Genomic DNA, 43378 nt, shown 5'->3' with positions numbered 1-43378 from the left:
CGCCACCGGATTGGTGGCGCCGTTGAGGTTGGTCAGCTGCGCCGCGTTCTGGCCGTCCAGCATGAAATTGATGAACTGGTGCGCCAGGTCCGGCCGTTTGGCGCTGGCGGTGATCGCCATCGTGTCCACGCCGATCTCATTGCCCTCGCGCTGCGGGACATTGCCGATATGGAACGGCCGCTTGGTCAGGCGCGCGTCCTCGCTGGCCTGGAAGAATTCGGTCGAGTAGCCCAGCGCCACCCAGATATTGCCGACGGCCAGCTGCTTCAGATAGCTGGCGTTGGAGAAGGCGGCCCAGTACGGCTTGGCGCGCTTGATCACGTCGCGCGCGGCGCGCATGTCGGCGTCGGTCGCCCGGTTCGGGTCCTTGCCCAGGTAAAACAGCGCGGCGGCGAACACCTCGCGCGAGCTGTCCAGCACCGTCACCTTGCCCTTGATCTTCCGCAGCACCGCGGGATCGAAGATCACCGACCAGCTGGAGGGATCGACGCCCAGTTGCTTCAGCTTCTCGACGTTGTAGCCGACGGAAGTCAGCGACAGCACGGTGGGAATGGTGTAGCGGTTGGCCGGATCGTAGCTTTGCGACAGATAGGCCGGCGCCACGTTTTTCAGATTCGGGATCTGACGGTGGTCCAATGGTTGCAGCAGCTTCTGCTTGGTCATCGCCTGCACGACGAAACTGGAGGGAAACACCATGTCGTAACCCTTGGCGCCGGCGGCCAGCTTGGCCAGCATTTCCTCGTTGTCGCCGTAATAGTCCTGTACCACCTTGCAGCCGCAGCGCTTCTCGAACTGCCTGACGATGTTGTCGGACAGCGAGCCGCTCCAGTTGTAGATGTGCAGCACGTCATTGGGACCGGCCCAGGCCAGGCCGGAAGACAGCGACAGGGCGAGCATCAGCTTGTGCAACTTTTTCAATTGGGATTCACCTCCAGACAGTCATGCCGGGCATGACAACCATGACAAAAGGCGGCCGCAGCCGCCTGGCGAAGACAGCCGCCCGTCGGCGGCCATCGGATAATCAGGCGCGGCGGCCCGCCAGCGTGGCCTCGTAGGCCTGGCGCAGCAGACCGGCGTCGGCGCCGTCCAAGAGCTTGGCGTCGGACAGCATGCGCCGCCAGTTGCGCGCGCCGGGCAGGCCCTGGAACAGGCCCAGGATATGGCGGGCGATGTGGCGGACATTGCTGCCGTCGGTCAGCCGCGCCGTCACGTAGGGCATCATCGCCTCCACCACCGCCGCGCGCTCCGGACCCGCGGCCGCGTCGCCGTAGAACAGCGCGTCCCAGTCGGCCATCAGCCACGGGTTGTGGTAGGCCTCGCGGCCGACCATCACGCCGTCGACGTGCTTCAAATGCTCGGCGATCTCGGCATTGGTCTTGACTCCGCCGTTGATCAGGATTTCCAGTTCCGGCCGCTCCCGCTTCAATCGGTAGACATAGTCGTACTTCAACGGCGGGATCTCGCGGTTCTCCTTCGGGCTCAGGCCTTTCAGGATGGCGTTGCGCGCGTGGACGATGAAGGTGCGGCAGCCGGCCTCGGCCACCGTGTCGACGAATTCGCGCAGGTAATCGTAATGCTCGATCTGGTCGATGCCGATGCGGTGCTTGACGGTGACGTCGATGTCGACGGCGTCGCGCATCGCCTTCACGCAATCGGACACCAGCTTGGGCTCCGCCATCAGGCAGGCGCCGAACGCCCCCTTCTGCACTCTTTCCGACGGGCAGCCGACGTTAAGATTCACTTCGTCGTAGCCCCACTCCTGAGCCAGCTTGGCGCACGCGGCCAGCTCGGCCGGCTCTGAGCCGCCCAGCTGCAGCGCGACCGGATGCTCGGCCTCGTCGAAACGCAGATGCCGCGCCACATCGCCGTTCAACAGCGCGCCGGTGGTGACCATCTCGGTGTACAGCCAGGTGTTCCGCGTGATCTGGCGGGCGAAGTAGCGGTAATGGCGGTCGGTCCAGTCCAGCATGGGGGCGACGGACAGGCGGCGCGGCGGCAACGCGCGGCGGTTGGCAAGCGTTTGATTCATCCGGGAAAACCAGTTCTTTCGCAGCGGCAAAACGCGCGGCCTGGCCGGACACGCTGCGACGCATAAGCGTTTGATCAAACTGGGAATTATCCTACCTACGTCAAGGCAGGGTCAAGGCAAAATCGCCCCGCGCTCACTCGATCAGCCGCATATGCGCGCGCACCCAGTCGCGGTCGGCCGCCTCGAAATGCCACCACTCGGTGGCGATGCCGCGGAAGCCGGCTGCCTCCATGCAAGCGCGCAGCAGCCGGCGATTGGCCAGTTGCGCGTCGCTGAGCAGCCCCCTGGCCAGCATCTCCGCCTCCCGCTGCGGCTGCGCGCGCTCGGTGAAGTCGTCGAAGCCGGTGCCCATGTCGAGCTCGCGCCCCTCCTCGTTCTCGGCGGTGATGTCCACCGCCATGCCGAAACTGTGGATGGAGCCTCGCGCCGGATCAGCCACGTAGATGCGCTGCGGCGTGTCCTTGACGATGTCCCACAGCACCTGCTGCACCCGGCCCGGCCGCAGCGCGTCGAAAACGCGCAGCCGGTAACCGCTCCGGCGGCTGGCCAATTCGCCCGCGGCGCGGGCCAGGCGCTCCGCGGCCGTGCTATGCAGCAGCGCCCGCGCCGACGGGCCGTACAAGTCGCGGCCGACGAAGTTGTCGGCGCTGGCGTAGCGCAGGTCCAGCCTGACGCCGGCCATATCCTCGATGGACACGTATTCGGGATGGCTTGCCAGTTGCTCCAGCCTGATGCTTGCGTCCATGGTCCCTCCCTCGCCGCTGACCTGCCGCAAATCCGGCAGCCCGGCGCTTGAGCGATACTGTGAAGACGATCCGGTTCCAGCCTTGGCGCATGATAGGCTCGGAGCATATAACACCCATATACAGGAAACCGAGATGCCCCTGCCCCGCCTTTCGTCCTTGCTTCCGCTCGCGGCCCTGCTGGCCGCGGCGCTGCCCGCCCCGGCCCTGGCCGCCAAGCCGCTGGTGTTCTGCGCGGAAGCCTCGCCGGAAGGCTTCGATCCGGCGATGTGGGACAGCGCCACCACCTACAACATCGCCAAGCCGGTGTTCCAGGGCCTGGTCGAGTTCAAACGCGGCGGCGTGGCGCTGAGGCCCGGCCTCGCGGAAAGCTGGTCGGTATCGGATGACGGATTACTATATACGTTCAGACTGCGCCGCGGCGTCAAGTTCCATCAAACCGACTATTTCACGCCCAGCCGGGACTTCTCCGCCGACGACGCGGTCTTCACCATCAACCGCTGGATACGGCCTGACCTGCCCTTCAATCAAGCCTTCAAGACGCCGCTGACCGGACCGGACGGCTATGGCCTGTCCAAGCTGATCGAATCGGTGCGGAAAGTGGACGAACATACCCTCCAGATCAGGCTGAAGGAGCGCAACGCCCCCTTCCTCACCTTTTTCGCGATGGGCTTCGCCGGCATGCAGTCGGCCGAGTACGCCAACCAGCTGCTGAAGGCGGGCAAGCCGCAGCAGATCAACCTGCTGCCGGTGGGCACCGGCCCCTACCGCTTCAAGAGCTACGCCAAGGACGCCATCGTCCGCTACGAGGCCAACCCGCAGTACTGGGGCAAGCCGCAGAAGACCCGCAGCCTGGTTTTCGCCATCGTAGCCGACCCGCAGGTGCGCATCCAGAAACTGAAGGCGGGCGAATGCCAGGTGGCCGCGGCGGTGCGCGAGTCCGACCTCGACGCGCTCGCGGGCGACAAGAACATCAAGATCGCCGCCACCGGCGCCAGCAACATCTCCTATCTCGCCTACAACCTGAAGCGGCCGCAGTTCGCCAAGCGCGAGGTGCGGGTGGCGCTGGACATCGCGATCAACCGCGACGCGCTGTTCAAGGCGCTGTTCCCCAAGGGCGGCGCCACCCAGGCGGTGAACCCCTTCCCGCCGTCCACCTGGAGCTGGAACCCCAAAACCCGCAACGAATACGATCCGGCCAAGGCCAAGGCCTTGCTGGCCCAGGCCGGCTATCCCAACGGCTTCACCGTCAACCTGTGGGCCTTGCCGGTGCAGCGTCCGACCAACCCCAACGGCAAGCTGATGGCGCAGATGATCCAGCAGGACTGGGCCCGGATCGGCGTCAAGGCCAACATCCAGTCCTACGAGTGGGGCGAATATCTGAAACGCGCCGGCGCCGGCGAGCACGACGTCTACATGTCGGGCCTCACCAGCAACTCCGGCGACCCGGACGATTTCCTGTGGAACAGCCTGTCCTGCAGCGTCAGCAAGGGCGGCCAACGTTTCTGCAACGCCGAGTTCGAGCGGCTGCTGCAGCTGGGCCGCCAGACCACCGGCCAGAAGCAGCGGACGCCGTACTACCTGAAGGCTCAGGAAGTCTTCAAGCGCGAGCGGCCGTGGATCACCATCGCCCACTCCCGGATTTACATCCCGTTGCGCGCCAATGTGCAGGGCTTCATCATGAACCCCAACGGCTCTTTCGATTTCGAGGACGTATGGCTCAAGTGAACCCGGGCTGGCCGCAGGCCTTCGCCTGTCATCGCTACCAGGCGCTGGCGGACGGCCCCGCGCTGATCGTCACCGGCGCGGTGCACGGCAACGAAGTGTGCGGCGCCATCGCCATCCGCCGTCTGATGGCGGAGCTGGAACGGGGAGCGCTGTCGCTGCGCGCCGGCCGGCTGACCCTGGTGCCGGTGGCCAATGCGCTGGCCTATCGGCTGGGCCAGCGCGGCGGCGACCGCAACCTGAACCGCAATCTCGCGCCCAACAATCATCCGCGCGACTACGAGGACCACGTCGCCAACTGGCTGTGCCCGCTGCTGGCCGAGCATCAGGTCCTGCTCGATCTGCACTCCTTCCAGTCGCCTGGGCAGCCGTTCGTGTTCCTGGGCCCGGCCGACAACGACGGCGAGCTGGAGCCGTTCGCCCACGCGGCCCGCGAGGAGGCGCTGGCGCGGCGGCTGGGCGTCGCCGACGCGGTGGACGGCTGGCTGTCCACCTACGCGCTGGGCGTGGAGCGGCGGCGGCAGTCGCCGGCCGGCGACGCGAGGCTGGCCGAGCTCAACGCCGACCCGCGCTACGGCGTGGGCACCACCGAATACATGCGCAGCCAGGGCGGCTGGGCCTTGACCCTGGAATGCGGCCGCCACGACGATCCCGCCGCGGCGGAAGTCGCCTACCGCGCCATCCTCAACACCCTGGCCCACCTCGGCATGCTGGACGCGCCCGATCCCGCCCCGCAGCCGGTGGCCTTGCTCAGCCTGTATGAAGTGGTGGACAAGCGCGACGACGCCGACAGTTTCGTCCGCGCCTGGAGCAGCTTCGACAGCGTCCGCCAGGGCGAGCTGATCGGCCGCCGCGCCGACGGCAGTCCGGTCATCGCGCCCGACGATGCCCGCATCGTGTTTCCCAGCCCCCGGGCCCAGGCCGGCCAGGAATGGTTTTATCTGGCCAAACCGTCAACCCGGCTGGAAAACGGCCAAAGCTAGCGCCGTTCTCGTCATCATTCGCTCGCCTGGCGCCGACGGACTCGGCATTCGGGGGAGATGCCTATTCTGTTTATTCAAATAACAGATTATTTCGATAAATAAAAAACAATGCCGCCTATTACGCAGTAGCCATAAAACCTCCAAAAAAATGGAGTTTCATTTGGTAGGACAGCAAGGCAAAATCCAACGACAAAATCAAGCATGCTGCTTTTCCAGATTATGGAACGCCACGCGTCAAGCAAGGGAGGTGGAAAATGAATAAATCTCTGACAGCCACTTACTCTCCGGACGACGACAGGCTGAGAATCTACGCGCGCGGCAAGCTGAGCGATCCGTTGCGCGCCATGCTGGAGCATCAAGGCTTCCACCTGCTGCCCGAGGCCATGGTTTTCGTATCCGGGTCCGGCTGGTCGCTGCGCCAGGAAAATCTGCTGCTGCAGCTATGCGGCATGATAGAGGACGACGCCGTCTGGCATGGCGATCTCCATCTGCCCTATATCGAACACATTCCCTACCGGGACCTGCCGCCCGGCACCGGGCCGTGGTACGACCCCCGTTACTGGCAAGTTCGCGCCGCCGCTCTGGCCGGCCGCCTGCATCCGGAAGAAAAAGTGCTGCTGCAGCTGCGGCTGGCCCGCATCGCCCCGCTGCGCCGGCAGATCACCAGCCTGGAGTCCACGCTGACGGACGAGGAGCTGCGCGCGCCGGGCCCGCCCCGCGGCTGGTCGGACGGCCGTCTGACGCTGTGCCGGCTCAAATTGCAATTGGCCTACTGCCTGCGCTTTCAGCAGGAAGCGCGCCTGGCGGCCTGAGCGCAAGCGCCTCCCCCGCCAATCCTCGGCGCACGTCCCGCTCTCGCCTCTCGGTCCGTTTTCGCAGCGCGCTCTTCCCCGTCTCAGCATGGCATGGCCGCTTGGACAGGCCCGAAATACCAAGGCCGCTCGTCCCATTACAATGTCCTGTTCCCAAATCCGACGGGCCCAGGGCACGCCATTCCCCCGCGCAAAACGCAATGCGGTGTCTGCTCCCCGATCCCGTCCGCCGCCTGAAAAGGAATATCGCCGATGACGTACGCCATGCTAGCCCCGGATCAATTCACCGACGAGCACAAAAGCTTCCTGGCCGGATTTCGCCAATCGATAGAAATCCTGTCCAAAAGCTCGGACATGATGCTAGGCGCCAAGGACATCCATTCCCGGCATCTGATCGCCACCGACGCCTACGCCAGAATCGTAGCGCTGAAACAGGGCGGCGACGTCGCCGGCCGGCTGGACTGCGAAATGCCGTGCGAAGGCACGGCCGAGTTCGCCGACAGCTATGTCAGCGAAGACCTGTCGCTGATGCGCGGCGGCCAAATCAAGCGCAAGCTGGCCACGCTGAACATCCACGAATACGCCGACGGCCTGAAGGCACGCGTGTTCAACAAACACATGCTGGTCCACCATCCCAGCCAGTCGATTCTCGGCACCATCTACAGCGGCCAGGACGTTGAGATAGGCAATTTCCTCAACATCATCCCCAATTACGTGCTCGAGTTCGGCGCCGGCTGCAGCCTGGAGCAGGGTTCGGCCTACAGCAGCCTGGAAGGCGTGACGCTGACCGAGTACGAACAGGAGGTCTGCTTCCTGCTGCTGCTGAACTGGGAGTTCAAGCAGATCGCCGCCTTCATGGACAAGTACCGGCCGCGCAACGCGCCGCGCACCACAGACTCGGTGATCAAGTGCAAGAACTACCTGTGCGAGAAGTTCGGCATCGAGCAAGCCCGGCTGCAGACGCTGAAGGAATTCCTGGTCCACCACGGCCTGCACCGCAAGATTCCGCGCTCGCTGTTCAACCGCCTGATCGGCTCCAAGCTGCTCTAGCCCCCGCCTCCTCGCAGCGTCCAGGCGCAGCCATGCCGGCCTGCGCCATGCCGAGCCGCCCCCCGCGCTTACAGCAAAAACAGCTTCAGTCCCAGCGTGACGCCGCTGCGATAGGTGCCGCCCAGTTCGCTGCCGACGCCGCCCTCGCCCAGAATCAGCATCGCGAAGCCGGACAGGCGCGGCTGCAGCCGGCGCTCTCCATACAGCGTCCAGCCCTGGCTGCGGTCGTCCCGGTTGCGCGTCCACTCCAGCCGCCAGTAGCGCTCCAGCTCCTGCGGATTGCTCTGCACGCTGGCCCACAGGTAATGGCGGCCTCGCAACGCGGCGGGATCGGCCAGCTGCGTGGCCGCGCCGTTGTCGCCGTTGAACAGGTATTCGGCCGACCACACCCGGCCGGCGGCGCTGGTGTAGCTGGCGCCGCCCAGCCAGCGCGAGGCCGTCGCCGCGCCGCGCCGCTGGACGGACGCCTCGCCGTACAGCAGCCAGGCGTCGTCGGGCGTGTACTGGGCGAAAGCGCCGACAAAGGGCCCCTGGCGCTGGCTGCGGGCTTGGCTGAACACCAGGCTGGCCAGCGCATCGTAGCCCTGCCGGTCCAGCTTGAACAGCACGGTGTCGCGCTGCCTGGGCTGGGGCAGGGTCCGGGTATCGGATACATAGGCCGAGGTCAGCCGCCAGCCGCCGCCGCTGTGGGTCCAGCGCGCCAGGTCGATGCCGGGCGTGTCGGCCAGCGGATTGGTCCGGCCGCTGTCGAAATAGAAGGGATTGCTGGGGGAACGGAAATTGGCCGGCCCCCAGCTGAATTTCTCGCGGCCGGCCGCCAGCTGCTCGCCGCCGCTGGCCAGGCTGAAGTAGCCCTGGTTGAGGCTGGCCTGCCCGTCGCTGCGGCAATCCGCGCCGCCGGGCGGGCAGGCGCGCAGCCAATTCAGCCTGGGCGCCAGTTCCACGCGCAGCGCGTCGCGCCTGAGCGTCAGGTCCAGCCGGCCCTCGGCGTGGTACTGCTTCTGCGGCAGCGGCAGCGGGGAGGTCAGCCGGTAGGCGTCGCCGTAAAGCCAGGCTTCCAGGCTGGCGTCGGTCCGCCACGCCTCGCCGCCGTCCGCTTCGGCGGCGCGGACGCCGGCGCACAGCAGCAGCGCGGCCAGGCCGGCCGCGGCGCGCTCAGAGATTGTCCACCTGGAATTCGGCATCGGCGAAGGTCTTCACCCGCAGCTCGCCGTACTTCAGCGTGGTGCGGGCATCCGTCAGCGCGTCGTTGATCTGCATGGCGCTGACGAAGGGAATGCTCTTGCCGCCCACCTTGACCGTGTTGTCGTACTGGAAGCTGGCCTGCTTGAGCAGCTTGCCGGACAGGCTGTAGAACTGGGCCTGCACGCCGACCATCCGTTTCTCCGACACCCAGTAGACAATGCGGTCGTAGGTGCTCTGCTTGTTGGCCGACTTCAGGTCCAGCACGTAGCAGGGCTCGCCGTTCAGCGTCTCCTCGCGCAGCAGCTTGGCCGCGTAGTCCTTGGCGTAATTGGTGGCGGCGATATCGCCTATCGCCGCCTGGCCGGACAGCCGCAGCCGCGGCGAGATCGCCACCGGCTTCTTCAGCCCGGGCTTGCTCAGCCACATATTGCGGTCCACCTGCAGCATCTTGGAGCCCTTGTTGCTCAAGGGCTCCCTGACCTCGGCCAGGCTGGCCGTCTTGTTGGCGCGCACGTCCAGCCGCATCGGCTGCAGATCCTCGCTGGCGCTGCCGCTGTTGGCCAGCCGCACTTCCCAGGCCAGGCCCGGCAGATCGCCGCCGCGCGCCTGGTCGGACTGGCGCAACAGCTCCTGCGCGTCCGGCGCCGCCATGGCCGCCGGCGCGGCGGCCATGGCGGCCAGCACCAGGCCGGCCGCCATTGTCGTCGTTTTCATGCTTTCCCTTTCTCAGCTGTGCGCCAGCGACAGCGTGATCTGCTGGCCCGACGCCTTGCGCGCCGGCATCCAGGCGGCGACGATGCTCAGCGTGCCCAGCAGCAGCATCGCGAACACGGTCCGCGCCGGATCGAAATCGATGTACAGCGGCACGCTGACGCTGTTGCCCGGCGGCACGTACTGGATGTTGGCGCCGTTGACCGCGTGGCTGGTCAGCCAGAACAACAGCAGCCCCAGCAGGCAGCCCAGCACCACTTGCAGGCAGGCCTCGGCAATGAACAGGCCCACCACCCGGACGCGGCGGTAGCCCATCGCCCTGAGCGTGCCGATCTCGCGCGTGCGCTCCAGCACGCTCATGCTCATCGCGTTGGCGATGCTCAGCACCACGATGGCGAGCACGATGCCCAGCAACAGCGTGAAGATCAGGTCGTACATGTTCTTCACCTGCTTGTAGTACAGCGACATGTCCTGCCAGGTGCGCACCTCCAGGTCCAGCCCGGCGGCCTGGAAATCGGCCAGCAGCCGGTCGCGCAGCGCGATGGTGGTGGCCGCGTCCGGCGCCGGCGTGGTCAGCATCGCCAGCATGCCCTTGTCCAGCTGGCCGCCGGCCTTGGCCGGCGTGTTGATCAACACCGTCAGCCACTCGGCCTGCTCGCCGACGTCCTTCAAAGAGCGGGTCAGTTGCAGCGGCACCAGCAGGAATTTGTCGTTGGTGGCGGTATTACCGGTGTTGATCACGTCGTTGACTTCCACGTCGGCGGCGTTGGCCTGGCCATGGATGGTGCCGACCAGCAGCGAGGCCTCGCCGCCGCGCTTCAGTCCCAGCACCGAGGCCAGCGCCTCGCCGACCGACACGCCGTTGGGCTTGTCGGCGACGATGTTGCGGTGCACGCCGCTGAGCGGGCCCAGTATCAGCTGCAGCGCCGACGGGTCTATGCCCTCGGCGATGAAGATGGTGCTGTTGCGGCCGTTGGAGATCATGCCGTCCAGCCCCATCCGCGGCAGCACGTGCCCCTGCGGCAGGCGCTTGCGGACGATGGCGTCCACCTTGGCGATCTCGGCCGGCATCAGCAGGTAGCGCGCCGGATGCAGCTTGCCCTCGGTGCGCCAGCCGCGCTTGTTGATCGACAGGTGGCCTATCATCTCGCCGTGGATGGAGAGGTTGGCCAGGCCGGTGTAGATGGTCTGGGTGTAGCCGGCGAACAAGGCCAGCGCGGCGATGCCGAAGGCGATGGACAACAGGGTGACCAGGCTGCGGCGGCGGTTGCGCAGCAGATTGCGCCACGCCATCACGATGGGGTTCATGTCAGGCTCTCCGCGTTGAGTTTCAGCATGCTCTCCTCGTAGGAGGCCTCGGCGATCTCGCCGTCCCGCAGCGCCAGATGGCGCGATACCCGCGCCAGCAGCCTGGGATCGTGGGTGGACAGCACGAAGGTGACGCCGGTCCTGTGGTTCAGCGCCTGCATCAGGTCTATCACCTCGCGGCTGGTGCGCGAGTCCAGGTTGGCGGTCGGCTCGTCGGCGATCACCAGCGAAGGCTCGGTCACCATCGCCCGCGCGATCGCCACCCGCTGGCGCTGGCCGCCGCTGAGCTTTTCCGGCGGATGGTCGGCGAAGGCCTCCAATCCCACCTTCTGCAGCCACGTCCGGGCGCGCTCCCTGGCCTGCGCCTTGGGAAGGCGCTGGCAGTAAAGCGGCAGCATCACGTTCTCCAGCGCCGACAGCACCGGGATCAGGTTGAAGTTCTGGAACACGAAGCCGATCTCGCGGCTGCGGTAGTCGGACAAGGCGTTGTCGTCCAGCCCGGCGACATCCTGGCCGCGGAACAGCATCCGGCCGTAGCTGGGGCTGTCGATCAGGCCCAGCAGGTTGAGCAGGGTGGATTTGCCGGAGCCGGACGGCCCCCAGATCGCCAGGAAATCGCCGGGCTGGACCGCCAGCGACGCGTGGCGCAAGGCCTCGATCCGGGTTTCGCCCAGCAGGAAGGTGCGGCCCGCGTCCTGCAGCTCGACGATGGGTCCGCTTGTCGATGGTTTGACTGCTGTACTCATGAAGCGCTCGCTCGTTTTTCGAAAGGGAAAGTCGGCATGGCTGAAAATGAATATATCATTTAATAAATTCAACAACCATGACAATGAATTCAACAGGATGGCTCGCCGGCCAGGTGGGCGATCAAGGCCGAGTAGTCGCGGCGCTTGGCCTCCTCGCTCAGCGGCCCCAGCAGCCGGCACAACGCCGGCGCCAGCCTGGGCTGCAAGCCGCTGGCCAGCGCGTGCTCGCACTCCCAGCGCAGGTCTTTCTCCAGATTGGCCAGCGAGAAGCGCGGCGCGTGGTCGCCGTCCAGATAGCGCTGCCCCAGCCGCCGGTACAAGGGAGAAGCCAGGCCGCTGCCGTCCAGCGCGTCGAGAAAGCTGTCCACCGCCAGGCCGTGCGCCCTGAGCAGCGCGATCGCCTCGCCCAGCCCGCCCGCCATCACGCCCACCAGCAGGTTCAAAGCCAGCTTGGCGGTATTGCCCGCGCCCAGTCCGCCCAGATGATGGACGCCGCGGCCCATCGCCCACAGCAGCGGGCTCGCCCACTCCACGTCCGCCTCCGCGCCGCCCACCAGAAAATGCAGGGTGCCGTGGCTGGCGTCGTGCACGCTGCCGGTCATCGGCGCCTCCACCAGCGGCCAGCCGGCGGCAGCGGCTTCGGCGCCCAACGCCGCCAGTTGGACAGGCTGATGGGTGCCCAAATCCACCAAGCGGCGGCCAGCGGCCGACACGCTGGCGATGCCTTTGTCGCAGAACAGCAGCGCGCGCAGCGCGGCGCTGTCGGTCAGCACCGTCGCCACCCAGTCGGCGCCGGCCACCGCTTCCGCCGGCGTCGCGTGCGCGCTGGCCCCGGCGTCCCGCAACGGCGCCGTCCGCTCCGGGCTGCGGTTATAGACCCGCACCTCCCACCCCTGGCCCAGCAGCCGCAGTCCCAGCGCCGTTCCCATCGCACCGCAGCCTATCAACGCCAGCCGTTTTCCCGCATTCCGCCTGCTCATGCCGCCTCCCCCGCCACCTCGACCAGGGCCTTGAAGCGCTCGCGCCGGTACAGCGCGGCGAAATAATCCGGCACCTCGTCCAGGCGCAATCTGTCGGAAAACATCAGGTCCAGCGCCGGCGCGCAGTCGGCCATCGCCGCCTCCACTTCGCCGCGCAGGCCGATCGGATCGCCGATCACGAACTGCAGCGCGATCTCGCGCTGCATCAACGCGCCCCAGTCCAGTTCGAAACGGCCGGCCTGCGATCCCGCGCCGACCAGCCTGCCGCGCGGCCGCAAGGCGGCCAGCGCGGTTTTCAGGCCGCTCTCGCCGCCCACCGCGTCCACCGCGGCGTCGAAAACGCCGGCCGAGCCCGGCGCCGCGTCCGACAACGACTGCCCGGGCGCGATCTCCGCCACCGCCAGACCGCCGTCCCGCGCCCGCGCCGCGCGAGCGGGATTGGCTTCCAGCAGCAAGACTTCGACGCCCCGGCGCGCCGCCAGCCAGGCGGTCAGCACGCCCACCGGGCCGGCCCCGACCACCGCCAGACGCTCGCCCGGCGCCAGCGCCAGCCGCTGCAACGCGCCCAGCGCGGTCGGCATCACGTCGCCGGACAGCAGGCCGAAGCGCGGGTCCGCGCCATCGGCCAGCGGCGTCAGCGCGACATCCGCCCGCGGCACCCGAACGTATTCGGCCAGGCCGCCATCCAGCCGCGGCTGTAGGCCGGAGAAACCGAACAACCGCCGCTCACGGCATTGGGCGTGCCGCCCGGCCGCGCACTGCGCACAAATGCCGCAGGCGATGAAATCGGCGCAAGCCGCGCGTTGTCCGGGCCGTAAAAGCTTCACTGCAGACCCCACCGCCGCCACGACGCCGACAAACTCGTGTCCGATCACCGTACCCAGCTCGAAACCCGGCACCGCGCCGCGGTAGATGTGCAGATCGGTGCCGCAGGTGGACGCGTGGGTGACCCGGAGCAGCGCGTCGTCCGGCGCCCGCAACGCCGGCCGCGGCAGCGTCGCCAGCCGCAGGCGCTGCGGCCCATCCCATACCACCGCCCGCATCGTGTTCATGTCAGCTCCATCGAAAACCGGTAAGCCGCCTCCAGCGCCGCGGCCAGATTGACGCCGTAGAGGCCGCCGTCGGCCGCCCCCAGCACGGTGTAGGGAATGCCGGCCCGCCTCAGCGCATCCTCCGGCCCCGGACGCGGCGCCTGGCCGGCGGCGATCACCACGCTGCGCGCCGGCAGGCTGCGCGCCGCGCCGCCGCGCTCGCGCACGATCACCGCGTCGCCGGTGATCTCGACGACGTCGACCCGGCCCAGCAAGCGCACGCCGTCGCGGCGCAGCGCGTCCATCAATATCCAGCGCGTGGTGCGGCCGACGCGGTGGGCGAACTTGCGGCCGGAGCGCTGCAGCAGCGTGATCGCCGGTGCCGTGTCGTCCGCGCCGCCGTCCAGGTACGGCGCCAGCGCCTCCGCCGGCAAATGCCGCGCCAAGTAGGCGCGCGCGTCACGGGTCAGCTTGCCGCGCTTGGCCGCCAGGTATTTCGCCAGGTCGCAGGCGATGCCTCCACCGCCTACCACCACCACCGGAAACGCCACCGGACAGCCCTGCTCCAACACCTCGGCGTAGTCCAGCACATGCGACAGCTCCAGCCCCGGCACGCCTTCCGGCCGGCGCGGCGCGGCGCCCTGCGCCAGCACCACGTGGTCCCAGCGCGCGCCGTCGAGCGCGCGCTCGTCGAAACGGCAGCCCAGCCGCACCGCCACGCCTGCGCGCAGCAGCTCGCCGCGGTAATGGCGGATGGTGGCGGCGAACTCCTCCTTTTGCGGAATGCGCGCCGCCAGCCGCAACTGGCCGCCCAGCTCGTCCCCGGCCTCGAACAGCGTCACCCGCGCGCCGCGCCGCGCCAGGAACAGGGCCGCGCCCATGCCGCTGATGCCGCCGCCGGCCACCGCCACGTTCAGCGCCCGCGCCAGCGGCGGATAGCGGCCTTCGTCCGGCTGCCCGCAATCCGGATTGACGCTGCAGCCGACCGGCTGGCCGGTCAGCACGTGGTCCAGGCAGCGCTGGTTGCAGGCGATGCAGGCGTTGATCTCGTCGAAGCGGTTGGCCGCGGCCTTGCTGGCCAGCGCCGGATCGGCCAGAAAGGGGCGCGCCATCGCGATCATGTCGGCGCAGCCGTCCAACAGCAGCGCCTCGCCGTCGCGCGGGTCGTTGACGCGGTTGCTGACCGCCAGCTGTAATTGCGGATAGCGGCGCCGCGCCAGACGGGCGGCGTCGGCGAAAGCCGCGCGCGGCACCGCCATCGCGATCGTCGGCACCTCGGATTCGTGCCAGCCTATGCTGACGTTGAGCAGATCGATGCCGTAGGGCAGCAGCTTGCCGATCAGCGCCATCGACTCCTCGGCGTCCAGCCCGTCCGGCAGCAGATCCATGCAGGGCAGGCGGAAGATCAGCGGGAAATCCGGGCCGACGCGGCGGCGCACCGCGGCGGCGATCTCCACCGCCAGCCGCGCGCGGTTGTCGAAGCCGCCGCCCCAGCGATCGGTCCGTTTGTTGCAGGCCGGGGCCAGGAACTGGTGCACCAGAAAGCCCTGGCCGAACAGCAGCTCGATCGCGTCGTAGCCGGCGGCGACAGCGCGGGCCGCGCAGTCGGCGTGGGCGGCGATGGTCACCTGGATTTCGGCCTCGCTAAGCGGCCTGGGCGTGAACACGCTGGACGGCAGCCGCTCGGCCGACGACGACACCATGCCGCCGTGAAAGGCCTCGCGGCCGAAATGCAGGATCTGCAGCGCGATGCGGCCGCCGGCCTCATGCACCGCGCCGGTGATCCGCCGGTGCGGCTCTATTTCGTCGTCGCGGCACAAGGCGAAGCCGCCCTGGGTGGTTTTGCCCGCCTCGTCCGGCGCGCAGCCGGCGCTGACGATCAGTCCGACGCCCTCCCGCGCGCGCAGCGCGTAGAACGCCGCCATCCTGCGCCAGGCATCGTCGCACTCGTCCAGATTCAGGTGCATCGAGCTCATCAGCAGCCGGTTGGGCAGCCGCAGCTTATTCAGCCGGATCGGCGAGAACAGCCGGCCGAGCAAGGGCCGCGCTTCAGGCACACAAGCCTCCGTCGACGACCAGCACGTGGCCGGTGATGTAGCTGGCCGCGCTCGAACACAGGAAGCCGACGGTCTGCGCCACTTCCTCCGGCTTGCCGAAGCGCGCCAGCGGGATTTGCCTGGCGCGGGCGTCCTCCAATAGCGCCGCGCCTTTGTCCGACGCCTTCATCTCCGCCAGCATGTCGGTGTCGATGAAGCCCGGCGCCACCGCGTTGACGCGTATGCCGTAGCGGCCGACCTCGCGCGCCAGGCCGCGGGTCAGCGCCAACAGGCCGGCCTTGGCCGCCGCGTAATTGGCCTGGCCGACCTGGGCCCGCATGCCGCCGACCGAGGCGATGTTGACGATCTGCCCGCTCTTGCGGCTCATCATGGTCTGCAGCGCGGCGCGCGCGCAGTGGAAGCTGCCGTCCAGATTGCTGCCCAGCACCGCGCTCCAGTCGTCGGCCGGCATCATCGCCAGCAGGCCGTCGCGGACGATGCCGGCGTTGTTGACCAGGGTCTGCACCCAGAAGCCGCGCTGGCGGATGTCGGCGAACATCGCCGCCACCGCGTCGCGGTCGGACACGTCGGCCCGGACCGGATAGGCCTCGCCACCGGCGGCCCGGATCGCCGCGCAGGCATTCTCGGCCGCCGCGCCGTCCCGCCGGTAGTTGACGAAGACCGGCAGCTTGCGGCCGGCCAGCTCCAGCGCGATCGCGCGGCCTATGCCCCGCCCCGCGCCGGTGACCAGCGCCGCCTTGCGCAAGGCGAGCGGCAATGCGTACTCACTCATTTGGATTCTCCATATGGCCGCCGCGCCCCGGCGCGCGGCGCGAAAACAACGGCGCTCAACGGCGCAGCCCCAGCGCGCAGAACGCGCCAGCGGCGTCGTTGCCCAACACCAGCGCGGCGGCATCGTCCGGCAGCGCGCCGCCGCCGGCGGCCCGCGCCAGCGCCGGATCGGCGTCCGCCGCCACATCCGGCGTCGCCGGCGCGCGCCGGCGCGCCAGCGAAGCGGCAGCCAAGGCCACCTGCAGCGCGCCGCTCCAGCTCTCGCCCTCGCCCGCCAGCGCCCGCGCGGCCAGCAGCTTGCACGGCTGCCCGGCGCTTTCCGCCACCCAGCGCCGCAAGGCATGCGTCTCCAGCCTTTCCTGAGCGCGGCCCGCGCCGCCGGCCCCCGGCAGCAGCAGGGCCGGCTCGGCGTCGGCCGCGCGGCGCCAGCCGTTCAGCAGCGATTGGACCGCGTCGCCCCGGCCCAGCCGGCCGGCATGCCAGCCGCCCAGCCTGGCGTAGACGCGCGCGCCGCGCGCCGCCGCGTGTTCCGCGTCTTCCAGCACCAGCATGCACGCGCCCTCGGACGGGATCAGCCCGCCGCCCCGTTCGCCGAAGAAGGCCGGCCTGCCGGCCAGCGCCGCGTCGCCGTAATAATCGCGGCAGAAACGCAAGGCGAAGCGCGACAACGCCTCCACGCCGCCCGCCAGCGCGACCTTGGCTCGCCCGGAGCGGATCAGGCCGGCGGCGCGCGCCACCCCCTGCAGCGAAGCCAGCGGCCCCGACGCCAGCACCGAGCTGGGGCCGCGCAGGCCGAAGCGGATCGCCATCTGGCCGCAGGCGATATTGCGCGCCACCAGCGGGAATTCGGCCGGATTGATCCGCTCCGGCCGCCCCTGCAGCAGCGGCAGCGAAAACTTGTGCACCGAGGTCTGCTCGGAGCGCGCGGTGCCCAGCAGCGTCGCGCAGTCCTCCGGCGCCTCGCCGTCGCCGTAGCCCGCGTCCTCCAGCGCCGATCCGGCGGCGAAACTGGCCAGCATCATCGGCTTGTCCATCAGCCGCAGCGCGCGCTCGTTGAAATAGCGGGTGCGGGGATAATCGCCGACACTGGCGATCAGAGACTCGGCGTGCGGCGGCGACGCCGCCTCCGGCCACGCGGAGAACACGAAGCGGCCGTCGAGCGCGCCATCCAGCCCCACCCCGTGCGGACCGACCACGCCGATGCCAGTAATCGCCACTTCACGCATGCCCATCCTCCCGGTAATGGCCGAACACGATGCAGGAGCAGGCCCCGCCGAAGCCGAACGATTGCGACAGCGCGCGCCGCAGCGCAGCTGGCCTGGCCTCGGCTCCGACCAGGCTGCTGCGCAACTCAGCCTCGTCGCCGCGGGTGTGCAGCGTCGGCGGGATCAGGCTGTTCTCCAGCGCCAAGACAGTCGCCGCCGCTTCCAGCGCGCCGGCCGCGCCCATGCAATGGCCGATCGAGGCCTTGTTGGAGCTGATGTGCAGCCGCTCGGCGGCGTCGCCGAACACCAGATTGATAGCGCGGAGCTCGGACGCGTCGTTATGGCGGGTGCCGGTGCCGTGGCAATTGATGTAGTCGATGTCCGCCGGCGCGAGTCCGGCGTCGTCCAGCGCGCGGCGTATCGCCAGCGCTTCGCCTCCGCCGTCTTCCGAGGTGGCGGTCAGGTGGTGGCCGGTGTTGGACAGGCCGTAGCCCAGGATCTCGGCATGGATGCGCGCGCCGCGCGCGCGGGCCGATTCCAGCGTTTCCAGGTGGAACAGGCCGGCGCCCTCGCCGATAAAGAAGCCGTCGCGCTCGCTGTCGAACGGCCTGGGCTCGCCCGTAGTGATCGAATACAGGCCGTTGAAGGCCGCGTGTATCATCTCCGCCAGCACGTCGCCGCCGCCGGACAGGCAACGGTCGCACTCGCCGCCGCGTATCAGATCGAAGGCATAGCCCAGCGCGTCGGTGGTGGACGAGCAGGCGGTGGACACCAGCGACGACGGTCCGGTCAGATTGTGCCGCCGCGCCAGAAAGTCCAGCTGATAGTGGGCCGGTATCGTTTCCGCCGCCACCGGCGACGGCCTCCCCGCCTCGTAGGCTGCGCCGTACTCGCGCATATTGCGCATGCCGGCGCACAGCGTGCCCAGCACGCAGCCGACACGGTCGTCATCTGTGAACACCGAACCTAGGCCCGCGTCCGCCAGCGCCTCGGCGGCGGCCAGCGCCAGGAAGTAGGCGCTGTCCTCGCCCGGGTCGCCGCAGCGCGCGCGGCGCGGCGTCGGCCAGCAGTTCGGCCGGCGCCTCGCCGCCCTGGGCGCTGCGATAGGCCGACGCGTCGAAACCGCGTATCGGCCGCCGCGCGCTCTCGCCGCCCGCCAGCGCCTGCCAGAAGCGCTCAAGGCCCGCGCCGTAAGGCGACACCACGCCGATGCCGGTGATCACCACTCTCCGCTTGTCCATGCTCCCTCCCGCCGCCGCGCTAGCGCCGCACGCCGGCTATCGTCAATTCCACGGTCAGCACCTTGTCTCCGCCCGACCGCCCCAGCCCGCTGACCGCGTACATCCCGCTGCCCGGCGTCGGCTTCACTTCCAGCGCGTACTCCACCCGCTCGTCCGGCCGGACGAAGCGATGGAAATAGGACTTGCGCACCGCGGCCAGAACGCCCAGCGTTTCCGGAGCCCAGTCTTCCGCGCCGCAGCGTATCGCCACCCCGGCCAGCTGCGCGGCGGCTTCCAGCAGGTAGATGCCTGGCACGATGGGCTCGCCCGGGAAATGCCCGCGCAGGTGGGGATGGTCGGCGCGCCAGCTGGCGCCGCCGCTGGCCTTCCAGCCATCCACCTCGGCGTCGCTGAGGAAGAAGGCGTCGCCGGCGTGCGGCAGCATCGCCGCCAGTTCATCGCCGGAGAAGCGCCGCGCCACCATGGCTACAGGTCTTCCTCGGCGTCGAAGGCCGTCACCGCCTCCAGGTCCAGCTCGATGAAGCGGCGGGCCGCGCCATCGCCGAAGGCGTCCAGCACGTAGCGCGCCAGCGTGCGTATGCTGTTGACCACCTTGGGGTTGAAGTTCTCCGGGATCACCGCGTCCAGCAGTTCATGCAGCGTGGCGATGGCGTCGAAGGCCTCGATGGAGTCCAGGCCGATCTGGTTGATCAGGTCGGCGTCGGCCGGCAGCGGCTGGTCTTCGTCCAGCTTCAGCAGCCGGACCAGGAAGTCGCGCAGCTTGTCCTCCAGCGCGGCCTCGAGTGCGACGGTGGCGTCGTTCATTGCAGTCTCCTCCGTTGGTAATCAGGCGGCATGGCCGCGTATCGCGTGGAAAAATCCCGGGTAGCGGTCGTTGACCGCGCCGAAGCCGTGCTGGCGGTACCAGCCGCGGACCTCGGGCCTGCCATGGCGGAACTGGTGCGGCGGCATCACGTTGTCGAAGGACAGGAACACCGAGCTGCGGTACAGCTCGCCCAGCGTCGGCCGGTCCGGATAGATGGGAAAGCGGTCCTTGTTCACCCGGTACTGGGCCTTGAGAAAGCGCAGCACCAGCGGGAAAAAGACGGCGATATACGCGTGGCACAGCGCGATCGTCATCCAGTGCGGCAGCCGGTGGCCCAGCTTGAGGAAATGGCGGTCGCGCTGGCGGTACAGTCCGGCCCAGAAGCTGTCCTCTTCCGGCAGCGGATACAGCCAGGTCATGAAGTCGCCGCCCGGCGCCACCAGCGCGCCGATCGCGCTGAAGGCGCGCAGCGTGTCCGGCGTGTGGTGCAGCACGCCTATGCTCATCGCGAATTGCAGGCTGTGATTGGCGAACGGCGGGAACCAGACGTTGGCCTGGACGAAGTGCAGATTGGGCAGATCGCGGTTTTCCCAGGCGGCGCGGGCGATGGCGTTGGACTGGTCTATCGCCACCACCTGGTGCTGCGGAAAACGCCGCGCCAGCTCGCGCGCCTTCTCGCCGCTGCCGCAGCCGGCGTCCAACAGCCAGGCGCCGGACGCGCGCGCGGACAGGCCGGGCGTGAACTCGCCGACGAACCAATCCATGAACTTGCCTATCTCGTAGCCGTACACCACCGCGCGGCGCTCGGCGCGGCCGGTTTGCCGCTTGTTCCACTGGTAGGTGAAGCCGCTGCGGGTCCTGGCCACCAGGCCGTCCTGCAGCAAGAGGCGCGGCACGCCCTGCACCACCGGGTAATGGCGGCGGCAACCGACGCAGCTGAGTTCGCCGTCCTCGACCTCGCCCTCCTGCTCCCCGCTTCCGGCCACCTGCAGTTCGCCGCGGCAATGGGGACAGCGGAGTATGGCCAGCAATTCGCGTTTCATCGTTGTCTGCTCCAGCTAGGTTTGTGATCAGGCCGGCTGCCGCTCGAACGCGCCGCTACGCGCGCGCTGGCCGAAACGGGCGTCCAGCGCGTAGCGGGTGCTCAGCCGCAGCGCCGCCTCGACGTCCGGCAATGCGATGCCGGCGGCGGCCAGCTCCGCCTGCGTGGCCGCGCAATCGAAATCGCGCTCTTCGGCCAGGTAGGCGCGGTAAGTGCGCAGCAGCAGCTTCAGCGGGCTCAAATGGAAACGGCGCAGCTCCTCCGGCGACGCCATCGCCTCCAGCTCCTCCGGACGGAACATGCGCGGTCTGGCCGGCGCCTTGCCATCCGGCCGGCGCGCGGCCAGCTCCTGGTACATCAGGCCGAAAATGCGCTCGAAATCCGGACTGTTGGCCAGGCCCGCGGTCAGGTGATAGCAGCGACCGACGGCATGGGCGGCGGCGTCCAGATGCAGCATCGCCTCGCACACGTAATCCGCCGGCACCAGATCGGGCCGCGCCTCCGCGTTCGCCGGCAGCACCGGCATGCGGCCGCGCTCGGCCAGCTTGAGGAATTCGTAGTAGCCGAAAAACTTGCGTATGCGCCCGGCGTGCGACTCGCCGATGATCTGGCTGGGCCGGTAGACGGTCAGCGGCAGCCGCCCGCTCGCCTGCCAGACCAGTTGCTCCGCCTCGAACTTGGACTGCTCGTAGCCGTTGCAGAAAGCCTGCCCCTGGTCGAGCTCATCCTCGCCCAGCCGTCCGTTCCGCCGCCCGGACACATAGGCGGTGGACACGTAGTTGAGCCGGAAATCGGCCGAGGCGCGCATCGCCTCGTCGGCGAAAGCCAGCACCGCGCGGGTGCTGTCGACATTGGCCGCGCGCGACGCTTCCAGCGGCAGGTCGAAATCCACGCTGGCCGCCAGGTGGAATACGCGGCGGGTCCGCGCCGCCAGCTCGCGCCAGGCCGGCTCGGCCAGGCCGAAGCGGGGCTCAGAGACGTCGCCATGGCATAACAACACCCTGGCCCGCTCCGCGGGCGACAAGCGGCCGTAGTCCATCGCTTCGCCCAGCCTGCCTGCCGCCTGCGACGCGTCGCCGCGCACCAGCGCCGCCACCTGGCAAGCCGGGTGGCGGCGCAGCAGCCTGGGCAGCAATTCCCCGCCCAAGCCGCCGGTGACGCCGGTCAGCAACACCGTTCCCTGACACCCCTGATCGACACAACTCATTTGTCATTGCCTTTGCGCAGCCGCGCGCGGCGCCCGCCCCGGCGGGCCCGCTCCGCTCAGCGATTGCGGTGGATCACGTAGTCGACGAAGGCGGAGAAGCGTTCGCGGTCGACCGGATTGAGGAAGTCCATGCCGGCGACGATGGCCTGGGTGCTGTCGATGTAGCCCTGGGCGATGTCGCGCGCGGCGTCGAAAGCGCCGCTGCCCGCCATCAGCGCCACCGCCTCGGCCAGCGTCTGCGGATCGGCGGTGCGGCTCTGCAATATCTCGATCAGCCGGGCCCGCTCGGTAGACCCCAGCCGCTCCAGCGCCAGCAGCACCTGCAAGTTGATCTTGCCCTGGGTGATGTCCTCGGCCAGCGCCTTGCCCCACTTGTCGTCGCCCGGCTGCACATTGAGGATGTCGTCGATGATCTGGAAGGCAATGCCCAGCTCCTCGCCCAGCGCGGCGAATTGCGCGGTCTGCTGCGGCGACGCGCCGGCGGCGATCGCGCCCAGCTTCAGCGGCAGCCGGTAGGTATACGAGGTGGAGCGGTGCACCACCGACTGCAGATACTGCGCCGGCGTGCCGTCCAGCCGTCCCATCCACGGCCAGGTGGTGTCTATCGTGGTGCCCACGCCGGTCACCCAGTGCTCCCAAGCGATCTCGTCGGCCAGCCGCTGCGCCTGCTCCGGCTCCAGGCCGGAGTCGTCGGCGGCCAGCAGCTGGAAGCAGGCGTTCAGCCAGGCGGAGCCGGCGGCCCCGGCGACGCGGACGCCGACCTGGCGATGGGCGGTCGGCCCGCCGCGGCGCAGCGGCGAATCGTCGGCGACGTCGTCCAGCACCAGCGAGGCGGCGTGGATGATCTCAGCGATCGCCACCACGATCGGCGTCCGCAGCGGATCGCGCTCGAAGGCCTGCATCACGCTGCACACCAGGAAGGGGCGCAGCATCTTGCCCATCCGGTTATGGTAGGAACGGTAGGGCTCCAGCCAGGCCTGCTTGACCGCCTGCTGCATGGGTTCGGACAGCCGCGCGCCCAGCGCGGCCTCCAGATAGGTTCGGCTCGCCAGCCGGTCTATCGTCGCCAGCACCGTTTCGCGGCACCACGGATACCAGCGGCGGTACTGCTCCGCCAGCGTCGGCGCCATGTCGGCCAGGAAGTCGTCGCTGTATTGCGCGCTATCGCTCATCACTGCCTCCCTTCCGCAACCGGCGCGTCCAGCGCCGCGAGAAAACCGGCCATCGCCGCGCCGACGTCCGGCCCCAGCCGGCGCGCGTGCTCCAGCGCCGACGACTGCAGCCTGTCGGCGCTGGCCAGCAGCGCCGCGCGGTCGCACTCGGCTCGCCAGCGGACTTCCGCCTCCGCTACCCGGCGGCCATTCAACGACAGCGAGCGGGCTTGGCCGTCGGCCAGCGCCCGCAGCCGCAGCGACACGCCCAGTTCAGTCCCCGCCTGGCGCAACGCGTCGGCGTCGGCCGGCCCCAGCCCCGCCGCCGTGGCGGCGGTCGCGGCCGCCAGACCAAAGCCCGGCGCGCCGGCGTAATTGGCCAGATGGGCGATGAAATCGGTCAGCGAGCCGTGCTCCAGCCCGCGCTCGGCGCCCCACAGGTCCATGGTGGTGCCCAGGCTCTGCTGGAACAAATAGCGCTGGGCCAGGCGCAGCCTCGCCGCCGGCGCGAGGTTCTCCGCGCGGCGCAACACCAGCACCGGCGCCAGCTGGCGCGCGTTGTAGGCGATGGTGACCCACACCGGCAGCGGCACCGCCACCTTGTCGCTGACGCTGGCGTCCAGATCGCGGCCATTGGCCAGGTCGTCCAGCATGAAGGACGCCAGATGGGTGAATTCCAGCGCGGCCAGCAAGACCGGATGCTCGCTTTTGTCGCCGCCCAGCGCGTCGATCAGCAGGCCGGCCAGCGCCGGCTTCAGCCTGGCGTCGTGCTTGTCCGCCCATTCGCGCAGCGGTTGGAAGAAACCCTGCTCCAGCGCCGGCCAGTCCCAGCCGAAACGGGGCCGATCGACCACTTCGGCCAGCCAGGCCATGTCCTCGCGCTCCGGCAGGTAGCGATGGAGGGCGGCCGATGCGCATTGCTGCGCCGCCTTGAATTGCGTGGTAATCACATCAACTCCCTGTAGTCAGTGAATGCGTCCACACCATGCCGGCCGCCAGCAGGCCGCCGCCGTACATGATGTACAGATGGGAAGCCCAGTCCTTTTCCGGCTGGCGCCGGTACCATTCCAGAAACAGCAAGCCCACCGGCAGATGCACCACGGCGAACAGCATGCAGCCCGGCGTCAGCACGCCGGAGGCCGCGCCGTAATACATCAGCGCGCAGGTCAGCAGATGCACCAACCGCAGCAGCCAGTAGGCGGCCCGCTCGCCGACCAGCAGCGGCACGGTGCGGAAGCCGGCCCGGGCGTCGCCCGGCATGTCGCGGATGTCCCACATCAGCTCGACGAAGTAGTTGAGGGCGAAGCTGAGGACGATGGCCTGCAGCGCGGCCTCGCCCGGGCGGATGCCGACGTAGAGATGCGGCGTCAGCACCAGCGCCACCGACCAGAACAGCCCGGCGTACAGGTTCTTCACGAACGGCACTTCCTTGATCCGCAGCGGCCGGCCGCGCCAGTTGAACGGCAGCGGGCGGCCGCGCCAGTTGAACGGCAGCGGGCGGCTGTACAGCGAGCCCAGAAAATGCACGGCGCCGCCGTACAGCACGAAGATCCAGCCCGCGTGCAGCGACAGCAGGAAGCCGCCGAAGAAGCAGGCGGCGACCACCGCCTTGGTGTGGCGGTTGCGGCCGAACAGGCGGTAGCGGCTGCTGTAATTGACGCCGTCTTCCTCGGCGTCGGTGTAGATGTTGTAGATGTAGCCGCCGGCGGTGGTCAGCACGATCATCAGGTAGTAATCGAAACCCAGCGGCAGCCGCAGCGCCTGGTTCCAGAAATAGGTGAGGAACACCGGCATCAGCGCGATGTGGAAGCGGTTGGTGAAGAAGTAGCCGGCGGTGCCTAGGCTCAAGGCGCGGATATTCATGCTGTCACCTGCACAGTAAGGGAAGCAGTTGATCGATGGCGTCGATGCGCCAGTCCGGCTCCGGGCCGCCCGGCGCGTCATCGCCGGACGCCACCAGCACCGCTTTCGCGCCGGCGTTGCGGGCCAGCGCCACGTCCTGAAGCGGCGAGTCGCCGATCACCACGCAGTCGGACAACGGCGCCGGCAAATCCATCACCGACGCCAGCGCATAGGGATTCGGCTTGCCCAGCACCAGCGCCTGCGTGTCCAGCGCCTGCTCGACGCGTGCCACGGTCTGGCCTGGGCCGGGATGGATGCGGTCGCCGTCGGGAAAGCCCAGGTCGCGGCAGGTGGCGATCAGCTGCGGCTGCCCCGCCCGCGCCAGACGCCGCAGCGTTTCCTCGTCCAGCGCCGGATCGCGGCTCGCCACCACGGTGTCCGCCTCTTCCGGCGCCGCCCAGCTCAGCAAGCCGCCGCACATGGCGTCCAGTTCGGCGCGCAGCGCGTCGGAGCCGACGACGAACAGCTTGCGCGGCCGGCCGCAGCGCCGCAAATAATGCGCGACCGTCATCGCCGCGGTGTACACCTCGCCGGCGTCAACCTCGACGCCGGCCGACGCCAACTGCTTCGCCACCTGTTGCCGGCCGACGCTGCTGGAGTTGGTGAGGAAGCGCAGCGGATGCCCGGCCGCGCGCAGCTGGCGCAGCACTTCTCCGGACGGCAGATGGCCATCGGGCTCCCGCCGGCCCAACAGCACGCCGTGCAGATCGAAGATCAGGGGCGCGTAAGCCATCGGCGTCCTCCTCAGGCCAGCAGCGCCGCCGCCGGGCGCGAAGCCGCCAGCGGACGATGCCAGTAGGCCGGCGACACGAAGTAGTCGGAAAATTGCCGCAGCAGCGGCAACCTGTCCGCCGCCAATGCCGGCGCCGCCTCCTCCAGCGCCGCGCCGGCGCGGGCGATGCAGCGCGCCACTTCGCTGCCGCAGGCCTCCAGCGCGCCGCTGCGCGCCAGGATGGCGATGATGTCGCCACTGTCCAGGCCGGCCTGCGCGCCCGATTGCCACGCCAGCAGCGCGTCGCGGTCGCGGCCCTCGGCCATCGTTTTGGCCAGCGCGTACAGATAAGTGGGCTTGCAGTGCAGCAGATCGGTGGCGACGCCGCGTCCCTGCCCCTTCTCGCTGGCGGCGTTCAAGTCCTCCAGATCATCCTGCAACTGGTAGGCCAGCGCCGATTGCCCGGCCCAGCGCTCCAGCGCCTCGGTCCGGCCCGCTTCCGCCCCCGCCAGCCGCGCGCCGGCGTACGCGCACAGCTCGAACAGCCTGCCGGTTTTCAGCCAGGCGTTGTCCAGGCAAGCCTGCGGCGACGGCATCTCGTCGCCCTCGTGGAACACGTCCTTGAGCTGGGCCGCGTTGTCGAAGAATTCGTGCCGCTCCAGCGCGCGGGCGACGTCCAGCACCGCGGCCTGGTCGAACCCGCTCTCCAGCAGCAGCCTGCCGGCCAGCGCGCGGCAGATCTTGCCGTAGGCGAAGGCGGTGATCGCGCCGCGCCGCATCGCGCCGCCGGAAAACACCCGGCCGGCGCCGTCTTCCGCTCCGCGCCGGTCTGCGAACCAGCCGGCGAAGGCCTGGTGCACCGTCGGCCAGCCGCGCCGCGCCGCGTCTTCGTCGTAGATGTCGTCGTGCACCAGCGTGTGGTGGTGGTACAGCTGCATCGCCGCGGCCACCGGCAGGATGGCGTTCTCGTCGCCGCCGCAGGCCAGATGGGCCAGCGCCGCCGCGATGCCGTGCATCCGCTTGCCGTCGCAGTCCAGATAATGCCGCAGCCAGCCGTACACCCGGCCGATCAGCGGATGGCCGCGCTCCGGCCCGTCCTCGCGCAGCGACTCGATCGCCGCCGCGATGCGTTCGTCTATCCTGCCGCGCAGCCGCTCCAGTTCGGCCGGCATGCGCTGCGCATCGTGCGCTGTTGCGTTCATCAACGGCTCCTTGCTCATGCGATGGTCGCCGGCGCGGACCGCCGCGCCGCCTCCCCGGATACGGCCGACCCGCCATCGGCCAGATGCAGGTGGTGCCAGAGCTGGGTGCTGACCACGAAGGTGGCGCCCAGCCCCAGGGCCAGCCGCTCGAGATAGCGTCTGGCCTTGCCGCCGGCAGACGGCGGCGAGGCCAGGGCCCGGAACAGCAGCCGCACCCGCTCGGGATCGAAATAGCCGTACTCGGCCAGCTTGCCCGGCGACAGCAGCTCCGCGTACAGCGGCGCCGCGCGCGGACCGACGAAAGGCGTGCCGAACGGCATCACGAAGCGGGTTTTCGGCCGCCAGGCCACCTCGTCCGGCAGCCAGCGCGACGCGGCGACGCGCAGGATGTGCTTCTCCCGGCCGCGCCGCAGCTTCAGCGCCGGATCCAGCGCCGCCGCGTACTCGACCAGCTCCCGGTCCAAAAAGGGATAGCGCCCCTCGATCGAATTGGCGGCGTAGATGCGGTCCCCGTGCGCGCCCAGCAAATAGTTGGGCAGCATCACCTGATAAGACACGTACAGCGAGCGGTCCAGCCAGTGGCGGCCGCGCACCGCGCCGAGGTCGAATTCGAAACCGTCCCAGCAGCCGCCCGCCGCCGCCATCGCGCGCAGATCGGCGGAGAACAGCGGCGTCAGCGCCTCGCGGTAGAACTCCCATTCGTAGGCCTGCGCCGGCACGCAGCCGAAACGCTCGCCCAACGCGCCCAATCTGTCCTCGCCCGGCAGCAGGCATTCCGAACCGTAATGGCCGCGCAGCCAGGGCCGCATCAGCGCCCGCAGCGGCGAAAGCCCCCGGCCCGTCAGCGCGCCAAATCGACGGTACTGGCGGAAGGCCAGATAGCCGGCGAAGGCCTCGTCGGCGCCCTCGCCGGTCAGCACGATCTTGGAACGCTTGCCGGCTTCGCCGGCCAAGCGCATCAAGGCCGACGCCTCGGTGGAAATCACCGGCGTCTCGCCATGCCAGATCAGCCGGGGGAAGGCCTCGGCGATGCCCGCCTCGTCGATCCGGACCCGTTTCAAATCCACGCCCAGCAGCTCGGCGGTGCGGGCCGCGGCGCTGCCCTCGTCCATCCGTCCGTGCTCGGACGCGGCGCAGAAAGCGGCGATGGATGCTTGGCTGCCGCGCTGCAGCAGCGCGGCAATCACGGCCGAGTCGATGCCGCCGCTGAGGAAGCAGGTCGGCTCGAACTCGCCCTGGGCGTGGCTGGCCACCGCCCGTTCCAGCCGAGCCGCCAGCCCCTCGACCGCCTGCGCCTCGGTCAGCCGGGCATGCTCGCCGGCCAGCGGGAAATCCAGCGACCAGTAACGGCCGCTCTCCACCCGGCCGGCTCGGAAGCTGAGCCTATGGGCGGCAGGCAGCTGATGGATGCCGGCGAACGGCGTCAGCGGCGCGCAGACCACGCCGAAATAGCCAAGCTGCAGCATCGCCCTCGGCTCCGTCCGGCGCGGCATGCCGGCCACCGCCAGCAGACCCTTGATCTCGGAGCTGAAATACAGCGCGCCATCCAGCCGCGCCCAATGCAAGGGGCAGATGCCCATCCGGTCGCGCGCCAGATGCAGCGAACCGTCGCGGGAGTCGAAGATGGCGATGGCGAACTGGCCGTCCAGCCATTGGAAGCAATCCGTTCCGTACTCCTCGTACAGGTGGACGATGACTTCGCCGTCGCTGCCGCCGGACAGGCTATGGCCGCGGCGCGACAGGTGTTCGCGCAATTCGAGGTGGTTGTAGATTTCGCCGTTGAACACGGCGTGGATGGCGCGGCTCTCGTCGCTGAAGGGCTGGCTGCCGTTGGCGACGTCGACGATGGCCAGCCTGGACGAGGCCAGCAACGCCGGGCCGACGCGCCGCGCCGCCAGGCTGTCCGGGCCGCGATGGGTCTGGCGCAATATCATCCGCCTGGCCTCGGCCACGTCGCCGTCGTGCGCGTGGCGGTCCAGCAGCGCTCCCGCGATTCCGCACATGCGGCTATCCTCCCGCCCGATCCGACAACAGCCGCGTGCCCTGCAGCGGCGAGCCGTCCAGCGCGCCGTTCAGGTTGCCGGCCACCCTGCCGTCCACCACATAGGTGGCGATGCCATGGCGCGCGGCGCGGAAGCCGTGCGCAATCTTGGCCAGCATGCCGCCGCTGACGTCTTGGCCGGCCGCGTCGATCTTGCGCAGCGCGTCGCCGTCGCTCTCGGACAGCTGCCCGTGTATCGCCTCGCCGCGGCCGTGCTCGCGGTAGACGCCGTGCGCGCGGGTGGCCAGCACCAGGCTGGCCGCATCGAGCGCCAGCGCCAGCTCCACCGCGATGATGTCGCTGGAACAGACGGCGAAGCCGTCGCAATCCAGCACGAAATTGCCGCCGATCACCGGCGTCACGCCGCGGGCCAGCAGCGCCCGCACCGGTTCCAAATCCAGCGGAGAAGCGCAGCCCGCGCGCGCGCGGAACAACTGGATGGCGGGCAGCCGCAAAGGCTTGAGGCCGCCCGCCTCCAGACAATCCACCACCTCCAGCTCCAGCCGGGCCAGATCGCGCGCCACCTCGGCCACCACGCCGGCGCGGCCGCTTGGCAGCCTGCCGTCCAGATAGCCGTAGCGCCGGGCCGGCGGCTTGCCGTAAGCGCCGGTACCGTGCACCAGCACCAGCGGCCGGCCGCTGGCGGCCAATTCGCGCGCGCGCGCCGTCAGCAGCGCGCGGTTGACGTCCGGGCCGCCGGGCCCCTCGGAGGTGATCAGGCTGCCGCCCAGTTTCACCACCGCGCAAGCCGGCGCGGATGCGGAGTGTGGAATGCCGCTCACGATGGCTGCGTCACTGCGCTACGGCGATGGCGTTGGCGGCCTTGATGAACTGCTCGGCCTTCACCGGATCGATGGTGGTGCCGCGGTCGTAGCCGCTGCACACCGCGCCGCGCACGCCGACCACGTCGGCGCCGATGCGCGCCAGCAGCTCCAGGTGCTCTGCGCGCACCGAACCGGCCAGCGCCACCTTCAGGCCCTTGGCGTGGGCCTGCTGCACGAACTCGGTCAGCTGCTGCTCGTTCAGCGCGTCGAACAGCGACTTGCCGTCCTTGATGTAGGTGTCCACCATCACCATGTCTGACTTGGACTCGGCGGCGATTTCCACCAGTTGCTGCGGCGACAGGCCGCCAAAGCGCTGGTAGTCGGCGTAGCCGGCGGTGACCACGGTCACGGAGGGATCGAAGTCCTTGCAGGTACGCACCACGGCGCTCATCAGTTCCACGCCCTCGGCCACATCCTTGGAGCCGTGCAGGCCGGCCTTCACGTATTTGACGCCGCTGCTGACCGCGCCCAGCGCCGCCAGCGAGGCGGTGCCCGGCTTGTGCGGCAAATCGCCCAGCGTGGCGCTGAACACCACCTTGGGGTCATTGATGCGGGCGATCACCTCGCGGATGATCCAGGGAAAGCTCGCGCCGAGCGAGCCCTCGTTGATGTTCTTGATATCGATGATGTTCGTGCCGCATTCCCAAGCCACAACCGCTTCCGCCGTACTGATAGGACTGATCAGAACCTTCATTCCCTGCCCCCTGACTCTCACGATTTAAGCAAAACGGCGGCCGCCGCCGGCGGCCCGCCCCAATGGATTTCCATCAACAGAACGACCTGACTCCCAGCAACGTCATCCACGCTTCGCCGTGACCCGCATCCGGGCTTGCCGCAGCATGCGCGGCGGCGCTCGCACGAAAATGTGAATGTCATCAAATTACATCATTTATCGATTTGAAAAAATAAAAAACATTAATATCCGACGCCATTGCAGCCAAAAAGACACAAGCCATTGTTTTGAATGGAAATCTAACGAGAGTTAATATTTGAAAAATATATTTACCACCAAATTAATCAATCAGACAAATCATAAAAATTCCATTAAAATCAATTCAGTAAAATGAATCACGAATCAAAACGGCAGGATGGATGACTTATAAATGTCAGTAAAATTGAGGTTTATTTCATGAAATCCATCCCAGGCAAAATGGACGGTAGCCCATGCTGAAAATAAGTCCTGTTTATGGGATGCTCGACGATCCGCCGGCCACGCTCGGTGAAACGCCTCGATAAATACTCCAGAACATCCGTCATCGCAGGGGGCCACCCGGCCAAGCGATGCCGAATCGGAATGCGAATAAAAAAACACGCGGCATGGCTGCCGCGTGTTTTTCTTTTCCCGGCGGTGGAGACCGCCGTTTCATTGCTGCAAACTCACTCGCTCTGGCGCACGTCCAGCAGCTCCTGCAACTGGCTCAGCGTGCCGCTGTCCTTGACCACATGCTGCAGCCACTCCTCCAGGCTCATCTCCGCCCAGCGCGCCGCGCGCTCGGCCAGCAGCGCCACCGGGCTGTGCGGTTCGTTGTGGCGGAAATAGCGGGCCACCTCGGTCAAGGCGGTCACCGCCTCCTGGCGGCTGCGGATCTGGCCGTTGAAGGCGCTGGCGGGAACGGCGGTATGGACCGGGCTGGGCATGGCTTGGCTCACGGGTTTGCTTTCCTCGACGGGCTGCCGCTGCGGCGCGGCCGCCGGCGCGTTGCCGGCGAACTGCTGGCGATAGCGCAGGACCAGGTCCTGGCAGGCGTAGATGGCGTTGCGGATGTCGGCCAGGCTGGGGCCGGCCTGACCGAAGCGCTGGTCCACCTGGGCATCCAGCTCTTCATAGGCGGTCAGCAGCGCCACCAGTTCCTCGGCCTTGGCCTGGAACCAGCCGTGGCCCGACAGGGTGGCGGCCTTCTCGAAGGCCTCGCCGCTGAGCTTGCCCTCGGCGATGGCGGCCTCGCGCGCCTCGCCGTCCTTCAGGCCCAGGTTCTCCACGTCGCGCGACTGCTGCCACTGGTGCCAGCTGTAGCCGCCGAACTCGGGCTTGATCAACGGCACGTTGCGCAGCGCGTTGCCCAGTTGCTGATTCATCCACTCCAGCTTGGCCACGCGTTCGTCCAGGTCGTGCGGGTCCAGTTCCGGATAGCCGCTTTCCCAGAAATCCCGCAGCCAGCCGCTGACCAGGGACAGGCTGCGCGCCAGGCCGGCGGCGCCGTTGACCTGGGTCTGCGCCTCGGCGTACCAGGCCAGAAGCTGCAGATCCTTGCTCTTGTTCTGCAGCGCGTCCTCGCACAGGCGTATCACCTGCGGCCACTCGGCGGTCTTCAGCGACTGCTCCCAATCACCCATCGCCAGCGACGGATCGTCGCTGCGGCGCGCTTCGCGGATCTGGTCGAAAACCAGGGAGTAAGCCAGGTCTTCCCCGGCAGGCGCATCCGGACGCACCGGCTGCATCAGGTGTTCAATGCTTTGATCCATATTCTTTCTCTAACCCTTGCTGACCTGGGGCAGCGTGGAAATCAGCGTGGCGCCGCAGCTGACCTTGTGGCCGTCCAGCGCCACCGCCTTGCCGCCGACCAGCCAGCCGCCATCGCCTTCGACGATGGTGCAGTTGACGTGGCCCTGCTGCGGGCAGGTGACGGAATCGCCGACACAAGCCACCTGCTTGCCGAACAGCGTGGTGGACGAGGCGGCGCTCACCACCTTGCCGCCGTGGTCGGTCGGGTCGCCCAAACGGATTGCAGCCTTCATGCTGTCGCCTCCTTCGCCGGCGGCCTGGCCATCGCCAGAGACACCAGCTCGTCATGGAAATGGGTAATCACGGCAGGGGCCTGCAGCCGCGCGCAATGGCTGACCGCGGCCGCCGCCAGCAACATAGGCGTCGCCGCGCCGGCGTCGCCCCATTCGCGCACCACATTGCTCGCCTCGTCTATCGGGTGCAGCTCCACCTGGTGGCGGGACAGCGCGGTGGCGATCGCCGCAAGGCGCACGCCGCCGACGTCGATCTGGCCGCTGTTGTGGCACAGCCAGGCCAGGGTCGACGCCTGGTTGTTCTCCGGCTTGGCCTCTTCCGGGCTGAACGGGTAGTCCAGCAGCGCGGCGTTGACCAGCGCGTTGTCCAGCACAGGCGGCAGGCTGCGCGCCAGTTGCAGCGCCTTGTCCTGCGCCAGGCTCACCGAGCTGGACTGAGACAGGATGGCCAGCTTGGGCAGCCGGGCCAGGCTGGCCTGCTGGCTGGGCGGCACGATGCCCCAACCGGCGGCCGGCCCGGCGAAATCCTTTTCCCAGTAAGGCTGGTAGGGATCGGCGTCCTCCGCCTCCTGTTCCGGCTCCGCCGGCGCGGCCAGTTCATCGCGCAGGAACAGCATGGCCACCACCGCGATCCCCGGCTCGCCAAACCAGCTGCGGCGCTTGGCCAGTTCGGGATCGGCCTCGCCCCAGTCGTCATCGTCGTCCCGCTCCGCCAGCGGCGCGTCGGCCGCCAGCACCACCAGGCCCGGCAGCTCCGGGTCTTGCTGCAGCACCTGCAGCACGCGGTCCGCCAGTTGCCCGCTGCCGGGCAGGAAGCGGCAGTCGCCGCCGACGTGGGCGTCGCCGCCCAGGCTATCGGCCACCGCCTGCTGCTTCAGTTCCTTGACGCGGGCCAGCTGCTCGACGCCCGGCACCTGCCGCATCGGCTCCAGAAACAACGGCAGCCAGGCCGCGCCCGGCGCCTCGGCGTACAGTGCGGCCAACATCTCTGCCAGATGCGGCGACAGCGCGTCCATCGACTCGCCAGCGTCCACTTCGTCGCGCGCCAGCGCCTGCCAATGGGCGCCGTCGGCCATTTCCGCCAGCCAGGCCGGCTCGTCCTTCACCGGCGCGGCGGCCGTCCACAACCAGCGGCAGCCGATCGCGCGCTGGCGCTCCAGCAGCTCGGCGGCGTGCTGGGCGCGCGCCGCCTCGCGCTTGTCGCTGCGCTCGGCCTCGGCCTGCTCTTCCTGCTGCTTGGCCTCCTCCGCCGCGCGCTTTTCCTTCAGATAGCTCCACAGCTTGACGCCGGCGCTCAGCAGCATCGGCGGTCCCAGGTGCAGCATCAGGATGGCCGACGGGCTGATGCGCTGCCAGCTTTGCGGCAGCACCAGCCACAGCAGCGCCCACCAGCCGATGGTGACGCCGCCGAACAGGCCCAAGGTTCTCCACATCGCGAATGCTCCTTAACTCACCTTCACCTTGACCTGCTCGCCCTTCAGCGCCACGGCGATCTTCTTCACCGGCCGGCCGGAAGCCATCCGCGCCAACAGGTCGTTGGAGATTTGCGCCAGCAGCGTGCGGGTGAGGATGGCGTCGGCGTTGCGCGCGCCGCTGTCCACGTCCAGACAGCGCGCGGCCATCTGTTCGGTCAGCTCTTCCGGGAACTCCACCTGGGCGCCGTGGTTGTCGGCGATGCGCTGGCGGATCTTGTCCAGCTTCAGGCCGACGATGGCGCGCAGCACGTCGTCGCTGATCGGGAAGTAAGGCACAATGGTCAGGCGGCCGAGGAAGGCTGGCTTGAAGGTCTTCTGCAGTGTCGGGCGCAGGATTTCCACCAGGTCTTCCGCGGTCGGATCGCGAGTCTCGTCCTCCACCGTCACCCCGTGCTCGCAGGCGCGCATCACCAGATCCGTCCCGGCGTTGGAGGTCAGCAGGATGATGGTGTTCTTGAAGTCCACCTCGCGGCCTTCGCTATCCTCCAGCACGCCCTTGTCGAACACCTGGAAGAACAGCTCCAGCACATCCAGATGCGCCTTCTCCACCTCGTCCAGCAGCACCACCGAATACGGCTTGCGACGCACCGCCTCGGTCAGCACGCCGCCCTCGCCGTAGCCGACGTAGCCCGGGGGCGAGCCCTTCAGGCCGGACACGCTGTGCGCTTCCTGGTATTCGGACATATTGATGGTGATCAGATTGCGCTCGCCGCCGTACAGCGCCTCGGCCAGCGCCAGCGCGGTCTCGGTCTTGCCGACGCCGGACGGGCCCACCAACAGGAACACGCCCTTGGGCTTGCCCGGATCTTCCAGATTGGCCTTGGCGATCTGCACCCGCTCGGCGATCTGCTCCAGCGCGTGGTCCTGGCCGATGACGCGCTCGGCCAGCAGCTTGGCCAGCTTCTGCACCTGCTCCAGCTCGTTGCTGACCATTCGGCCCAGCGGGATGCCAGTCCAGCCGGCGATCACGTCGGCGATCACGCTCTCGTCCACGCATTCGAAAGCCAGCGGCTGGCGCTTCTGCAACTCGCGCAGCTCCTTGCGCTTGGCCTGCAGCGGGCTGATCTTCTTGCCCTTGGCCGGCTTGGCTTCGTCCTTGGCCGCCTTCAGCTCGTCGATCTCGACGATCAGCTTCTGCTGCGCCTCCCAGGCCTGATGCAGCGCGGCCAGGTCCAGCTCCAGCTCCGCGCGCTGCGCCTGCAGCTCGGCGATGCGGTCGGCGTGGCCTTCTTCGCGCTCCAGCGCCGCGGTTTCGCGGTCGATGTTGTCTATCAGCACCGTCACGTCTTCGATCGGGCCCGGCTTGCCGGCGCGCGACAGCGCGACGCGGGCGCAGGCGGTGTCGAGCACGCTGATCGCCTTGTCCGGCAACTGGCGGCCGGCGATGTAGCGGCTGGACAGCTGCACCGCGGCGGCCACCGCCTCGTTGAGGATTTCCACCTTGTGGTGCTTGGCCATCGCGTCGGTCAGGCCGCGCACCATCTGCACGGCGATCTCCGGCGCAGGCTCCTCCACCTTCACCACCTGGAAGCGTCGCGCCAGCGCGGCGTCCTTCTCGAAGTATTTCTTGTACTCGGCCCAAGTCGTCGCCGCGATGGTGCGCAGCTCGCCGCGCGCCAGCGCCGGCTTCAGCAGGTTGGCCGCGTCATTCTGGCCGGCCGCGCCGCCGGCGCCGATCAGGGTGTGCGCCTCGTCGATGAACAGGATGATGGGCACCGGGCTGGCCTTGACCTCGTCGATCACTTGGCGCAGGCGGTTCTCAAACTCGCCCTTGACGCTGGCGCCGGCCTGCAGCAGGCCCAGGTCCAGCGTGCGCAAGCAGACGCCGGCCAGCACCGGCGGCACCTCGCCCAGCACGATCTTGCGCGCCAGGCCTTCCACGACGGCAGTCTTGCCCACGCCCGGCTCGCCGGTGAGGATGGGGTTGTTCTGCCGGCGGCGCATCAGGATGTCTATCATCTGGCGGATTTCGACGTCGCGGCCCAGGATGGGGTCGATCTTGCCGGCGCGGGCCTGCGCGGTCAGGTCTATCGTGTACTTGTCCAGCGCCGGGCTGCCGCGCTTGCCCTGCGGCGCGGCCTGTTGGACATCGTCCCCATCCGACTCGGCCACCGGCTCAGCGCCGCCGGCCGTCTCGCCGCCATGCTGGCGCAGCGCCGCGTAGGCGCCTTGCAGCCTGCCGGCGTCCTGGCGGGCCAAGGCCGGCGAACCCGACTGCAGCGCGCCCTTGAGCGCGTCGTCCTGCCACAGCGCCAGCAGCAGGTCCAGCGTGGACACATTGTCCTGCCCGTGCTCGGCGCTGGCCAGCAGCCAGGCCTTCTCCAGCCACTTGGGCAGCCACGACGACAGCACCGGGTTGCGGGTATTGCCGCTGCGGAAATTGTCCAGCGCAGCGTCCAGTTCGCGCTCGACGCGGGACAGGTCTGCGCCCAGCGCGCGCAGGGCCGCCAGCGCGGCGTTGTCATCCTGGTCGAACATCGCCAACAGCACATGCTCGATCTCGATCTCGAAATGGGTGCGGGCCAGCGCGCGGCTGGCGGCCTGTTCAATGGCTTGGCGCGCAGTGGGCGTCAACCGGTCTATCAGGGATTTCAGCGATACGGACATAGGCTTGCACTCGTTTTCTAAAGGTATGGATTCAAATCATTCATCGTTGGCCGCGGCGGCAGGCATCATCTCGCCCAGCCAGCCTCTCAACGCCGCGCAACCGTCGTCGTCCAGGTCGGCCAGCATCGCGCCGTACCATTCCCGGACTTGCTGTTCGTTCAGGCATTGCAGCAGCAAGGGCCAGCTGTTTTCCAGGAAAACCGCGAAGAACGGCACCCCGCGCTGATGCAGGAACATGTCGTCGGTGATCTTGAGCTGGCGGTACAACTCGCGCAGCCAGGTCAGGTAGGGCAGCGTCTCGCGCGCATGGCCGGCCTGGGCCAGCGCGGCAATGAAATTGACGTAGGCCGCGGCGCAGGAGGATTCGCGGCTGGTGCGGTTGATCTCGTCGAACTTCATCAGCCAGGCCTTGCCGCGCTCCACGTCGCCGGCCATCACCGACGCGCTGGCCAGCTGCAGGGCGTTGTGGGCGGACGGCTCCAGCTCGAACAGTTTCTGCCAGCAGGAAGCAGCCGTGCGCCACTGCCCCTGGCGGCTGGTGGCCAGCGCGCATAGCCGGTAGGCGTCGGCGCGCAGGCTGGCGGACTTCGCCTCCAGATGAGGCTGCGCCAGCCGCAGCGCCTGCGGCCAGTCCCCGCCTTGCAGGGCCTCAACCGCCGCGGCGAGCTCCGGCGGCGCGTCCCCGCCGCCCACGCTCAATTGAGCGGTTTTTCCGCGGCCCATCAATCGCTTGAGTATGCCCATGGCTTCCGTTCCTGTTTCAGTCCAACAGCGTGTAACGCATATCGTCGGGATGACCCGGGGGCGTGCCCATCCAGCTGTCTCCGCCCAGGCTCAGCGTGGCCGAGCCCAGCGCCGCCGGCTGGACATCGCGCGCGTCCAGCACCAGGCACACCTCGGCAGCCAGGCCATGGCCCAGCGCGAACTTCATCAGCGCGCGCAGCGCCTGCGCGCCGGCGGCGTGAGGCTGCAGCGCGTTGAACTGCTCGCGGCGCAGCGGCCCCAGCCGCAGCTTGAGCTTGGTCTGGCGGTCCCAGATGCGCTCGCCGGCGAAGGCGGACAGCCCCAGCTCGCAGCCATCCATGCCCAGCTGGCTCTGCTCGCCCTCCGGCACCTGCAGCCACTGGCCGGCGAACTGCTCCAGACTGGCGTCGACTCCGAAGAACCCTTCCACCAGCGTCAGCAGCGACTGCGCCGACAGCGGCTTCTGGCTGAGCAGGCCGGCGTAATAGACAAACATGCGCTCGTCCAGCTCCGCGCCCGGTCCCATCTGCTGGCGCAGCTGGGACAGGCCGACGCCGCCCAGGTCCAGCAGATTGCGGGTGAAGCCATCGCGCTCGCCGGCCTCGACATTGATCCAGCTGCGGTACTTGCACCAGGCGTCGAAGAACATCGACGCGGCCCGATGGCTGAACAAGTCGAAGAACGCATGCATGGTGTCGTCGCGGTGGCGCAGGCGGCGCTCCAGCAGCAATTCGGTGTAGGCAGTGGGCAGCGCGCCGCTCGGCCCGGTCAGGCCGAGGAAGCTGATCGTCATCTCGTCCGCCGCGTCGCCCTCTTCCGCCGCCGGTTTGTAGCCGGTCAACTCGCTGGCGGGGAAGGACAAGGACGCCAGCGTGCGGAAGCGCAGCCGCTCCGGCAACCGCCCGCGCCGCGCCCCCGGCCGGCGCGCGCCGGACAGGCCGAGTATGCGCGCCGCCTGGAAGAAGCCGAACTGGCTGGCATCGGCCGCGAGCTCGCGATGCAGGTCGCGCGGCCGGCGCGACGGCGTCGCCGCCATGTCAGCGCCGCTCATTCGCATCCTCCATCCTGCTCCTGATTGCCCATGAGCCGAAGAACAGCCCGGTGATCAAACCCAAAACGCCTCCCGCTACGAGACTAAGCGAAACCATGGCCGTCTCCGCCAAGGGTCCGCTGAAAAAATACAGGATGCCGCCCATGATAAATGCCAACGGCAAACCCGCACAAACCATCCGATTTCGCCGACTTTGCTTCTCTTTTTCCGTGCGCTCATGGGAAAAGGAGTAATAAAACAGTTGCAGCACGCTAGGCGTCAGCGCGGAAACCACCATCCACTCCATCGCCGCCTCAAATCACCAAGGCCTCGCCGGCCCGCGCCGGCCATACCGCCACTTCCTGGTTCTGCTGCGCGGTTTCCACCCGCAGCCGGGTGAAGCTGTTGGGCGCGCAGTACAGCGCGAAGAAGCGCTCCAGCACCGAGGCGAACAGATAGACGCTGCCGCCGACATAATAATCGGCGTCCAGTTTCAGCCGGATTTCGCTGCCGCGGACAAAGCCGGCAAAATCGCGGCCGGTGACGCGGGTCACCGCCGGCTGGCTGTGGATGCCCACCACGCCCTGGATCTGGCGCACATTGACCGGCGAACCGGTAAGGTTGTACAGCGCCAGCATCTCTTGCAGCGCCGCCACGCCGGAATCGACGATGGACATGTAGTTCAGCGACAGATGCGAGATCAGCCGCCACTGCACCGCGCGGCCCAGCGGGCTGCGCTGGGTGGCCGACGGCTTGCGCAGCAAGCGCACCCGCTTCACCACCGAATGGCCGGGCAGGCTGAAATCGGTGCGCTGCGCCGCCTGGCTGCCGCCAAACGGGATCTGCTCCGGCAGGTCGCGGTTGCTGCACAGCAGATCCAGGCTCAGCACCTCGGCGGCCGGCCGCACCGCGTTGAACTGCAGGTCCACCAGATGCAATTCCAGATCGGTGCCCTTGTCGCCGGCGCGCGGCGAGCCCTCGCGGCTGGCATGCCAGTAAAAGCGCGGCGTCTGGCGCTCGCTGCCGTGGCGCGTCGCGTAGAACGGCGGCACCTCCTCGCTGCTCTCGCCCTCGCCGGACTTCTCTACCCGCACCACGCGGCGGATCTGGATCACTTCGTAAGCCTGTTGCTTGCGGCCGTCGGCCAGCACCGCGTAGCCGGCCTTCTGATGGCTGACGCGGATCGGCTCGCCGGGCTGGTTGAACAGGTTGACGATGGGCGCGCAGCCCAGCTTCAGATGATGCGCCTGCAGCTGGGTCAACAAGCGGTGATGGCGCTCGCTATCCGGGTAATCGCCCAGCACCAGCTGCAACACCAGTTTGCCGCCACCCAGGCGCGCAGCCACCTTGTCAAGCTCGGCGATGTCGACGAACAGGAATTTGTCCGGATAGCAGAAGTATTCGGTCAGCAGCCGGTAGCCCATGAACGAGCGCTCGTCGTACTCCAGCATGCCCTCGTCGCGGCCAAAGCCCACCGGACGGATGGCCGAGGCCGGCAGCACCGCGCTGCGCGACGGGTCCTCGCTGCCGTCGCCGACGCGGATGCGCAGCACCTGGGACAACAACAACTCGTACAGCAGGTGCATCAGCGCCGGCTCGCCGTCCAGGAAGAAGCGTAGCGAAGTCAGACCAATACTGTTCAAAGCCAGGCCGCCGTGGGTCTGGAACTCCATCGTCAACAGCGCCGCCGCGTCCGGCGCCAGCTGGCGCAGATAGGGCGAGCCGCTGGTCAGCTCCAGCTTGGCGCTATTCAGCGACAGCGGATACAGGTCCACCGGGTAGGCGCTGCGGAACTTGCACACCACGCCGTTGATCGCCGGCGCGTGCACCGGCTGGCCGCGCTCCACGCGGTAGCGCTTGGCGATCTCCGGCCGCGCCGGATCGCACTCGAACTGGACGATGGTGGCAGAAGGAATCGGCTGCAGATAGTGCGGGTACAGCACGTCCAGGAAGCTTTCCGCCACCTCCGGATAATCGTCGTCCAGCTTCTTATGGATGCGCGACGCCAGCAGCGCGAACGCCTCGATCAGCCGCTCGGTGTGCGGATCGGCGCACTGGTCGCCTTCCATCTGCAGCCGGCCGGCGATTTTGGGATAACGGCGCGCGAACTCGCCCGACAGCTCCCGCAGGTGGCCGAGTTCGCGTTCGTAGTAAGGAAGTAGAGATTCAAGCATGCTTTACGAGGCACGTTCGCCCAAAAGCAGGCGATCTATTGTTAAGTTTCCATATTCACCAAACAATTATGACTCATTTAGTTTGGCTACCATCTTGAAAGAAGATTTATCTAAATATCAATCAGATCCACCTCCATACTACCTTTACTCCTTAATCATTTCTGCGCATTCCCGATTAAAAGTAATCCCCTCGCCACCAAATACTGTCTTGCAGCTATTGACCCTTCCGCCTCCAAGCTGACACCCCAGCGACACCCTTGTCTTTTCCAACTTCGAAATCCTAAATTGATACACATCTCCCAGTATCAATTTATAGTCAGCATCAACAGGCAAATCTTCCACGCCATAATCAGAAAATTTCACAATTAGAGTTGGCGTCTTATTCTCCTTCGGCCACCAAATATCAGCTTGATAAGCATTCCTGCTTACCTGAATAGGGTTAACAAACTTCTCATTCGATTGATATCTATATAATACTGCACTTTTCGGAACACCACCTTTCCAGTGCTGAATGGAAAACTTATTAACCAAGCTTTCACACTCAGCAGCTACTGCACAATGAGATATCAGAATGCTACCGCCCAAAATCATCGCAAATTTAGAAAGCTTCGATATAGCCATAATAATTACTCTCAAAGGCACTATTATCAATACCACTGGGGAGCCTCACCAAGGTCGTTGCCGGGTCACTTAACACCCCATCTAAATTATACTTCCTAATAGTTTTAGGATTATAACCCCAAGTGTACACTTGAAAACTTACTTGACTTTTACCATTCAAAAGGCCTCCCTCATACACAACCCAATGAGAGTCTTGAAGATCGCCAATACTATAGCCCGACTTATTCTTAATCATTTTAGCATCTATCATTAGAAGAATCTGATGCCCTTTATTTTTAAGATCATCAATACACTTCAAGTCAGCAAGTGCTGTCGACACATCTTCCCCACTATAAGAGAAGGCTTTTTTCACAACAGTTCCAATTAAGCTAATACCAACAGCATTGGCATTGCCATAACCTGCAATTTTTTTAACAAGCCCCTCCATCATTCCAGGCCAATTAATTGCAGTAAATTGATCCCAACTTCCTGTTTCAATACCATGGTAGCCTAGATTGCTTTCCGAGCTTCTTGTTCCTGCAAGCACAATCCAGTCAGCTTCCCACATATACATGTGTTGATAATCACTATCCTTCGGCTTTATCTCATACATTGAATCAGAGGGCTCAATAGTAAAATCGTCAATCTTGCATAACCCAGTCCGATGTAGTTCATGCGCGATTCTTCTATAACGATCAGGACTCCGCTTAATCGTCACATAATACAGCGCAGCCATCCCGCACAAACTGCTATAGCCCTGGTCGATGCGCCATGGTTCCCTCATGCGTTCCTGAACCTGCGTCTGTACACGCTTCGCATCAAACCAACGGAACCGATTATGCACAAACTGAACCAGCTCACAACCCTGCTCTGGATTATCGAGATACGCTTTGATTTTTAATTCACAGCCACAAAAATCAGGATCATCAATCTTAATTTTTGCCTTACTACCTAAATTCCCAAGTTCCTTCCTCACCACCTGGGATTTAGATGTATCTGGACTATGATATTCAATAGCCCAACAATAATCATCACCACTAGCAGGAGCACAGCCATTCATAAGCACCACGGCAAACTCATACTTTTTGCCATAAATCATTGCTTTCTGAAAATTCTCTCCGGATCCATCATTCTTGGAACCATCATCCAACGGCGTTAGCAAGGTTATCTTACGCGGCACATTGATAATCGTTACGTTAGGCTTGCCAGAATTAGAAGACTTGAGAGAGTCTTCATACAAGCACTGTCCTGCGTCATTAGCGGCGCCCATTACTTCATTCCTCCCATGCTTGCTGATATCAGCATCCCGTTTTCAGTTCTTCTTTTTTGACGTAACTAAATGCAACTGTAGTTTCTCTGCTGCATCAGGATTTTTGATAACATGAGTAAAGCCTTGGCTATCAGTAATGCCCAGTTCCTTCTCTCCTGACTCTCGGATGATTTTGTACTTCTGGTTAGCCAATGGCTGGCCGGTATGCTCGTCAAGAATTTGATATTTGTTATCAAACTTGGCATCTGGCATAGCGTTAAACATTTGTCCCAAGCTCGTCCCCCCGCTCCAATCATGGCTTGCCCCCTTGAAGCTGACAGTGCCCGGCGCATGTAGCTCAATCTTGCCATCCTTGATCCGCACATAGGCGCCGCCGCTGGTGAGCAGGACTTCCTGTTTGCCGTTGAGGTGAATCTTCTGCTTGACCGAGGTGATGGTCAGGTCCTTATCCGCCGTCAGCTCCATCGCGTCGCTCTGCGCCTGCACCTGCACCTTGCCCTTCGCCGCGATCAGCTTCAGCGCCACCTTGTCCTTCACCCCCGCCACGAACAGGCTGATGTGCTGGCCGACGTTGTGCAGCCAGCGCCGTCCTGTCGCGTGGTTGGCGTCGCGCTGGGCGACCAGATTCAGGTTCTGGCCAGCGCTGAGGGTTTGGCTTTGCTCGGTCAGGGAGGCGATGCCGGCCGGGCCGGACAGCACCAGCAGCGGCTGTTGGCCGGCTTGCTCTTTCGCCGTTTTGCCGTCCTTGTCGGTATTCGATCCGGCTTCCCAGGCTTTCAGCGCGTCGACGTGGTGCTGCAGGTGGCCGTTTGTCTTCTTGCCGGCCTTGGCGTTGTCCGGGCCGATCTCGTCGGGGCCGGTTTCCATGCTGTCGGCCAACTGGCCGGTGGCGGTTTCGGCCAGCGCTTGCGAGAGGCTCAGCGCAGCGTCGAGCTCGCTCTGCGCGTGCTCGCGCGCCAGTTGCTTGCCGGATGCGCCGTTCTGCGCCTCGGTGGTGAGCAGCAGGCCGTGGGCGGCGCGGATGGCGCCGTGGTGGTCGGTGCGCAGTTCGAAGCCGTCGCCGCGCGGCTGGGCCTTGCCGTTGCTGCGCGGGTGGGCGAGGTAGCCCTGGTTGAGCTGGGTCTTGCCCGGTTCGCTGGATAGCTTGGCGCGCACTTCGCCGGGGGTGTCGTCGAACAGCAGCTCGTTGTAGCCGCCGCCCTGGTGTTCTTTGCTCTTGATGCCGGACAGGGTCTTGTTGGCGGGGAGCGAACCGGCGCCGCTGAAGTCGGGCGTCGGG

The 43378-nt window shown here is 67.0% G+C and carries 41 protein-coding genes; 4 read left to right on the top strand and 37 right to left on the bottom strand.

Translation table 11 applies throughout. The annotated features are described in order from the left end of the window. From ACY3GB_RS18070 to ACY3GB_RS18060, 3 genes are all read right to left on the bottom strand, one after another. On the bottom strand, positions 1-918 hold a 918-nt coding region (locus ACY3GB_RS18070), incomplete at its 3' end, for an ABC transporter substrate-binding protein (protein WP_463089955.1). 103 nt (positions 919-1021) lie between these two features. Further along, complete coding sequence (gene dusA / locus ACY3GB_RS18065) at positions 1022-2029, bottom strand: tRNA dihydrouridine(20/20a) synthase DusA (RefSeq protein WP_463089954.1); 1008 nt, start codon at positions 2027-2029, stop codon at positions 1022-1024. A 133-nt stretch (positions 2030-2162) separates the two neighbouring features. After that, complete coding sequence (locus ACY3GB_RS18060) at positions 2163-2774, bottom strand: M15 family metallopeptidase (RefSeq protein ID WP_463089953.1); 612 nt, start codon at positions 2772-2774, stop codon at positions 2163-2165. A 133-nt stretch (positions 2775-2907) separates the two neighbouring features. Here ACY3GB_RS18060 and ACY3GB_RS18055 point away from each other — a divergent pair, with 133 nt between their 5' ends. From ACY3GB_RS18055 to ACY3GB_RS18040, 4 genes are all read left to right on the top strand, one after another. Continuing rightward, positions 2908-4500, top strand: coding sequence for an ABC transporter substrate-binding protein (locus ACY3GB_RS18055; RefSeq protein WP_463089952.1), 1593 nt, complete (start codon positions 2908-2910; stop codon positions 4498-4500). Then, the gene (locus ACY3GB_RS18050) at positions 4488-5480 is read left to right on the top strand and encodes a M14 family metallopeptidase (RefSeq protein WP_463089951.1); all 993 of its coding nucleotides are present in this window, start codon (positions 4488-4490) and stop codon (positions 5478-5480) included. Before ACY3GB_RS18055 ends, ACY3GB_RS18050 begins: the two co-directional genes overlap by 13 nt. Positions 5481-5734: 254 nt before the next feature. After that, positions 5735-6292 carry a hypothetical protein gene (locus tag ACY3GB_RS18045; RefSeq protein ID WP_463089950.1) on the top strand — a complete coding sequence of 186 codons (558 nt, stop codon included), beginning with the start codon at positions 5735-5737 and terminating at the stop codon, positions 6290-6292. A 252-nt stretch (positions 6293-6544) separates the two neighbouring features. After that, positions 6545-7342 (top strand): hypothetical protein, encoded by a 798-nt coding sequence (locus ACY3GB_RS18040; protein WP_463089949.1) that lies wholly within the window; start codon positions 6545-6547, stop codon positions 7340-7342. A gap of 68 nt (positions 7343-7410) precedes the next feature. Here the strand turns inward: ACY3GB_RS18040 and ACY3GB_RS18035 are convergent, their stop codons facing one another. The 34 genes from ACY3GB_RS18035 to ACY3GB_RS17870 form a co-directional block, all read right to left on the bottom strand. Then, positions 7411-8526: a hypothetical protein gene (locus ACY3GB_RS18035; protein ID WP_463089948.1), complete on the bottom strand. Its 1116-nt coding sequence runs from the start codon at positions 8524-8526 to the stop codon at positions 7411-7413. Then, positions 8498-9241, bottom strand: coding sequence for an outer membrane lipoprotein-sorting protein (locus ACY3GB_RS18030; RefSeq protein WP_463089947.1), 744 nt, complete (start codon positions 9239-9241; stop codon positions 8498-8500). Before ACY3GB_RS18030 ends, ACY3GB_RS18035 begins: the two co-directional genes overlap by 29 nt. 12 nt (positions 9242-9253) lie before the next feature. Continuing rightward, positions 9254-10546 (bottom strand): ABC transporter permease, encoded by a 1293-nt coding sequence (locus ACY3GB_RS18025; RefSeq protein ID WP_463089946.1) that lies wholly within the window; start codon positions 10544-10546, stop codon positions 9254-9256. Then, complete coding sequence (locus tag ACY3GB_RS18020; protein WP_463089945.1) at positions 10543-11292, bottom strand: ABC transporter ATP-binding protein; 750 nt, start codon at positions 11290-11292, stop codon at positions 10543-10545. The genes ACY3GB_RS18025 and ACY3GB_RS18020 overlap by 4 nt, the downstream gene beginning before the upstream one ends. An 89-nt stretch (positions 11293-11381) precedes the next feature. Further along, positions 11382-12272, bottom strand: a complete 891-nt coding sequence (locus ACY3GB_RS18015; protein WP_463089944.1) for an NAD(P)-dependent oxidoreductase — start codon at positions 12270-12272, stop codon at positions 11382-11384. Continuing rightward, positions 12269-13324 carry a zinc-dependent alcohol dehydrogenase gene (locus tag ACY3GB_RS18010; RefSeq protein WP_463089943.1) on the bottom strand — a complete coding sequence of 352 codons (1056 nt, stop codon included), beginning with the start codon at positions 13322-13324 and terminating at the stop codon, positions 12269-12271. The genes ACY3GB_RS18015 and ACY3GB_RS18010 overlap by 4 nt, the downstream gene beginning before the upstream one ends. Next, positions 13321-15360: an FAD-dependent oxidoreductase gene (locus ACY3GB_RS18005; RefSeq protein ID WP_463089942.1), complete on the bottom strand. Its 2040-nt coding sequence runs from the start codon at positions 15358-15360 to the stop codon at positions 13321-13323. The genes ACY3GB_RS18010 and ACY3GB_RS18005 overlap by 4 nt, the downstream gene beginning before the upstream one ends. After that, positions 15353-16132 carry a 3-oxoacyl-ACP reductase FabG gene (gene fabG, locus ACY3GB_RS18000; protein WP_463089941.1) on the bottom strand — a complete coding sequence of 260 codons (780 nt, stop codon included), beginning with the start codon at positions 16130-16132 and terminating at the stop codon, positions 15353-15355. The genes ACY3GB_RS18005 and fabG overlap by 8 nt, the downstream gene beginning before the upstream one ends. Before the next feature lie 55 nt (positions 16133-16187). Beyond that, positions 16188-17357 (bottom strand): beta-ketoacyl synthase, encoded by a 1170-nt coding sequence (locus tag ACY3GB_RS17995; protein ID WP_463089940.1) that lies wholly within the window; start codon positions 17355-17357, stop codon positions 16188-16190. Next, positions 17350-18297 carry a beta-ketoacyl-[acyl-carrier-protein] synthase family protein gene (locus ACY3GB_RS17990; protein ID WP_463089939.1) on the bottom strand — a complete coding sequence of 316 codons (948 nt, stop codon included), beginning with the start codon at positions 18295-18297 and terminating at the stop codon, positions 17350-17352. Before ACY3GB_RS17990 ends, ACY3GB_RS17995 begins: the two co-directional genes overlap by 8 nt. Continuing rightward, the gene (locus tag ACY3GB_RS17985; protein ID WP_463089938.1) at positions 18284-18577 is read right to left on the bottom strand and encodes a beta-ketoacyl synthase N-terminal-like domain-containing protein; all 294 of its coding nucleotides are present in this window, start codon (positions 18575-18577) and stop codon (positions 18284-18286) included. Before ACY3GB_RS17985 ends, ACY3GB_RS17990 begins: the two co-directional genes overlap by 14 nt. A 19-nt stretch (positions 18578-18596) precedes the next feature. After that, on the bottom strand, positions 18597-19040 hold the full coding sequence (locus ACY3GB_RS17980) for a 3-hydroxyacyl-ACP dehydratase FabZ family protein (RefSeq protein ID WP_463089937.1): 444 nt from the start codon (positions 19038-19040) through the stop codon (positions 18597-18599). A 2-nt stretch (positions 19041-19042) separates the two neighbouring features. Then, complete coding sequence (locus tag ACY3GB_RS17975; protein ID WP_021476334.1) at positions 19043-19381, bottom strand: phosphopantetheine-binding protein; 339 nt, start codon at positions 19379-19381, stop codon at positions 19043-19045. Positions 19382-19402: 21 nt separating this feature from the next. Further along, positions 19403-20425, bottom strand: a complete 1023-nt coding sequence (locus ACY3GB_RS17970; protein ID WP_463089936.1) for a methyltransferase domain-containing protein — start codon at positions 20423-20425, stop codon at positions 19403-19405. Positions 20426-20452: 27 nt separating this feature from the next. Then, complete coding sequence (locus ACY3GB_RS17965) at positions 20453-21631, bottom strand: SDR family oxidoreductase (RefSeq protein ID WP_463089935.1); 1179 nt, start codon at positions 21629-21631, stop codon at positions 20453-20455. A 56-nt stretch (positions 21632-21687) separates the two neighbouring features. Then, the gene (locus tag ACY3GB_RS17960) at positions 21688-22803 is read right to left on the bottom strand and encodes a polyprenyl synthetase family protein (RefSeq protein ID WP_463089934.1); all 1116 of its coding nucleotides are present in this window, start codon (positions 22801-22803) and stop codon (positions 21688-21690) included. Beyond that, positions 22803-23732, bottom strand: coding sequence for a hypothetical protein (locus ACY3GB_RS17955; protein ID WP_463089933.1), 930 nt, complete (start codon positions 23730-23732; stop codon positions 22803-22805). The genes ACY3GB_RS17960 and ACY3GB_RS17955 overlap by 1 nt, the downstream gene beginning before the upstream one ends. Before the next feature lies 1 nt (position 23733). After that, the gene (locus ACY3GB_RS17950; protein ID WP_463089932.1) at positions 23734-24645 is read right to left on the bottom strand and encodes a UbiA family prenyltransferase; all 912 of its coding nucleotides are present in this window, start codon (positions 24643-24645) and stop codon (positions 23734-23736) included. Between the two features lie 4 nt (positions 24646-24649). Continuing rightward, positions 24650-25417, bottom strand: coding sequence for an HAD-IIA family hydrolase (locus ACY3GB_RS17945; protein WP_463089931.1), 768 nt, complete (start codon positions 25415-25417; stop codon positions 24650-24652). An 11-nt stretch (positions 25418-25428) separates the two neighbouring features. After that, entirely contained in the window at positions 25429-26598 is a 1170-nt protein-coding gene (locus ACY3GB_RS17940) for a polyprenyl synthetase family protein (RefSeq protein WP_463089930.1), read from the bottom strand. A 14-nt stretch (positions 26599-26612) separates the two neighbouring features. Beyond that, positions 26613-28601 carry an asparagine synthase (glutamine-hydrolyzing) gene (asnB, locus tag ACY3GB_RS17935; protein WP_463089929.1) on the bottom strand — a complete coding sequence of 663 codons (1989 nt, stop codon included), beginning with the start codon at positions 28599-28601 and terminating at the stop codon, positions 26613-26615. A gap of 4 nt (positions 28602-28605) precedes the next feature. After that, on the bottom strand, positions 28606-29421 hold the full coding sequence (locus ACY3GB_RS17930; protein ID WP_463089928.1) for an isopentenyl phosphate kinase family protein: 816 nt from the start codon (positions 29419-29421) through the stop codon (positions 28606-28608). Positions 29422-29431: 10 nt separating this feature from the next. Then, entirely contained in the window at positions 29432-30157 is a 726-nt protein-coding gene (locus tag ACY3GB_RS17925) for a (5-formylfuran-3-yl)methyl phosphate synthase (protein WP_021477960.1), read from the bottom strand. 683 nt (positions 30158-30840) lie between these two features. Continuing rightward, on the bottom strand, positions 30841-31926 hold the full coding sequence (tssA, locus tag ACY3GB_RS17920; protein ID WP_463089927.1) for a type VI secretion system protein TssA: 1086 nt from the start codon (positions 31924-31926) through the stop codon (positions 30841-30843). 9 nt (positions 31927-31935) lie between these two features. Then, complete coding sequence (locus tag ACY3GB_RS17915; RefSeq protein WP_021477958.1) at positions 31936-32199, bottom strand: PAAR domain-containing protein; 264 nt, start codon at positions 32197-32199, stop codon at positions 31936-31938. Continuing rightward, positions 32196-33632, bottom strand: coding sequence for a hypothetical protein (locus ACY3GB_RS17910; protein WP_463089926.1), 1437 nt, complete (start codon positions 33630-33632; stop codon positions 32196-32198). Before ACY3GB_RS17910 ends, ACY3GB_RS17915 begins: the two co-directional genes overlap by 4 nt. Positions 33633-33644: 12 nt before the next feature. Next, complete coding sequence (gene tssH / locus ACY3GB_RS17905) at positions 33645-36281, bottom strand: type VI secretion system ATPase TssH (RefSeq protein ID WP_463089925.1); 2637 nt, start codon at positions 36279-36281, stop codon at positions 33645-33647. Positions 36282-36317: 36 nt separating this feature from the next. Further along, a complete protein-coding gene (locus ACY3GB_RS17900) occupies positions 36318-37025 on the bottom strand; it encodes a hypothetical protein (protein ID WP_463089924.1) in 708 nt (235 codons plus the stop codon). A gap of 16 nt (positions 37026-37041) precedes the next feature. Next, on the bottom strand, positions 37042-38076 hold the full coding sequence (gene tssG / locus ACY3GB_RS17895; RefSeq protein ID WP_463089923.1) for a type VI secretion system baseplate subunit TssG: 1035 nt from the start codon (positions 38074-38076) through the stop codon (positions 37042-37044). Beyond that, positions 38063-38362 carry a hypothetical protein gene (locus tag ACY3GB_RS17890; RefSeq protein WP_463089922.1) on the bottom strand — a complete coding sequence of 100 codons (300 nt, stop codon included), beginning with the start codon at positions 38360-38362 and terminating at the stop codon, positions 38063-38065. Before ACY3GB_RS17890 ends, tssG begins: the two co-directional genes overlap by 14 nt. 7 nt (positions 38363-38369) lie before the next feature. After that, positions 38370-40229, bottom strand: a complete 1860-nt coding sequence (gene tssF, locus ACY3GB_RS17885; protein WP_463089921.1) for a type VI secretion system baseplate subunit TssF — start codon at positions 40227-40229, stop codon at positions 38370-38372. Positions 40230-40373: 144 nt separating this feature from the next. After that, positions 40374-40850 (bottom strand): hypothetical protein, encoded by a 477-nt coding sequence (locus ACY3GB_RS17880; RefSeq protein WP_463089920.1) that lies wholly within the window; start codon positions 40848-40850, stop codon positions 40374-40376. Then, positions 40828-42099 carry a hypothetical protein gene (locus tag ACY3GB_RS17875; protein ID WP_463089919.1) on the bottom strand — a complete coding sequence of 424 codons (1272 nt, stop codon included), beginning with the start codon at positions 42097-42099 and terminating at the stop codon, positions 40828-40830. The genes ACY3GB_RS17880 and ACY3GB_RS17875 overlap by 23 nt, the downstream gene beginning before the upstream one ends. 42 nt (positions 42100-42141) lie before the next feature. Beyond that, a partial coding sequence (locus ACY3GB_RS17870) for a DUF2345 domain-containing protein (RefSeq protein ID WP_463089918.1) occupies positions 42142-43378 on the bottom strand: 1237 nt, incomplete at its 5' end.

Source organism: Chromobacterium sp. Ag138 (genome assembly GCF_055181315.1).
Note: the sequence above shows the minus strand (reverse complement) of the source record. Positions and strands in the feature narration are given on the sequence as shown.

Excerpts from the sequence above, each read along its gene's own strand:
- dusA (WP_463089954.1), bottom strand. The coding sequence starts at position 2,029 with ATGAATCAAACGCTTGCCAACCGCCGCGCGTTGCCGCCGCGCCGCCTG.
- ACY3GB_RS18060 (WP_463089953.1), bottom strand. The coding sequence starts at position 2,774 with ATGGACGCAAGCATCAGGCTGGAGCAACTGGCAAGCCATCCCGAATAC.
- ACY3GB_RS18055 (WP_463089952.1), top strand. The coding sequence starts at position 2,908 with ATGCCCCTGCCCCGCCTTTCGTCCTTGCTTCCGCTCGCGGCCCTGCTG.
- ACY3GB_RS18050 (WP_463089951.1), top strand. The coding sequence starts at position 4,488 with ATGGCTCAAGTGAACCCGGGCTGGCCGCAGGCCTTCGCCTGTCATCGC.
- ACY3GB_RS18045 (WP_463089950.1), top strand. The coding sequence starts at position 5,735 with ATGAATAAATCTCTGACAGCCACTTACTCTCCGGACGACGACAGGCTG.
- ACY3GB_RS18040 (WP_463089949.1), top strand. The coding sequence starts at position 6,545 with ATGACGTACGCCATGCTAGCCCCGGATCAATTCACCGACGAGCACAAA.
- ACY3GB_RS18035 (WP_463089948.1), bottom strand. The coding sequence starts at position 8,526 with ATGCCGAATTCCAGGTGGACAATCTCTGAGCGCGCCGCGGCCGGCCTG.
- ACY3GB_RS18030 (WP_463089947.1), bottom strand. The coding sequence starts at position 9,241 with ATGAAAACGACGACAATGGCGGCCGGCCTGGTGCTGGCCGCCATGGCC.
- ACY3GB_RS18025 (WP_463089946.1), bottom strand. The coding sequence starts at position 10,546 with ATGAACCCCATCGTGATGGCGTGGCGCAATCTGCTGCGCAACCGCCGC.
- ACY3GB_RS18020 (WP_463089945.1), bottom strand. The coding sequence starts at position 11,292 with ATGAGTACAGCAGTCAAACCATCGACAAGCGGACCCATCGTCGAGCTG.
- ACY3GB_RS18015 (WP_463089944.1), bottom strand. The coding sequence starts at position 12,272 with ATGAGCAGGCGGAATGCGGGAAAACGGCTGGCGTTGATAGGCTGCGGT.
- ACY3GB_RS18010 (WP_463089943.1), bottom strand. The coding sequence starts at position 13,324 with ATGAACACGATGCGGGCGGTGGTATGGGATGGGCCGCAGCGCCTGCGG.
- fabG (WP_463089941.1), bottom strand. The coding sequence starts at position 16,132 with ATGAGTGAGTACGCATTGCCGCTCGCCTTGCGCAAGGCGGCGCTGGTC.
- ACY3GB_RS17995 (WP_463089940.1), bottom strand. The coding sequence starts at position 17,357 with ATGCGTGAAGTGGCGATTACTGGCATCGGCGTGGTCGGTCCGCACGGG.
- ACY3GB_RS17985 (WP_463089938.1), bottom strand. The coding sequence starts at position 18,577 with ATGGACAAGCGGAGAGTGGTGATCACCGGCATCGGCGTGGTGTCGCCT.
- ACY3GB_RS17980 (WP_463089937.1), bottom strand. The coding sequence starts at position 19,040 with ATGGTGGCGCGGCGCTTCTCCGGCGATGAACTGGCGGCGATGCTGCCG.
- ACY3GB_RS17975 (WP_021476334.1), bottom strand. The coding sequence starts at position 19,381 with ATGAACGACGCCACCGTCGCACTCGAGGCCGCGCTGGAGGACAAGCTG.
- ACY3GB_RS17970 (WP_463089936.1), bottom strand. The coding sequence starts at position 20,425 with ATGAAACGCGAATTGCTGGCCATACTCCGCTGTCCCCATTGCCGCGGC.
- ACY3GB_RS17965 (WP_463089935.1), bottom strand. The coding sequence starts at position 21,631 with ATGAGTTGTGTCGATCAGGGGTGTCAGGGAACGGTGTTGCTGACCGGC.
- ACY3GB_RS17960 (WP_463089934.1), bottom strand. The coding sequence starts at position 22,803 with ATGAGCGATAGCGCGCAATACAGCGACGACTTCCTGGCCGACATGGCG.
- ACY3GB_RS17950 (WP_463089932.1), bottom strand. The coding sequence starts at position 24,645 with ATGAATATCCGCGCCTTGAGCCTAGGCACCGCCGGCTACTTCTTCACC.
- ACY3GB_RS17945 (WP_463089931.1), bottom strand. The coding sequence starts at position 25,417 with ATGGCTTACGCGCCCCTGATCTTCGATCTGCACGGCGTGCTGTTGGGC.
- ACY3GB_RS17940 (WP_463089930.1), bottom strand. The coding sequence starts at position 26,598 with ATGAACGCAACAGCGCACGATGCGCAGCGCATGCCGGCCGAACTGGAG.
- asnB (WP_463089929.1), bottom strand. The coding sequence starts at position 28,601 with ATGTGCGGAATCGCGGGAGCGCTGCTGGACCGCCACGCGCACGACGGC.
- ACY3GB_RS17925 (WP_021477960.1), bottom strand. The coding sequence starts at position 30,157 with ATGAAGGTTCTGATCAGTCCTATCAGTACGGCGGAAGCGGTTGTGGCT.
- tssA (WP_463089927.1), bottom strand. The coding sequence starts at position 31,926 with ATGGATCAAAGCATTGAACACCTGATGCAGCCGGTGCGTCCGGATGCG.
- ACY3GB_RS17915 (WP_021477958.1), bottom strand. The coding sequence starts at position 32,199 with ATGAAGGCTGCAATCCGTTTGGGCGACCCGACCGACCACGGCGGCAAG.
- ACY3GB_RS17910 (WP_463089926.1), bottom strand. The coding sequence starts at position 33,632 with ATGTGGAGAACCTTGGGCCTGTTCGGCGGCGTCACCATCGGCTGGTGG.
- tssH (WP_463089925.1), bottom strand. The coding sequence starts at position 36,281 with ATGTCCGTATCGCTGAAATCCCTGATAGACCGGTTGACGCCCACTGCG.
- ACY3GB_RS17900 (WP_463089924.1), bottom strand. The coding sequence starts at position 37,025 with ATGGGCATACTCAAGCGATTGATGGGCCGCGGAAAAACCGCTCAATTG.
- tssG (WP_463089923.1), bottom strand. The coding sequence starts at position 38,076 with ATGAGCGGCGCTGACATGGCGGCGACGCCGTCGCGCCGGCCGCGCGAC.
- ACY3GB_RS17890 (WP_463089922.1), bottom strand. The coding sequence starts at position 38,362 with ATGGAGTGGATGGTGGTTTCCGCGCTGACGCCTAGCGTGCTGCAACTG.
- tssF (WP_463089921.1), bottom strand. The coding sequence starts at position 40,229 with ATGCTTGAATCTCTACTTCCTTACTACGAACGCGAACTCGGCCACCTG.
- ACY3GB_RS17880 (WP_463089920.1), bottom strand. The coding sequence starts at position 40,850 with ATGGCTATATCGAAGCTTTCTAAATTTGCGATGATTTTGGGCGGTAGC.
- ACY3GB_RS17875 (WP_463089919.1), bottom strand. The coding sequence starts at position 42,099 with ATGGGCGCCGCTAATGACGCAGGACAGTGCTTGTATGAAGACTCTCTC.